56 protein-coding genes (2 of these 56 running past the window's edge) are annotated in these 56183 nt (G+C 67.1%); 39 read left to right on the forward strand and 17 right to left on the reverse strand.

The genetic code is table 11. From position 1 onward, the window contains the following. Positions 1–408: the start of an extracellular solute-binding protein gene (locus N7607_RS03185; protein ID WP_279864461.1), read on the reverse strand. It extends 630 nt beyond the left edge of the window; only the first 408 of its 1038 coding nucleotides appear in the window; its start codon is at positions 406–408; its stop codon lies off the left edge, out of view. Between the two features lie 151 nt (positions 409–559). Here N7607_RS03185 and N7607_RS03190 point away from each other — a divergent pair, with 151 nt between their 5' ends. Then, positions 560–1414, forward strand: coding sequence for a mechanosensitive ion channel family protein (locus N7607_RS03190; protein ID WP_279864460.1), 855 nt, complete (start codon positions 560–562; stop codon positions 1412–1414). Between the two features lie 9 nt (positions 1415–1423). On the opposite strand, the gene N7607_RS03195 is transcribed toward N7607_RS03190, so the two are convergent. From N7607_RS03195 to fabR, 8 genes are all read right to left on the reverse strand, one after another. After that, positions 1424–2191, reverse strand: coding sequence for a tetratricopeptide repeat protein (locus tag N7607_RS03195; RefSeq protein ID WP_279864459.1), 768 nt, complete (start codon positions 2189–2191; stop codon positions 1424–1426). A 73-nt stretch (positions 2192–2264) separates the two neighbouring features. Continuing rightward, positions 2265–2846: a TIGR00730 family Rossman fold protein gene (locus N7607_RS03200; protein ID WP_279864458.1), complete on the reverse strand. Its 582-nt coding sequence runs from the start codon at positions 2844–2846 to the stop codon at positions 2265–2267. 222 nt (positions 2847–3068) lie between these two features. Continuing rightward, entirely contained in the window at positions 3069–3962 is an 894-nt protein-coding gene (locus N7607_RS03205) for a hypothetical protein (RefSeq protein WP_279864457.1), read from the reverse strand. 69 nt (positions 3963–4031) lie between these two features. Beyond that, positions 4032–4604 (reverse strand): HupE/UreJ family protein, encoded by a 573-nt coding sequence (locus N7607_RS03210; RefSeq protein ID WP_279864456.1) that lies wholly within the window; start codon positions 4602–4604, stop codon positions 4032–4034. Positions 4605–4686: 82 nt separating this feature from the next. After that, positions 4687–5301 (reverse strand): urease accessory protein UreG, encoded by a 615-nt coding sequence (ureG, locus tag N7607_RS03215; RefSeq protein WP_192399525.1) that lies wholly within the window; start codon positions 5299–5301, stop codon positions 4687–4689. Between the two features lie 16 nt (positions 5302–5317). Beyond that, entirely contained in the window at positions 5318–5992 is a 675-nt protein-coding gene (locus N7607_RS03220; protein WP_279864455.1) for an urease accessory UreF family protein, read from the reverse strand. Next, positions 5989–6489 (reverse strand): urease accessory protein UreE, encoded by a 501-nt coding sequence (gene ureE, locus N7607_RS03225; RefSeq protein WP_279864454.1) that lies wholly within the window; start codon positions 6487–6489, stop codon positions 5989–5991. Before ureE ends, N7607_RS03220 begins: the two co-directional genes overlap by 4 nt. A 153-nt stretch (positions 6490–6642) precedes the next feature. After that, positions 6643–7278 carry an HTH-type transcriptional repressor FabR gene (gene fabR, locus N7607_RS03230; RefSeq protein ID WP_279864453.1) on the reverse strand — a complete coding sequence of 212 codons (636 nt, stop codon included), beginning with the start codon at positions 7276–7278 and terminating at the stop codon, positions 6643–6645. Between the two features lie 142 nt (positions 7279–7420). Between fabR and N7607_RS03235 the strand changes: the two genes are divergently transcribed. Together N7607_RS03235 and N7607_RS03240 are read left to right on the forward strand one after the other, a co-directional pair. Next, entirely contained in the window at positions 7421–8509 is a 1089-nt protein-coding gene (locus N7607_RS03235) for an iron-sulfur cluster-binding domain-containing protein (RefSeq protein ID WP_279864452.1), read from the forward strand. Between the two features lie 9 nt (positions 8510–8518). Then, on the forward strand, positions 8519–9598 hold the full coding sequence (locus N7607_RS03240; RefSeq protein ID WP_279864451.1) for a fatty acid desaturase: 1080 nt from the start codon (positions 8519–8521) through the stop codon (positions 9596–9598). A gap of 42 nt (positions 9599–9640) precedes the next feature. On the opposite strand, the gene N7607_RS03245 is transcribed toward N7607_RS03240, so the two are convergent. From N7607_RS03245 to N7607_RS03255, 3 genes are all read right to left on the reverse strand, one after another. Beyond that, positions 9641–10171: a hypothetical protein gene (locus N7607_RS03245; protein ID WP_279864450.1), complete on the reverse strand. Its 531-nt coding sequence runs from the start codon at positions 10169–10171 to the stop codon at positions 9641–9643. Positions 10172–10305: 134 nt separating this feature from the next. Next, on the reverse strand, positions 10306–11040 hold the full coding sequence (locus N7607_RS03250; RefSeq protein WP_279864449.1) for a class I SAM-dependent methyltransferase: 735 nt from the start codon (positions 11038–11040) through the stop codon (positions 10306–10308). Positions 11041–11058: 18 nt separating this feature from the next. Beyond that, a complete protein-coding gene (locus N7607_RS03255; protein WP_279864448.1) occupies positions 11059–12000 on the reverse strand; it encodes a lysylphosphatidylglycerol synthase domain-containing protein in 942 nt (313 codons plus the stop codon). Between the two features lie 488 nt (positions 12001–12488). Here N7607_RS03255 and N7607_RS03260 point away from each other — a divergent pair, with 488 nt between their 5' ends. The 14 genes from N7607_RS03260 to N7607_RS03325 all read left to right on the forward strand — a co-directional run bounded on the left by N7607_RS03260 (position 12489) and on the right by N7607_RS03325 (position 26440). Then, entirely contained in the window at positions 12489–13928 is a 1440-nt protein-coding gene (locus N7607_RS03260; protein WP_279864447.1) for a sodium:solute symporter family protein, read from the forward strand. 392 nt (positions 13929–14320) lie between these two features. Beyond that, the gene (gene hutI, locus N7607_RS03265) at positions 14321–15538 is read left to right on the forward strand and encodes an imidazolonepropionase (protein WP_279864446.1); all 1218 of its coding nucleotides are present in this window, start codon (positions 14321–14323) and stop codon (positions 15536–15538) included. After that, positions 15528–16478 (forward strand): formimidoylglutamase, encoded by a 951-nt coding sequence (gene hutG, locus N7607_RS03270; RefSeq protein WP_279864445.1) that lies wholly within the window; start codon positions 15528–15530, stop codon positions 16476–16478. The genes hutI and hutG overlap by 11 nt, the downstream gene beginning before the upstream one ends. A gap of 31 nt (positions 16479–16509) precedes the next feature. Then, the gene (gene hutU / locus N7607_RS03275; protein ID WP_279864444.1) at positions 16510–18171 is read left to right on the forward strand and encodes a urocanate hydratase; all 1662 of its coding nucleotides are present in this window, start codon (positions 16510–16512) and stop codon (positions 18169–18171) included. A 13-nt stretch (positions 18172–18184) separates the two neighbouring features. Beyond that, the gene (gene hutH / locus N7607_RS03280) at positions 18185–19717 is read left to right on the forward strand and encodes a histidine ammonia-lyase (RefSeq protein ID WP_279864443.1); all 1533 of its coding nucleotides are present in this window, start codon (positions 18185–18187) and stop codon (positions 19715–19717) included. Between the two features lie 65 nt (positions 19718–19782). After that, positions 19783–19911, forward strand: a complete 129-nt coding sequence (locus N7607_RS03285) for a hypothetical protein (RefSeq protein ID WP_279864442.1) — start codon at positions 19783–19785, stop codon at positions 19909–19911. A gap of 157 nt (positions 19912–20068) precedes the next feature. After that, entirely contained in the window at positions 20069–20776 is a 708-nt protein-coding gene (hutC, locus tag N7607_RS03290; RefSeq protein WP_279864441.1) for a histidine utilization repressor, read from the forward strand. Between the two features lie 101 nt (positions 20777–20877). Next, complete coding sequence (locus N7607_RS03295) at positions 20878–22113, forward strand: RNA polymerase sigma factor (protein WP_279864440.1); 1236 nt, start codon at positions 20878–20880, stop codon at positions 22111–22113. Between the two features lie 87 nt (positions 22114–22200). Then, positions 22201–22545, forward strand: coding sequence for a YciI family protein (locus N7607_RS03300; RefSeq protein ID WP_279864439.1), 345 nt, complete (start codon positions 22201–22203; stop codon positions 22543–22545). 222 nt (positions 22546–22767) lie between these two features. After that, a complete protein-coding gene (locus N7607_RS03305) occupies positions 22768–23541 on the forward strand; it encodes a DUF899 domain-containing protein (protein WP_279864438.1) in 774 nt (257 codons plus the stop codon). Between the two features lie 17 nt (positions 23542–23558). Beyond that, positions 23559–23987 (forward strand): nuclear transport factor 2 family protein, encoded by a 429-nt coding sequence (locus tag N7607_RS03310; RefSeq protein WP_279864437.1) that lies wholly within the window; start codon positions 23559–23561, stop codon positions 23985–23987. A 187-nt stretch (positions 23988–24174) separates the two neighbouring features. Next, complete coding sequence (locus tag N7607_RS03315; protein ID WP_279864436.1) at positions 24175–24699, forward strand: SRPBCC family protein; 525 nt, start codon at positions 24175–24177, stop codon at positions 24697–24699. Positions 24700–24749: 50 nt separating this feature from the next. Then, positions 24750–25682, forward strand: a complete 933-nt coding sequence (locus tag N7607_RS03320) for an ABC transporter ATP-binding protein (protein WP_279864435.1) — start codon at positions 24750–24752, stop codon at positions 25680–25682. Beyond that, the gene (locus N7607_RS03325; protein WP_137970974.1) at positions 25679–26440 is read left to right on the forward strand and encodes an ABC transporter permease; all 762 of its coding nucleotides are present in this window, start codon (positions 25679–25681) and stop codon (positions 26438–26440) included. Before N7607_RS03320 ends, N7607_RS03325 begins: the two co-directional genes overlap by 4 nt. An 8-nt stretch (positions 26441–26448) precedes the next feature. Here N7607_RS03325 and N7607_RS03330 read toward each other — a convergent pair whose 3' ends face one another. Next, entirely contained in the window at positions 26449–27378 is a 930-nt protein-coding gene (locus N7607_RS03330; RefSeq protein WP_279864434.1) for a MurR/RpiR family transcriptional regulator, read from the reverse strand. Between the two features lie 113 nt (positions 27379–27491). Then, positions 27492–28265 (reverse strand): ABC transporter substrate-binding protein, encoded by a 774-nt coding sequence (locus N7607_RS03335; RefSeq protein ID WP_279864433.1) that lies wholly within the window; start codon positions 28263–28265, stop codon positions 27492–27494. A gap of 431 nt (positions 28266–28696) precedes the next feature. Here N7607_RS03335 and N7607_RS03340 point away from each other — a divergent pair, with 431 nt between their 5' ends. The 5 genes from N7607_RS03340 (at position 28697) to N7607_RS03360 (ending at position 34484) form a co-directional block, all read left to right on the forward strand. Beyond that, positions 28697–30463 (forward strand): cyanophycinase, encoded by a 1767-nt coding sequence (locus N7607_RS03340; RefSeq protein WP_279864432.1) that lies wholly within the window; start codon positions 28697–28699, stop codon positions 30461–30463. A gap of 87 nt (positions 30464–30550) precedes the next feature. Continuing rightward, a complete protein-coding gene (locus tag N7607_RS03345; RefSeq protein ID WP_279864431.1) occupies positions 30551–30874 on the forward strand; it encodes a hypothetical protein in 324 nt (107 codons plus the stop codon). Between the two features lie 59 nt (positions 30875–30933). After that, complete coding sequence (locus tag N7607_RS03350) at positions 30934–32229, forward strand: OprD family porin (protein WP_279864430.1); 1296 nt, start codon at positions 30934–30936, stop codon at positions 32227–32229. A 155-nt stretch (positions 32230–32384) separates the two neighbouring features. Continuing rightward, positions 32385–33146 carry a transporter substrate-binding domain-containing protein gene (locus tag N7607_RS03355; RefSeq protein WP_279864429.1) on the forward strand — a complete coding sequence of 254 codons (762 nt, stop codon included), beginning with the start codon at positions 32385–32387 and terminating at the stop codon, positions 33144–33146. Between the two features lie 75 nt (positions 33147–33221). Continuing rightward, positions 33222–34484 (forward strand): cyanophycinase, encoded by a 1263-nt coding sequence (locus N7607_RS03360; RefSeq protein ID WP_279864428.1) that lies wholly within the window; start codon positions 33222–33224, stop codon positions 34482–34484. Between the two features lie 6 nt (positions 34485–34490). Here N7607_RS03360 and N7607_RS03365 read toward each other — a convergent pair whose 3' ends face one another. Beyond that, positions 34491–35867, reverse strand: a complete 1377-nt coding sequence (locus tag N7607_RS03365; protein WP_279864427.1) for an L-serine ammonia-lyase — start codon at positions 35865–35867, stop codon at positions 34491–34493. A gap of 465 nt (positions 35868–36332) precedes the next feature. Here N7607_RS03365 and N7607_RS03370 point away from each other — a divergent pair, with 465 nt between their 5' ends. The 14 genes from N7607_RS03370 (at position 36333) to N7607_RS03435 (ending at position 51193) form a co-directional block, all read left to right on the forward strand. Beyond that, positions 36333–36971: a response regulator transcription factor gene (locus tag N7607_RS03370; protein ID WP_279864426.1), complete on the forward strand. Its 639-nt coding sequence runs from the start codon at positions 36333–36335 to the stop codon at positions 36969–36971. Positions 36972–37214: 243 nt separating this feature from the next. Further along, positions 37215–38342 (forward strand): methyl-accepting chemotaxis protein, encoded by a 1128-nt coding sequence (locus N7607_RS03375; protein ID WP_279864425.1) that lies wholly within the window; start codon positions 37215–37217, stop codon positions 38340–38342. Positions 38343–38370: 28 nt separating this feature from the next. Continuing rightward, positions 38371–38739 carry a response regulator gene (locus tag N7607_RS03380; RefSeq protein ID WP_279864424.1) on the forward strand — a complete coding sequence of 123 codons (369 nt, stop codon included), beginning with the start codon at positions 38371–38373 and terminating at the stop codon, positions 38737–38739. 10 nt (positions 38740–38749) lie between these two features. Continuing rightward, positions 38750–39082: an STAS domain-containing protein gene (locus N7607_RS03385; protein ID WP_279924014.1), complete on the forward strand. Its 333-nt coding sequence runs from the start codon at positions 38750–38752 to the stop codon at positions 39080–39082. Beyond that, positions 39079–41298, forward strand: coding sequence for a chemotaxis protein CheA (locus N7607_RS03390; RefSeq protein ID WP_279864422.1), 2220 nt, complete (start codon positions 39079–39081; stop codon positions 41296–41298). Before N7607_RS03385 ends, N7607_RS03390 begins: the two co-directional genes overlap by 4 nt. A 17-nt stretch (positions 41299–41315) precedes the next feature. After that, positions 41316–42968, forward strand: coding sequence for a methyl-accepting chemotaxis protein (locus N7607_RS03395; RefSeq protein WP_279864421.1), 1653 nt, complete (start codon positions 41316–41318; stop codon positions 42966–42968). A gap of 46 nt (positions 42969–43014) precedes the next feature. Beyond that, entirely contained in the window at positions 43015–43506 is a 492-nt protein-coding gene (locus N7607_RS03400) for a chemotaxis protein CheW (RefSeq protein ID WP_279864564.1), read from the forward strand. Between the two features lie 55 nt (positions 43507–43561). Further along, complete coding sequence (locus N7607_RS03405; protein ID WP_279864420.1) at positions 43562–45181, forward strand: MCP four helix bundle domain-containing protein; 1620 nt, start codon at positions 43562–43564, stop codon at positions 45179–45181. Between the two features lie 123 nt (positions 45182–45304). After that, positions 45305–47008 (forward strand): methyl-accepting chemotaxis protein, encoded by a 1704-nt coding sequence (locus N7607_RS03410; protein ID WP_279864419.1) that lies wholly within the window; start codon positions 45305–45307, stop codon positions 47006–47008. A gap of 9 nt (positions 47009–47017) precedes the next feature. Next, positions 47018–47524: a chemotaxis protein CheW gene (locus N7607_RS03415; protein WP_279864418.1), complete on the forward strand. Its 507-nt coding sequence runs from the start codon at positions 47018–47020 to the stop codon at positions 47522–47524. A gap of 22 nt (positions 47525–47546) precedes the next feature. Then, the gene (locus N7607_RS03420) at positions 47547–48368 is read left to right on the forward strand and encodes a protein-glutamate O-methyltransferase CheR (RefSeq protein ID WP_279864417.1); all 822 of its coding nucleotides are present in this window, start codon (positions 47547–47549) and stop codon (positions 48366–48368) included. Further along, the gene (locus N7607_RS03425; RefSeq protein WP_279864416.1) at positions 48365–48871 is read left to right on the forward strand and encodes a chemotaxis protein CheD; all 507 of its coding nucleotides are present in this window, start codon (positions 48365–48367) and stop codon (positions 48869–48871) included. Before N7607_RS03420 ends, N7607_RS03425 begins: the two co-directional genes overlap by 4 nt. Beyond that, a complete protein-coding gene (locus N7607_RS03430; RefSeq protein ID WP_279864415.1) occupies positions 48868–49932 on the forward strand; it encodes a chemotaxis response regulator protein-glutamate methylesterase in 1065 nt (354 codons plus the stop codon). Before N7607_RS03425 ends, N7607_RS03430 begins: the two co-directional genes overlap by 4 nt. Positions 49933–49948: 16 nt before the next feature. Then, positions 49949–51193 (forward strand): EAL domain-containing response regulator, encoded by a 1245-nt coding sequence (locus tag N7607_RS03435; RefSeq protein WP_279864414.1) that lies wholly within the window; start codon positions 49949–49951, stop codon positions 51191–51193. A gap of 32 nt (positions 51194–51225) precedes the next feature. Here N7607_RS03435 and N7607_RS03440 read toward each other — a convergent pair whose 3' ends face one another. Further along, positions 51226–53016 carry a sensor domain-containing diguanylate cyclase gene (locus N7607_RS03440; protein ID WP_279864413.1) on the reverse strand — a complete coding sequence of 597 codons (1791 nt, stop codon included), beginning with the start codon at positions 53014–53016 and terminating at the stop codon, positions 51226–51228. A gap of 221 nt (positions 53017–53237) precedes the next feature. Between N7607_RS03440 and N7607_RS03445 the strand changes: the two genes are divergently transcribed. Both N7607_RS03445 and N7607_RS03450 read left to right on the forward strand, forming a co-directional pair. Continuing rightward, entirely contained in the window at positions 53238–53654 is a 417-nt protein-coding gene (locus tag N7607_RS03445) for a group II truncated hemoglobin (protein WP_279864412.1), read from the forward strand. A gap of 101 nt (positions 53655–53755) precedes the next feature. Further along, the gene (locus tag N7607_RS03450; RefSeq protein WP_279864411.1) at positions 53756–53938 is read left to right on the forward strand and encodes a hypothetical protein; all 183 of its coding nucleotides are present in this window, start codon (positions 53756–53758) and stop codon (positions 53936–53938) included. Between the two features lie 108 nt (positions 53939–54046). On the opposite strand, the gene N7607_RS03455 is transcribed toward N7607_RS03450, so the two are convergent. Further along, positions 54047–55774, reverse strand: a complete 1728-nt coding sequence (locus tag N7607_RS03455; RefSeq protein WP_279864563.1) for a S8/S53 family peptidase — start codon at positions 55772–55774, stop codon at positions 54047–54049. Positions 55775–55931: 157 nt separating this feature from the next. On the opposite strand from N7607_RS03455, the gene N7607_RS03460 reads away from it, so the two are divergent. Further along, a protein-coding gene (locus N7607_RS03460; RefSeq protein ID WP_279864410.1) for an AraC family transcriptional regulator crosses the window boundary here: on the forward strand, positions 55932–56183 show its start. It continues 582 nt past the right edge of the window; only the first 252 of its 834 coding nucleotides appear in the window; its start codon is at positions 55932–55934; the stop codon falls past the right edge of the window.

Below are 56183 nucleotides of genomic sequence, written 5' to 3' on the forward strand. Positions count from 1 at the left end.
CATCTCCGAATAGGTGTAGGGCACGGCGTAGACCTTGCCGTCGCGGCTGATGCCGGGAATCTTCGGATAGTCGCGGAAGCGCCAGAGCTGGCGAGTGGTATTGGTGATGCGCGTCGGCTGCAGTGGTTGCAACAGACCCTGGTCGATGTAGCGGTCGATCTCCGCGGTGTTGGCGGCGATCAGGTCGTAGTTGCCGCCATTGTTCTCCGCCAGCTTGCTGCGCAGCACGTCGTCGTTGCCGACCAGGGTGACTTCCACCCGCACGTCGTGGCGTTGCTCGAACTGCGCCACCAGGTCGGCGTCGGCATAGCCGGGCCAGGTCAGCAACCGCAGCACCGTCTCGCTGGCAGCGGCGAAGCCCGGGGCCAGGGGTAGCAGAACTGCGAGCAACACCAGGATCGGGCGCATGGGGCGGACCGGGCAACGAGGAGGGCGCCTAAGCAGTGTATACGATGGCCAAGTGCCTTGCCGTAGCGGCAAAGCGGACGCTGCGCCAGGGCGTTTCGGCCATGCCGTGCTAGCGTTCTTGCTGTCATTCATGGCGTGCGAGGGCAGGACAATGGAAGAGGGCGAATCGCTGATCACGGTGGGGACCACCAAGGTCAACCAGCTGATGGACATGGTGGCGCAGTACGGTGCCGCCTTCGCCGCGAAGATCCTCGCGGCCATCGCCTTCTGGGTGATCGGGCGCTGGCTGATCGGCTTCGCCGTCGGCCTGTTGCAGAAGACCCTGGGCCGGCAGAAGGTCGATCCGACCGTGCTGCGCTACGTGGGCAACTTCATCACGGTGACGCTGAACATCCTGCTGGTGATCGGCATCCTCGGCTACTTCGGGGTGCAGACCACCACCTTCGCCGCGCTGATCGCGGCGGTCGGCCTGGCCATCGGCATGGCCTGGTCCGGGTTGCTGGCCAACCTGGCGGCGGGCGGTTTCATCATCGTGCTGCGGCCGTTCAAGGTCGGGGATTTCATCTGTGCCGGCGGCGTCACCGGCACCGTCACCGAGATCGGCCTGTTCGTCACCGCGATCAACACCCCGGACAACGTGCTGACCCTGGTGGGCAACAACAAGATCTTCAGCGACAACATCCAGAACTTCTCGCACAACGCCTTCCGCCGCGTCGACCTGGTCGCCCAGCTGTCCGGCGCCACCGACTGGAAGGCCGCCGTGGCCCTGCTCAAGCAGCGCATCGCGGCGATCGACAACGTGCTGGCGACGCCGGCGGTGGACGTGGAGATTCTCGAGTTCAACCTGGTCGGCCCAGTGCTGGCGGTGCGGCCCTACTGCCACACCGATCACTACTGGCAGGTCTACTTCGACACCAACAAGGTGATCAAGGACGCCCTCGGCGAGGCCGGCTTCCCGGCGCCGATGGCGGCGCAGACGGTGATCGTGCAGCAGGCCGCCGGCTAAGGGCGGACGTCAGGCGCTCTGCTGCTGCGGGGCGTCCAGCGCCTTGAGCTCGTCGCGCACCTGGGCCAGGCAGACCTGGTGCAGGTTGCGGTAGTGCTTGGGCGCGCGCTTTGCGTACTGCTCGATCTGTTCCAGCTGGGCACGCGCCTCGCCGCTGCGGTTGGCCTGGCGCAGCAGCTGGGCGTAGTAATAGCGGGCCTCGGGGCCGGCGAAATGACCGAGCAGGGCGTGGAATTCTTCCTCGGCCTTGGCCAGCTCGCCCAGCCGGCTCAGGGCGCGGGCGTACAGCAGATGACCATCGGCGGAGCGGAACTGCGGGTTGTGCTGGATCAGCTGGTCCAGCGTCTCGCGGCAGCCGGCGGCGTTGTCCAGGGCGAACTGGGCGCGGGCCAGGCCGAGCATGATGTCCGGCGCGTGGCTGTGCACCCCGCGCAGGGCGGCGCGGTAGTGGTCGGCGGCCTCGGCGGGTTGTGCCAGGCGCAGCAGTTCGTCGGCCAGTTGCACGCGGGTCTCGCGGGTGTCGCTCAGGTCTAGGGCGTCGCGCAGGGCGCGCAGATGACGTTCGGGGTCGAGGCGGTCGTGCAGCTGGTTGATCGCGCGGCGGCCGCTGCGGCTGCCGAGCATGTCAGGCAGCATCACGCCGAGGAAGTAGATCAGGCAGCCGAGGCCGGGCAGGGCGATGATCAGGTACAGCCAGTAGCGCTCCTGGCCGCTACGGACCACGTGCAGGCCGCAGACGATCTGGCAGGCGATGAACAGCAGCGCGAGCAGGGGCATGGGCGAAACATCCTTGTTGGGTGGGGCCTCTGTGTAGCATGGCGTCGCGCCACTGTCATCGGCCTCGTGGGCGTTACGAGCGGTCGACCCACTTGGGCGCCGCGGTGGGCTGCCAGGCCGCCAGGCGATCAAGCAGTTCGGCCGGCGAAGCGCCGACCTGCAGCATGGCGCGGTGCGCTTCGCGGACGAAGCGCTCGGCCACCAAGTGGTCGAGGAAATCGGTCAGGCGCGCGTAGAAGCCGTCCACTTCCAGCAGGCCCAGCGGCTTGGCGTGGTAGCCGAGCTGGCCCCAGGTCCACACCTCGAACATCTCTTCCAGGGTGCCGAGGCCGCCGGGCAGGGAGATGAAGGCGTCGGCCAGTTCGGCCATGCGTGCCTTGCGCGCGTGCATGCCGTCCACCACTTCCAGGCGGGTCAGGCCCTTGTGGCCGATCTCGGCGCGCTCCAGGCTCTGCGGGATGATGCCGATCACCTCGCCGCCAGCGGCCAGGGCCGCATCCGCCACCACGCCCATCAGGCCGACGGCGCCGCCGCCATAGACCAGGGTCAGGCCGCGCTCGGCCAGGCTGCGACCGAGGTTCTCGGCGGCCTCACGGTAGATCGGTCGCGCGCCGGGACTGGCGCCGCAGAATACGCAGACGGACTTCAGGCTCATGCAGGGTGCTCCCAGGCGAAAAGGCTGCACAGGGTAACCCTGTCCGATTGGTCAGGCGAGTTCTTGCGGGCAGGTGCCGCTGGCGCCGGCCGCGTAGCAGGCCAGCAGGGCGTAGAGGAAAGCGTGGATGGGCATGGCGGCGTCTCCGCTCTGGGTTGGCCGCCAGATTAGGCCGGCCCCGTCGCGCGGGCCCGTTGATTGTCTCGATGGCTCCAATAGCCATCAGCGCGGCAGGTTGGTCAGGTCCTGGTGCGGTCGCTCGGCGAAGAAGCGATCCAGCCACGGCTGGTAGTGGGCCAGGGTGCGCGGCGGCATATAGGCCTTCTGCGCCTCGATGAACAGGGCGATGACCTCGGGCTGGCGGGCGATGCGGTCGAGCTGGCGGACCAGCTCGGCACCCTCGGCGTTCCTGCTGCAGTAGATGCCGCTGACGTAGGGCGAGCTGGCCTCGCTCAGCGGCAGCAGGCTCAGGCCCTGGGCCACGCCCTGCTGGCGCTGCACGTACTGCACCACTTCGGCGTAGTCCAGCAGGTAATCGATGCGATGGTGTTCGAGCATGCCGTAGAGGTTGCTACCGGCGCTGCTGGTCTGGATGCGTTGCAGCTGCGGCAGGGCCTCGGGCGCCTGCAGCAGCGGGTCGAGGATCGGTCCGTAGCTGCGGTCGCGGACCAAGCCGCCACGCAGCTGGTTGTCGCGCAGCAGCTGGCGGATCGACACCTCGTCCTGGCCCTGGCTGAAGCGCTGCAGGTCGGCGGTGCGCACCACCAGCTGGTGCGGCATGGCGACGAACAGGCCGACGTAATAGCCGTGCTGGTCGCGCTCGGGCGTGGGGAAGGTTGGTAGGAAGCAGCTCAGCGGTTCGCGCTTGAGCTGTTCGAGGCCGCGGGTGAGGTTGTTCAGGCGGAAGCTGTGGCGGTATTGCGGCAGGCGCTGGATGATCTGCTGCAGCAGGTCGACGATGATGCCGTCGCTGGGGCGGCCGTCCTGCATGTTGATCAGGCCCGGCCAGGGGCTCATGTTCCAGGTCACTTCCAGGCCTTGCGGCTGCGCACCGTGGGCGATCGAGGAGCACAACAGCAGCAGGCCGATCAGCGCGCGGCGAGGACGAACAGGCATGGCGGGAACCGTGGAGATGGACCCCGCCAGTCTAGCAAGGGCGTGCCGGGCACGCCCGTGAGCGTCTTCTCAGCTGGCCAGCAGCCAGACCCCGGCACCCGCCGAAGCAGCGCCCGCCAGGCGTACCAGCGGCGCGGCGGCGCGCGGCAGATAACGCACGACCGCGTAGCCCAGGCCGTGCAGGGCGGCGGTAGCGGCGACGAAGCCGATCGCATAGCCCCAGGGGCTGGCCAGCTCCGGCAGTTCCAGACCGTGGGCCACGCCGTGGGTCAGAGCGAACAGGCCGGTGAGGCCGAGCGACACGGCCATCGGCAGGCGTGCGGCGACTGCCACCAGCAGACCGAAGGCCAGCACCGAGCCGGCGATGCCGGTTTCCATCAGCGGGATTTCCACCCCGGAGAAACCGAGCAGGCCACCGAGCAGCATGGTGGCGACGAAGGTGCCTGGCAGCGCCCAGCGTGCCGCGCCACTTTGCTGCGCGGCCCACAGGCCGACGGCGAGCATCGCCAGGAGGTGGTCGAGGCCGGTGATCGGGTGGGCGACGCCCGCCATCAGGCCGGAGTGGTCGTGGCCGGTATGGGCGAAGGCCAGTGCAGGGCTGAGGAACAGGGCGATGGCGAACAGGGTTTTGCGCAGATTCATTGATGAGTACTCCTGGTAAGGCATGGCGTTGGCGGGGTGTCCCTCACCCCAGCCCTCTCCCGAGGGGAGAGGGAGTCATGGCCTAGGCGGCGCTGAGCATGCCGTGGCGTTCGATGAAGGCGATGATCTCGTCGAGACCCTGGCCGACCTTCTGGTTGCTGAACACGAAGGGCTTGTCGCCGCGCATCTTGCGGGCGTCGCGGTCCATCACTTCCAGCGAGGCGCCGACCATGGGCGCCAGGTCGATCTTGTTGATCACCAGCAGGTCGGACTTGCAGATGCCCGGGCCGCCCTTGCGCGGCAGCTTGTCGCCGGCAGACACGTCGATCACGTACAGGGTCAGGTCGGAGAGTTCCGGGCTGAAGGTGGCGGACAGGTTGTCGCCGCCGGATTCGACGATGATCAGGTCGAGCCCCGGGAAGCGGCGGTTGAGCTGGTCGACCGCCTCCAGGTTGATCGAGGCGTCCTCGCGGATCGCCGTGTGCGGGCAGCCGCCGGTCTCCACGCCGATGATGCGTTCGGGCGCCAGGGCCTCGTTACGCACCAGGAACTGGGCGTCTTCCTGGGTGTAGATGTCGTTGGTGACCACGGCGATGTTGTAGCGCTCGCGCAGGGCCTGGCACAGGGCCAGGGTCAGGGCGGTCTTGCCCGATCCGACCGGGCCGCCGATGCCGACGCGCAGGGGTTGGCTGTTCATGCAGGGTTTCCTTTTCTCATGAGCGGAAGAGACGGCTGTACTGGCGCTCGTGCGCCATGCTGGCCAGGGCCAGGCCGAAGGCGGCGCTGCCCCAGTGCTGGGGTTCGTGGGTGGAGGCCTGCTGCTGGGCCTGTTCCAGCAGCGGCAGCAGCTCGGAGGTCAGGCGCTGGGCGGCCTGCTGGCCCAGTGGCAGGGTCTTCATCAGCACCGCCAGCTGGTTCTCCAGCCAGCCCCATAGCCAGGCGGCGAGGGCGTCGTCGGGGGCGATCGCCCAGGCGCGGGCGGCCAGGGCCCAGGCCGGGGCCAGACCCAGCTCGGACTGGTTGGCGAGAAAGCTGCGGCCTTCCTGGTCCAGCTCGGGCAGGCCTTCCAGCAGTTGGCGCAGCGAATAGCCCATCTGCCGGCTTTCCAGGGCCAGCTCGCGGGTCTCACGGCTGGCGCGATGCTGCTCGGCGAGTTCGGCCAATCGCGGCCAGTCCGGGTGTACCGCCGCGCGGCAGTGGGCCAGCAGCAGCGGTGCCTCGAAACGTGCCAGGTTGAGCAGCAGCTGGTCGGCGATCCAGTGGTGGGCGCTAGCGGCGTCTCGAACCAGCGCGCGCTCCACGGCCATCTCCAGGCCCTGGGAATAGCTGTAGCCACCGATCGGCAGCTGCGGGCTGGCCAGACGCAGCAGGGCCCAGGCCTTGTTCACGGGCGCATGCCGAACTGGTGCAGGCGTGGTGCGTAGCTGAACTCGGCCTCGCCGGCATGGGAATGGTGATGGCCGCCGCCATAGGCGCCCTGCTCGGGCTGGAACGGTGCGTCGACCGTACAGGTGATGGCGCCTAGCTGGTCGAGCATGGCCTTGAGCACATAGTCGTCGAGCAGGCGCAGCCAGCCATCGCCGAGCTGCAGGGCGACGTGGCGATTACCCAGGTGGTAGGCCGCGCGCATCAGCTCGAAGCTCGACGCGCAGGTGACGTGCAGCAGGGTTTCCGGACGGGCGCAGACCCGCACGATGCGGCCGTCCTCGGCGCGCAGGCAGTCGCCATCGCGCAGGGCGGGCTGGCCGCGCTCGAGGAACAGGCCGACGTCTTCGCCGGCCGCGCTGAAACAGCGCAGGCGGCTCTTGCTGCGGGCGTCGAAGGTCAGGTGCAGTTCTTCGTCCCAGTAGGGCTGGGGTTCGAGGCGGTGATGGATCACCAGCATGTTGGGCTTCCGGCCAGGAATGGTCCTGACGCTAGAGCAAGGCCCTTGCCAAACCGGCGTGGCCCCAGGCCTGGCGGCTTGGTGCCTGATGTTGGGGCTTATCTGTGCGCGATTGTGGTGCGCGAGTGTAGGGCGTGAGCCTGATTGGTGCGCTTATTCGCGACCCTGGCCCAGGCCCAGCCAGCTTTTGGCGCCGATGAAGATGAAGCGCAGTTGCTGGGTCATCTTGGCTTCGGGGGTGAGGTGGGCGGGCAGCGACTCGTCGGGAGAGTCGATCAGCTCCGGCAGGGTGGCGAACACGGTCTTCACCACTAGGTCGGAGACCACCTCCAGCGCCGGCTCGTCCAGGTGCGGGGTGCGGTTCATCAGCTTGAGGTCGGCGGCCAGATCGGCGGTGATCTGCTGGCGCAGACAGCCGATGGCCTGGCGCACCGGTTGCGAGCCACCGTACTGCTCGCGGGCGAGAAAGAGGAACTGGTTGCGGTTGGCGCTCACCGTGTCGAGGAAGATGCGCGCGCTGGCCTCGATGATGCTGCCCATCTCGAACTGGCTGTGGCGCACTTCGCGCAGGGTGCTGCGGAACGTCGCGTCGACCTCGGCGACCAGGGCCAGGCCGAGCTGGTCCATGTCGTCGAAGTGGCGGTAGAAGCCGGTCGGCACGATGCCCGCGGTGCGGCTGACTTCGCGCAGGCTCAGGCTGCCGAAGCCGCGGCCGCTGTCCATCAGGCTGAGTGCGGCATCCATCAGGGCTTGGCGGGTCTGCTGTTTCTGTTCGGCGCGTGGCGACATGACGTTCGGGCGATGGCGAGGTTGCGGCGCACTCTAGCAAATGCGTTTTGTCGGCGTCGAATGACACTCAGTGCACAAGTGTTGACTGATAAAGAGGCGGGCTGCCAGAATTTGTGAACATATGTTCACTGGAATTGCTGCGATGCCCCTCCTGCCGCTGTTTCTCGTGCGCTGGCTGACGCCGCTGCTGTGGCCGCTACGCGCCCTGACGGCACGGGCCTGGCTGCGCGAGGCGGAAGTGGATGCAGTGTTGGCCAGGCTGCATCCGGCCTGGCGGTTGAACCGAGTGTTTGCCCAGGTGATGGGGCGCGAATGGGTCAGCGACGACCTGCTCGCCCTGCAGCTGCGCTGCAACGGCAACGCCCGCGGCTGGCGTGCCGGCCAGCACGTGCAGCTGTATCTCGAGATGGACGGCGTGCGCCACGGCCGCAGCTACAGCCTGACCCGCGTGGGCGCCGGTGGCCTGATCGAGCTGGGTATTCGACGCCAGCCGGGTGGACGGCTGTCCAATCGCGTGCTCGACCATCTGCCGGTTGGCGCGGTGCTGGAGCTGGCCCAGGCCCAGGGCGAACTGCAGTGGCCGGAGCAGGGCGCCGGCGTCGCTCTGCTGGCCGCCGGCAGTGGCATCACCGCGTTGCTCGGCCTGTTGCGCGAGGCGCTGGCGCGCGGCTATGCAGCGCCGGTGACGCTGCTGCACTACGTGCGCGAGGCCGGGCAGCGCGCCTACCAGGCGGAGCTGCAGCAGCTGATGCTGCGCCACCCCAATCTGCAGGTGCGCTGGATGCTGACTGGCCAGGACGCACCGCGTGACCCCTTAAGTGGGCGCTTCCAGGCCGGGCAGCTGCTCGGCATGAATGACTTCGGCCTGCTGGCCTGTGGTCCGGCCGGCTTCGTCGAGGCGGTGCGCAACAGCTGGGGCGGTTCCCTGCAGGTCGAGGCATTCAGCCCGCCGCAACGGATCAGCGAGCCCGGCCAGGCGGTGCGTCTGGACTTCGCCCGCAGCCGTGTCGCGGCGCTGGGCGACAGCAGTCGCAGCCTGCTGGAGCTGGCCGAAGAGCATGGCCTGCGCCCGGCCCACGGCTGCCGCCAGGGCATCTGTGCCAGCTGCACCTGCACCCTGCTGGCCGGTGCGGTACGCGACCTGCGTAGCGGCGCAGCCTTCGCCGAGCCGGGCCAGCCGATCCGCCTGTGCGTCAGCGCCCCGCTGGGCGATGTGCAACTCGATCTCTAGGAGCGCGTCATGCGAATCGACCGTGAACTGAATGCCGCCGAACTGGATGCCTTTGCCGCCGAGCTGGACGGCCTGCGCCGCAGCACCCTGGCCGACCTGGGCGAGGCCGACGCCCGCTATATCCGCCGAGTGCGCGGGGTGGTGCGTTTCTGTTGCTGGAGTGGCCGCGCGCTGCTGATGCTCGGCTGGTTCCCGCCGACCTGGCTGCTCGGCAGCCTGCTGCTGGGCCTGGGCAAGATCCTCGAGAACATGGAGCTGGGCCACAACGTGATGCACGGCCAGTACGACTGGATGAACGACCCGGAGCTGGCCGGGGGCCGCTACGAGTGGGACATCGTCGGCCCGGCCGATTTCTGGCGGCACACCCACAACCATGTGCACCACACCTGGACCAACGTGATAGGCATGGACGACGACGTCGGCTATGGCGTGGTGCGGCTGTTTCCCGAGCAGCGCTGGAAGCCGTTCTACCGCTGGCAGCCGCTGTGGGTGACGCTGCAGGCGCTGCTGTTCCAGTACGCCGTGGCCATCCAGCACCTGCGCCTGGACAAGTGGTACAAGGGCAGGATCACCGGGGCCGAGGTGCGCCCGCTGCTGCGCCAGTTCGGCGCCAAGCTGCTGCGCCTGTGGGGCAAGGACTACCTGCTGTTCCCGCTGCTGGCGTTGGCCATCGGCACCAATGCCCTGGCCGTGCTGGCCGGCAATGCGCTGGCCAATCTGCTGCGCAATCTGTGGACCTTCCTGGTGATCTTCTGCGGCCACTTCACCGAGCGCGCCGCCGTGTTCAGCAAGGAGTCGGTGGCGGGCGAGAGTCGCGGCCACTGGTACCTGCGCCAGCTGCGCGGCTCCAGCAACCTCGAGGGCGGCAAGCTGCTGCATATCCTCACCGGCAACCTCAGCCACCAGATAGAGCACCACCTGTTCCCCGACCTGCCGGCGCGCCGCTATGCCGAGCTGGCGCCGCGGGTGCGTGAGATCGCCGTGCGCTACGGGCAGATCTATAACAGCGGAACCCTGTCGGCGCAGTTCGCCACCGTGCTCAAACGCATCTGGATCTATCGCCTGCCGCCGGCTGCAGCCGCCCAATAAAAAGCCCGGCAGGAGCCGGGCTTCGGGATACTACTGCCTGCGTCAGGCGGTCTGACGACCGACCCGCTCGGCGCCGTTCTCGGCAACTGCGCGGCTGTCGATCAGGCGGTCAGCACCACCTTCGGCAACACGGAAAGCCTTGGTGCGCTCGGCGCCATTCTCGGCAACGTCGCGGCTATCGATCAGGCGGTCAGCACCACCTTCGGCAACACGGAAGGCCTTGGTGCGCTCGGAGCCGTTCTCGGCAACGTCGCGGCTGTCGATCAAGCGGTCAGCACCGCCTTCGGCAACACGGAAGGCCTTGGTGCGCTCGGAACCGTTCTCGGCCACATCGCGGCCATCGATCAGACGGTCGGCACCACCTTCGGCAACGCGGAAGGCCTTGGTGCGCTCGGCACCGTTCTCGGCTACGTCGCGGCTGTCGATCAGACGATCAGCACCACCCTCGGCAACGGTGGCCGGGGCGCTGATGTGCTGCAGTTCGGTCAGGGGCGGTTGTTCGTCACCCGGCAGGGCAAAGGCGGCGCTGGTCAGGGTGGACAGGATCAGGCTGGCAATCAGTTGTTTGTTCATCTCGGGCCTCCTCGAAGGGGCTGGAAAGTGGCTACGGAGCAAATGGTACTCACGCGCCGCCGAGACAAAAGTTGATCGTCCTGATGGTGCCCATCGACGTCAGTAATGTAACGCCTGGAGCGCTCTGTTCCGGGCTATTCGGCCAGGAAAAGGCAGGTCAGGTAACGGTTGCTGAAGCCGTAGCGCAGCATCGCCGCCAGGCGGGAAAACAGGTAGGTGGGGTGCCGCCGGTAGTAATCCAGCACCGCGTTGCCCACGCCCTCGGAGCGGTGCTGCTTGGCGTGGTCGGGGCGACGGGAGAACAGGCCGCGGAACTGCCACCACTGGATCTGCTCCAGGTGCTGGGCATGCGGGTGCAGGCGATGGTGGCGGAACAGGGCGAGGAAGGAACGGCGACTGAAGTCGTGCAGGTGATGCGGATTGCCGTCCAGGGTCGGGGTGATCGGCACCGAGGCGATCACCCGGCCGCCGGCGGCCAGTAGCCGCGCGTAGTTGGCGATCAGGCGCGGCGGGTGCGGCAGGTGCTCGATGGTCTCCAGGCTGACGATGCTGTCGAAGCCGGGCTCGGCCGCGAAGCGCTCGGCGTCGGCGCAAACGTAGCGCAGGTTGGGCAGGCGGTAGTGGCGCTGGGCGTAGGCGATGGCCTCGGGGTCGATGTCCACGCCGGTTACCTGCTTGTCCGGGTGCCGTTCGGCCAGCAGGGCGGTGCCGTACCCGCAGCCGCAGGCCATGTCCAGCACGCGGTCGCCGCTCAGATGCCGGGCGGCGAACTCGTAGCGCTCCAGGTGGATGCGCAAGGTGGTCTGGTCGCTGGGGTTTTCCGGGTCGAGGTCAGGCGGGTAGATCCGCTCGATGCTGTGCGTGCTCATGCCTCGCCCCTGTTCTCGTCAATCGCGCCGCTGGCGCCTCTGATTCCACTGGTTCCACTCGAAGCCGAGCACCACCAGCACCGACAGGGCGAACGGCAGCAGCAGATAGAACACGCGGAACACGATCAGCGCGGCCAGCACGTCGGCGGTCGGCAGCTCCGGCATGGCGGCGAGGAAGGTCACTTCCAGCACGCCCAGGCCGCCGGGGGCGTGGGACAGCAGCGCCAGGGAGAAGGAGGCGAGGAACACGCCGAGTACCACCAGATAGCCCGGGTTGCCCTCTGTCGGCAGGGCGAAATAGATGATCGCCGCCGCGCAGGCCAGCTCCAGTGGTCCGGCCAGTAGCTGTCGGCCGACTATGCCCAGGCGCGGGTATTCGACATGCAGCTTGCCCCACTTCCATGGCTTGAAATGGCGCCAGGAGCCCAGCACGTAGAGCGCCACCAGGCCGAGTAGGAACAGGCCGATGGCCACCGAGAGCCAGGGGCCGACATCCGCGACACGCTTGATCAGATCGGGCTGGCAGACCAGCACGGCGCCGCCGGAGAGCAGCACGCCGAGGGCGAAGGTGAAGGAGCAGAACACGATCAGCACGCCGATTTCCGACGGCACCAGGCCCTTGCTGGTGTAGGCCCGATAACGCACCACGGCGCCGGAGAACACCGAGGCGCCGATGTTGTGGGCCAGGGCGTAGGTGGTGAAGGAACAGAGGGTGATGAACCACCAGGAAATCTTCTTGCCCAGGTGGGCAATGGCGATGCGGTCGTACCAGGCCAGCGCGACATAGGCGCCGAGGGTGGCGCCGGCAGCCATCAGCCAGTTGTGCACGGCGATGGCATTGAGGCTGTCCTGCAGCTCGTTCAGGGAGATCGTGCGGATCTCCTTGTAGAGCAGGTAGCAGGAAAATACGACTGCGGCCAAACCTATGACGGTCCAGATCCAGTCGCTTCTTTTCATCATCGACGATGGCTCCCCGTCTCTATCTGAAGGCAATCCGTTGGCCACTGGGCGCATCCGCAGTATGGCAGGCGGGCGGTGCGCAAATCGGCGTGCAGTATCCCGAAGGCGGCGGCCGGGCTCAAGCCATGCGTACTCGGCGGGCGTTACCGGCTGTTACAAGACGAACCGGCTGGATCTGCCGCTGGGACGCTGGCTGCGCAGGTGTTGGGGTGTCAAAAATATAAAACTGTGACTGCGGATTACTCTAGGGAAAATCGCGATTTCTCATGCTCTTATCAGATTCAACAGGCGAGTTTGCAAAACGAATGTGCAGGTATTTCGTCATTTTCGTTTGACATATTTTACGTTTTTGCGAGACTGCGCGGCCGTGCCATCAGGCCGCTCGAACGAGCCTGGCGGACATAACAAAAACCTGTGGTCCGCCGTCCCCAGCCCCCCCACCTTGCGGGGCAGCATGTGGCGGGCCGATGCCTCTGGAAACGGGAAACATGCTGATCTGGTTCGTTGCGCTGTACCTGCTGGTCACCGTCGGTATCGGCTTCTATGCCGCCACCCGGGTCAAGAACTCCAAGGATTTCGCTGCAGGTGGACGCAGCATGGGCTTCCCCATCGTCGCGGCCATGGTGTTCGCCACCTGGTTCGGCTCGGAGGCCGTACTGGGCATTCCCGCCACCTTCATCGAAGAAGGCTTCGCCGGGATCATCGAAGACCCGTTCGGCTCCTTCGGCTGCCTGATGCTGGTCGGCCTGATCATCGCCCGCCCGCTGTACCGCATGAACCTGCTGACCATCGGCGACTACTTCAAGAAGCGCTACGGCAGCAACGTCGAGCTGATTCTCAGCCTGGTGATCATCGCCTCCTACCTGGGCTGGATCGCCGCCCAGCTGACCGCCCTCGGCGTGGTGTTCAACGTGCTTTCCGACGGCTCCATCAGCACCACCCAGGGCATGCTGATCGGCACCGTGATCGTGCTGCTGTACACCCTGTTCGGCGGCATGTGGTCGGTGGCGCTGACCGACTTCTTCCAGATGCTGATCATCGTCGTCGGCCTGGTCTACCTGACCTGGCTGATCGGTGACATGGCCGGCGGTGCCGACAAGGTCATCACCCAGGCGGCCAGCGAAGGCAAGTTCACCTTCATCCACAGCTTCGACGCCAAGGACATCGTGGCCTTCCTCGGCGCCGCGGTGACCATGATGCTCGGCTCCATCCCGCAGCAGGACGTGTACGCCCGCGTCATGTCGGCCAAGACCGAGAACATCGCCGCCCGCGCCTCGATGGCCGGCGCCGCCTTCTACCTGTGCTTCTGCATGCTGCCGATCTTCCTCACCTACGCCGCCTCGATGATCGACCCGGCGATGGTCAAGCGCTGGCTGGCCGAGGATTCGCAGATGATCCTGCCGCACCTGATCCTGGAGAAGACTCCGCTGTTCGCCCAGATCATGTTCTTCGGTGCGCTGCTCTCGGCGATCATGTCCACTGCCTCCGGCACCCTGCTGGCGCCGTCGGTGACCTTCACCGAGAACGTGCTCAAGCGCTTCCTGCCGGTGATGAGCGACCAGCAGTTCCTCCTGGCCATGCGTATCACCATCCTGTTCTGCGCCGCCGCCACCCTGACCTTCGCCCTGTACTCCGACGCCAGCATCTACGAGATGGTCGGCAACGCCTACAAGGTGACCCTGGTCGCCGCCGTGGTGCCGTTGTTCGCCGGCCTGTTCTGGAAGCGCGCCACCACCCAGGGCGCCCTGCTGGCCATCGTCGCCGGCCTGAGCTCCTGGCTGTACCTGGAATACAGCCTGACCGACGAGGCCTTCTGGCCGCCGCAGCTGGCCGGCCTGCTGTTCAGCCTGGCCGGCATGCTGATCGGCTCGCTGCTGCCGCAGTGGCATCGCAACCCGGCCGCCGACCTGATCGCCCAGCCCGAATAAGGCCGCCGCGTTCACCGAAACCCCGCCGCCCGGCGGGGTTTTGCGTTTCAGGGCGCGGCGATACATCTGCGACCTGGGCGCAGCTGGCGCGCGAGGCGAAACCCTATGGTCCGGCGGCACGCGGTGCGATGGCCAGTTGGCGAGTGACGCCGTTCTTCAGGGTGTCGCGGGCAATGTCTGCAGGTCGATGGTTCGGCAGGGCATAGCGCTCGCTCTTCGATTTAATGTATATACAAATTATCGATTTGCCCCCGGGCCCCATTCCTTCCGGCATCAGACGCCTGCCTTAACCAATCTGCACCATTGCGAATACAGGCTGGGCAGTGGCAATGCTTGACGGGGAAAGACTCTGGCTTTAAATGTATATACATATAAGCGAGAGGACAAACCCGATGCCTTTGTCTCCCCGGCCGCGCCGCCTCTGGCGCGACGTCATTTTGTTCGACGGCCTGCAGCAGCTGCCCGAGCCCATGGCCGTGCTGGTGGAGGGCGAGCGTATTGCCGGCCTGTGGCCCGAGCGCGAGTTCGACGAGGCCCTGGTCGCTGGCGCCGAGGAGGCCGGGCGCGGCGGGGTGATGACGCCGGGCCTGGTCGACTGCCACACCCACCTGGTGTACGCCGGTAACCGCGCGGACGAATTCGAGCAGCGCCTGGAGGGCGTCAGCTACGCCGAGATCGCCAAGGCCGGCGGCGGCATCCTCAGCACGGTGCGCGCCACCCGCGCCGCCAGCGAGGACGAACTGATCGCCGCCAGCCTGCCGCGCCTGGACGTCCTGCTGGCCGATGGCGTGACCACGCTGGAGATCAAGTCCGGCTACGGCCTGACCGTCGCCGATGAGCTGAAGATGCTGCGCGTGGCCCGCCGTCTCGGCGAGCTGCGCCCGATACGGATACTGACCACGCTGCTTGGCGCCCACGCGTTGCCGCCGGAATACGCCGGCGATGCCGATGGCTACGTGCGCCTGGTCTGCGAAGAGATGATCCCGTTCGCCGCGGCCGAGGGTCTGGCCGATGCGGTGGACGTGTTCTGCGAAGGCATCGGCTTCTCGCCGGCCCAGTGCGAGCGCATCTTCCAGGCCGCCAAGGAGCACGGCCTGGCCATCAAGGCCCACGCCGAGCAGCTCTCCAACCTCGGCGGCAGTGCCCTGGCCGCGCGCTACGGCGCGCTGTCCGCCGACCATATCGAATACCTGGACGAGGCCGGCGTGCGCGCCATGGCCGAGGCCGGCACGGTGGCCGTGCTGTTGCCCGGCGCCTTCCATTGCCTGCGCGAGACCCAGCTGCCGCCCATCGAGCTGCTGCGCCAGCACCAAGTGCCGATGGCCGTGGCCAGCGACGCCAACCCCGGCACCTCGCCGATCTGCATGCCCACGCTGCTGGCCAACCTGGCCTGCACCCTGTTCCGCCTCACCCCGCGCGAGGCCCTGGCCGGCATGACCGCCCACGGCGCCCGCGCCCTCGGTCGCCCCGAGCTGGGCCGCATCGCTGTCGGCGGGCCGGCTGACCTGTGCCTGTGGGACATCCGCCACCCCGCCGAGCTGGCTTACGCCGTGCAGCCGGGGCGCCTGCGCCAACGCATCTTCGCCGGAGACATAGTCCATGCACGCTGACCGCCACTCCATGGAGGCCTGGACCGGCCGTACCGATCCCGAGCCGGACAGCCCGCGCTGGCACCAACGCATCCAGCCGCTGCAGGCGGACAGCCCGGCCGGCGTGGCCCTGCTCGGCTTCGCCTGCGACGAGGGTGTGCGCCGCAATCACGGCCGTATTGGCGCCGCCGGCGGTCCGCCGCTGCTGCGCAAGGCCCTGGCCAACCTGGCCTGGCATCGCCAGGGCCCAGCCTACGATGCCGGCGACGTGGTCTGTGCGGACGGTGATCTGGAGGCGGCCCAGGCGCGCCTCGCGCGTGGCGTCTGCACCCTGCTGGACGCCGGCCACCTGCCGCTGGTGCTGGGTGGCGGCCACGAGGTGGCCTTCGGCAGCTGGTCCGGCCTGGCCGAGCATCTGGGCGGCGAGGCCGCTCCGCGGATGGCCGCCCCCAAGATCGGCATCATCAATTTCGATGCCCACTTCGACCTGCGCGATCCGGCCCATGTGCATTCCTCCGGCACGCCCTTCGCGCAAATCGCCGAGGCCAGCGCCGCGCGCGGCTGGCCGTTCCGCTACGCCTGCCTCGGCGTCAGCCGTGCCAGTAACACCCGCGCGCTGTTCCAGCGTGCCACCGAGCTGGAGGTGCTGGTGCGCGAGGACCGCGAGATCCGCGAGTCGAGCCTGGAAGCCATCGGCGCCGAGCTGGATGCCTTTATCGCCGGCTGCGACGCCCTCTATCTGACCCTCGATATCGACGTGCTGCCCGCCTGCGAAGCCCCCGGGGTCAGCGCCCCGGCCGCCCGCGGCGTGCCGCTGGCGCTGCTCGAACCGCTGCTGGAACGGATCAGGGGCAGCGGCAAGCTGCGCCTGATCGACTTCGCCGAATTCAACCCGCAACACGACATCGACAACCGCACCGCCCGCGTGGTGGCGCGCCTGATCCACCTGCTCAGCCTCTGAGCCCATTGCCGAACAAGAACAAGGAGCCCCCATGAGCAAGTTTCGCGACATCGAGATCCGCGCCCCGCGTGGCAACCAGCTGACCGCCAAGAGCTGGCTGACCGAAGCGCCGCTGCGCATGCTGATGAACAACCTCGACCCCGAGGTGGCCGAGAACCCCAAGGAGCTGGTGGTGTATGGCGGCATCGGCCGCGCCGCGCGCAACTGGGAGTGCTACGACAAGATCGTCGAGAGCCTGACCAACCTGAACGACGACGAGACCCTGCTGGTGCAGTCCGGCAAGCCGGTCGGCGTGTTCAAGACCCACAGCAACGCGCCGCGTGTGCTGATCGCCAACTCCAACCTGGTGCCGCATTGGGCCAGCTGGGAGCACTTCAACGAGCTGGATGCCAAGGGCCTGGCGATGTACGGGCAGATGACCGCCGGTTCGTGGATCTACATCGGCAGCCAGGGCATCGTCCAGGGCACCTACGAGACCTTCGTCGAGGCCGGTCGCCAGCACTACAACGGCAACCTCAGCGGCAAGTGGGTACTGACCGCCGGCCTCGGCGGCATGGGCGGCGCCCAGCCGTTGGCCGCCACCCTGGCCGGCGCCTGCTCGCTGAACATCGAGTGCCAGCAGAGCAGCATCGACTTCCGCCTGCGCAGCCGCTACGTGGATGAGCAAGCCACGGATCTGAACGACGCCCTGGTGCGCATCGCCAGGTACACCCGCGAGGGCAAGGCGATCTCCATCGCCCTGCTGGGCAATGCCGCCGAGATCCTGCCGGAGCTGGTCAAGCGCGGCGTGCGTCCGGACATGGTCACCGACCAGACCAGCGCCCACGACCCGCTCAACGGCTACCTGCCGATCGGCTGGAGCTGGGCGCAGTACAAGGACCGCGCGCAGACCGACCCGCAAGCGGTGGTCAAGGCGGCCAAACAGTCCATGGCCGTGCATGTGCAGGCCATGCTCGACTTCCAGAAGATGGGCGTGCCGACCTTCGACTACGGCAACAACATCCGCCAGATGGCCAAGGAGGAGGGCGTGGCTAATGCCTTCGACTTCCCCGGCTTCGTCCCGGCCTATATCCGTCCGCTGTTCTGTCGCGGCATCGGCCCGTTCCGCTGGGCCGCGCTGTCCGGCAACGCCGAGGACATCTACAAGACCGACGCCAAGGTCAAGGAGCTGATCCCCGACGACGCCCACCTGCACCGCTGGCTGGACATGGCCCGCGAGCGCATCGCCTTCCAGGGCCTGCCGGCGCGCATCTGCTGGGTCGGCCTGGGCCAGCGCGCCAAGCTGGGCCTGGCCTTCAACGAGATGGTGCGTTCGGGCGAGCTGTCCGCGCCCATCGTCATCGGTCGCGACCACCTTGACTCCGGCTCGGTGGCCAGCCCCAACCGCGAGACCGAGGCCATGCGCGACGGCTCCGACGCCGTGTCCGACTGGCCGCTGCTCAACGCCCTGCTGAATACCGCCAGCGGCGCCACCTGGGTTTCGTTGCACCACGGCGGCGGCGTGGGCATGGGCTTCTCCCAGCATTCGGGGATGGTCATCGTCTGCGACGGCACCGATGAAGCAGCGGCGCGTATCGCCCGTGTACTGACCAACGACCCGGGCACCGGGGTGATGCGTCACGCCGACGCCGGTTATGAAGTTGCCATCGACTGCGCCCGCCAGCAGGGCCTTAAACTGCCGATGATCGGTTGAGGAAGAGCACCTGATGAACACGCTGAACCTGAAACCCGGCCACCTCACCCTGGCCGACCTGCGCGCCGCCTACCAGGCGCCGCTGCACCTGACCCTGGACGCCAGCGCTTATCCGGCCATCGACACCAGCGTCGCCTGCGTCGAGAACATCATCGCCGAGGGCCGCACCGCTTACGGCATCAATACCGGTTTCGGCCTGCTGGCCTCGACCCGCATCGCCAATGCCGACCTGGAGAAGCTGCAGCGCTCGCTGGTGCTGTCGCATGCCGCCGGCCTCGGCGAGGCGCTGGACGACGCCATGGTGCGGCTGATCCTGCTGCTCAAGATCAACAGCCTGGCCCGTGGTTTCTCCGGCATCCGGCGCAAGGTGATCGACGCGCTGATCGCCCTGGTCAACGCCGAGGTCTATCCGCATATCCCGCTCAAGGGCTCGGTGGGCGCCTCCGGTGACCTGGCGCCGCTGGCGCATATGTCGCTGGTGCTGCTCGGCGAGAGCCAGGCACGCCACAAGGGCCAGTGGCTGCCGGCCACCGAGGCGCTGGCCGTGGCCGGCCTGGAGCCCATGACCCTGGCCGCCAAGGAGGGCCTGGCCCTGCTCAATGGCACCCAGGTGTCCAGCGCCTATGCTCTGCGCGGCCTGTTCGAGGCCGAGGACCTGTACGCCGCCGCCACCGTCTGCGGCGCCCTGAGCGTCGAGGCCATGCTCGGCTCGCGGGCGCCCTTCGATGCACGCATCCACGCCGCCCGCGGCCAGCGCGGACAGATCGACGCGGCCGCTGCCTATCGTCACCTGCTCGGCGCCAGCAGCGAGATCGGCCGTTCCCACGCCGCCTGCGACAAGGTGCAGGACCCGTACTCGCTGCGCTGCCAGCCCCAGGTGATGGGCGCCTGCCTGACCCAGCTGCGCCAGGCCGCCGAGGTGCTGGCGGTGGAGGCTAACGCCGTGTCGGATAACCCGCTGGTGTTCGCCGCCGAGGGCGACGTGATCTCCGGCGGCAACTTCCACGCGGAGCCGGTGGCCATGGCCGCCGACAATCTCGCCCTGGCCATCGCCGAGATCGGCTCGCTGTCCGAGCGACGCATCTCGCTGATGATGGACAAGCATATGTCGCAGCTGCCGCCGTTCCTGGTGGCCAATGGCGGGGTGAACTCCGGTTTCATGATCGCCCAGGTCACGGCCGCCGCCCTGGCCAGCGACAACAAGGCCCTGGCCCATCCGCACAGCGTCGACAGCCTGCCCACCTCGGCCAACCAGGAAGACCACGTGTCCATGGCGCCGAACGCCGGCAAGCGCCTGTGGGAGATGGCCGCCAACACCCGTGGCGTGCTCGCCGTGGAATGGCTGGGTGCCTGCCAGGGCCTGGACTTCCGCGAGGGCCTGCACAGCTCGCCGGCCCTGGAACAGGCGCGCCAGGCCCTGCGTGCCGAGGTGCCTTACTACGTGGAGGACCGCTTCTTCGCCCCGGACATCGCCACGGCGGACGAGCTGCTGCAGCGCCAGGTGCTGACGCCGTTACTGCCGGCGGGGATGCTGCCCTCCCTGTAGGTCGGGAGCCTGCACGGCCATGTAGGGTGGATCACGCTTCACCGATCCACCGGGTGGAGTCAGTGGTGGATGAGCAGAGCGTCATCCACCCTACATGCTTCTTCGCCCCGGACATCGCCGCGGCGGACGAGCTGCTGCAGCGCCAGGTGCTGACCCCATTGCTGCCGGCGGGGATGCTGCCGTCGCTGGGTTGAAAAGGCACACGGACCGCTCCCTCTCCCGTTTACGGGAGAGGGGCTGGGGGAGAGGGCTGGGCCTGTACCCTCTCCCCCAGCCCCTCTCCCACAAGTGGGAGAGGGGAGGTCGGCTCCGCTATCATCCGCCGCAACCGGGTATTTCCAAGGAGCCACCGTGACCAGCAGCACCCCGCGCTACAAGGCGATCGAGGATTTCCTTCTCGAGCGCATCCATGGCGGCGCCTACCCGGTCAACCATCAGATTCCCCCGGAAGAGCAGTTGGCCCGTGACTTCGACGTCAGCCGCATGACGGCCAACAAGGCGATCAACAACCTGGTGCAGAAGGGCTACCTGGTGCGCCAGGCCGGCCTCGGTACCTTCGTCACCGACCGCAAGGCCGAGTCCTCGCTGCACGAGGTGCTGAACATCGCCGCGGAGGTGCGTGGCCGTGGCCATGCCTACAGCAACGACGTGCTGCGCTGCGAGGCGGTGGAGGCCGACGACGAGGTGGCTTTGCGCCTCGGTCTGCGCCTGGGCGCCCAGGTGTTCCACAGCATCCTGGTGCACCGCGAGGACGGCGTGCCGATCCAGCTGGAGGACCGCTACGTCAACCCGCGCTGGGTGCCGCACTACCTGGAGTGCGACTTCTCCCGGCAGACGCCCAACGAGGTGCTGGTCGCCAGTTGCCCGATCGCCGATGTCGAGCACGTGGTCGAGGCGGTGCTGGTGGACGCGCAGACCGCCGCCTGGCTGGATATCGACCCCGCCGCGCCGTGCCTGTCGATGATCCGCCGCACCTGGTCGGCCGAGCACCTGATCAGCTATGCCCGCCTGATCCACCCCGGTGCGCGCTACAAGCTGCGCTCGCGCATGCGCCGCTGACGCGGCCCAGGCGCCTCGCTGAGCCACCGTCCGTCGATCCGGTTTCTTATCCCGCGCCCAGTGGTTAGGCTCTGGGGTCTACCGTGCCAACGGACGAGACGATGGATCGACAAGCGAAGCAATTCGAGCTGGCGCTGGAGCGCCTGTACCGTGAGGAGTCGCGCCGGGTGCTGGCCACCCTGATTCGCCTGCTGGGCGACTTCGACCTGGCCGAGGAGGCCCTGCACGAGGCCTTCCGCGCGGCCATGGAACAGTGGCCGGAGCAGGGCGTGCCGGACAATCCGCGCGCCTGGCTGGTGTCCGCCGGGCGCTTCAAGGCCATCGACCAGCTGCGCCGCCAGGTGCGCTTCCAGGCCCTCGACGATGTGGAGGAACCCGCCGGCGGCGAGGCCTGGGACGGCGAGCATCTGGAAGACGACCGCCTGCGCTTGATCTTCACCTGCTGCCACCCGGCCCTGGCGCCCGACGCCCAGGTGGCGCTGACCCTGCGCGAAATCTGCGACCTCACTACCGAGGAGATCGCCAGCGCCTTCCTGGCCACGCCGCCGACCATCGCCCAGCGCATCGTGCGCGCCAAGAACAAGATCCGCGACGCGCGCATCCCCTACGAGGTGCCCGGCCGCGGCGAGCTGCCCGAGCGCCTGGAGGCGGTGCTGCGGGTGGTATACCTGGTGTTCAACGAAGGCTATTTCGCCAGCAGCGGCGATGAGCTGACCCGCCAGCACCTGTGCGCCGAGGCCATCCGCCTTGGCCGCCTGCTCTGCGAGCTGCTGCCCGAGGCCGAAGTGCGCGGCCTGCTGGCGCTGATGCTGCTGCAGGAGTCGCGCCGCGCCGCACGCAGCGATGCCGAGGGCCAGCCGGTGCTGCTGGAAGAGCAGGACCGCAGTCTGTGGGACCGCACGCTGATCGCCGAGGGCGAGATGCAGGTGCAGGCCGCCTTTGCCTCCGGCGAGATCGGCCCCTACTGCCTGCAGGCCGCCATCGCCGCCGTGCATGCCGAGGCGCCGAGCGTGGAGGCCACCGACTGGGCGCAGATCGTCGGCCTGTACGACGTGCTGCTCGGCGCCGCCCCGTCGCCGGTGATCGAACTCAACCGCGCCGTGGCCCTGGCCATGCGTGATGGCGCCGAAGCCGGCCTGCGCCAGGTGGAGGCCATACTCGAGCGCGGCGAGCTGGGCGACTACCACCTGGCCCACGCCGCCCGCGCCGACCTCAATCGTCGCCTGGGTCGCTGGGGCGAGGCGCGCAGCGCTTACCAGCGTGCGTTGCAGCTGAGCCAGCAGGGCGCTGACCGTTTGTTTCTCGAACGGCGCCTGGCCGAGCTGCCGGGGGCCTGAAAAATATTTTCGCGGCCCTGTCGAATTGCCGATGTGCCGCTCGACCACTGGATGACCGCAGCGAAAAACGCTGCCAGGGAGGAAGCGATGAAATACCTGTGCCTGATCTATAGCGACGAAAAAGTCCTGCACGACTCGCCGGACAGCCCGCACGACGGCGAGTGCTACGACTACTTCCAGAGCGTGCAGCAGAGCGGGCGCATGCTTGCCGCCGAACCGCTGGAGCCGGTCGCCACCGCCACCACCGTGCGCGTGCGCGGCGGCAAGCTGAGCATCACCGACGGCCCGTTTGCCGAAACCAAGGAGCAGCTGGCCGGCTTCTACCTGATCGAAGCGCGCGACCTCAACGAGGCGCTGCAGATCGCCGGCGGCATCCCGGCTGCGCGGGTCGGCAGCGTCGAAGTGCGGCCGGTGCGCGAGTTGCAGTTGTGAGTTTTGCTCCCCTCTCCCCCTGGGAAGAGGGGCCGGGGCGGTTCGCGTAGGGGTGAGGAGTCTGACCGGCAACGCGCAGCGCCATGCTCCATGCAGGCCCAACCTCCCTCACCCCAGCCCTCTCCCAGAGGGAGAGGGAGTCAAACGTGCAGGCCCGAGGCCGTGGTGTGGCCTGCTGTCTCGCCAAGCATGCATCTATGGTTTGAATCGAGAGGCACCGAGATGAACCCTGATTACCCGAAAGTCGCCAGCCGCGAGGAATGGCTGGCCGCACGCCTGCAGCTGCTCGCGCAGGAGAAGGCCCTGACCCACCAGCGCGATGCGCTCAACGCCCAGCGCCGCGCCTTGCCGATGGTGGCGATCGATACCGACTACCGCTTCAGCGGGCCGCAAGGCGAGGTCGGCCTGGCCGATCTGTTCGCCGGGCGCAGCCAGCTGATCGTCTACCACTTCATGTTCCATCGCGACAAAGGCGAGGGCTGCCCCGGCTGCTCGTTCCTGGCCGACAACATCGGCCACCTGGCCCACCTGCACGCCCGCGACACCAGCCTGGTGCTGGTCTCCAACGCACCGCTGGCGGAGCTGGAGGCCTTCAAGCAACGCATGGGCTGGGACCTGCCCTGGTACTCGTCGTTTGGCAGCCGCTTCAACTACGACTTCCACGTGACCATCGATTCCAGCCAGGCGCCGGTCGAGTACAACTACCAGGACGAGGCCGAGCTCAAGCGCATGGGCCAGCTGGACATGATCAAGGGCGAGCTGCCCGGCGCCAGCGTGTTCCTGCGCGATGGCGCCCGCGTGTTCCACACCTACTCCACCTACGCCCGCGGCCTGGACATGCTGATGAACGCCTACCACTACCTGGACCTCACGCCCTTCGGCCGTGGCGAGGGCTGGGACGGCATGGCCAACGTGGATGGCAAGGGCCTGAACTGGACCCGCCTGCACGACCAATACCAAGGCGCGGCCCCGGCTCGCCATGATTGCTGCGCCTGAGCGCGAGGAGAGAATTCATGAGTACTGCAAACAGCGAACTGAAAGCCCTGACCGCCAGTTGGGAGGCGGCCAACAAGGCCCGCGACGTCGACGCCATCCTCGGCCACTACGCCGACGACCTGGTCGCCTTCGATGCCATCCTGCAGCTGCAGTTCAAGGGCCGCGAGGTCTACAAGACGCACTGGAAGGCCTGCCTGGAGATGTGTGCCGGCCCGATGAGCTTCGAGGTGCATCAGCTGCAGCAGTGGAGCGACGGCGATGTGGGCTTTGGCCACTTCCTCTGCCATTGCGGCGGCACCGATGCCGAAGGCAATAGCCAGAGCTGCTGGATGCGGGTGACCCAGGGCTACCGCAGGATCGGCGGCCAATGGCGCATCGTCCACGACCATTTCTCCGCGCCCTTCAACCCGGAGAACGGCCAGGCGCTGTTCGAGCTGCAGCCCTGATAGGCGCAAGCGGTCCATCGCGGCCAAGGCCGCTCCCACAGGCGTTGCCCGATCCCCGTGGGAGCGGCCTTGGCCGCGAGTTAGGCGGCGCAGCGGTAGCCCGGATGAAATCCGGGAGTCCCGGCGCATATATCCCCGGATTGCATCCGGGCACCAAGGAGACAACCCAATGCAAGGAAAGAAGAGCATGACCATTCTGATCGTCGTCGTACTGTTGGTCGCCGGCCTGGCGGTATTCGTCGCCAGCCGCCCGGACCAGTTCCGCGTCGAGCGCAGCGCGCTGATCCAGGCGCCACCGGCCGCGCTGCAGGCGCAGATCGAAGACTTCCACCAGTGGCCGCACTGGTCGCCCTGGGCCCGGCGCGACCCGGCCATGCAGGTGAGCTACGAGGGCGCCGAGCGCGGCGTCGGCGCCACCCAGCGCTGGGTCGGCAACAAGGAAGTGGGCAAGGGCAGCGCGACCATTCTGGAGAGCGAGCCAGGTGAGCGGGTGCTGATCCAGCTGGAATTCCTAGAACCCTTCCGCGCCAGCAACCTGGCCGAGTTCCGCTTCCAGCCCGAGGGTGGCGGCACCCGCGTGAACTGGAGCATGACCGGCCACAACGGTTTCATCGGCAAGGCCATGGGCCTGGTGTTCAACATGGACAAGATGGTCGGCGGCGACTTTGAGCAGGGCCTGCAGCAGCTGCGCATGCGCGTGGAGGAGAGCTGATCGGCGTACAATCGCGCCTTTGCTTTCCGCCGCCTGGCTAAGGAGTAACCGTGGAATCGGTGATTTCCGTCGAGAATCTGAGCAAGACCTACAAGTCCGGTCATCCGGCGCTGAGCAACATCAACCTGAGCATCCGCCAGGGCGAGATCTTCGCCCTGCTCGGGCCCAACGGCGCCGGCAAGACCACCCTGATCAGCATCATCTGCGGCATCGTCAACCCGGGCGCGGGCCAGGTGCGGGTGGCCGGCCACGACATCAAGGCCGACTACCGCGCGGCGCGCTCGGCCATCGGCCTGGTGCCGCAGGAGCTGGTCAACGACGTGTTCGAGACCGTCTGGGCCACGGTGAAGTTCAGCCGCGGCCTGTTCGGCAAGAAGCCCGATCCGCAATTCCTCGAGCAGTTGCTCAAGGACCTGTCGCTGTGGGACAAGCGCGACGCCAAGATCTTCGAGTTGTCCGGCGGCATGAAGCGCCGGGTGATGATCGCCAAGGCGCTGAGCCACGAGCCGTCGATCCTGTTCCTCGACGAGCCTACCGCAGGCGTCGACGTGGAGCTGCGCCGCGACATGTGGAACATGGTGCGGCGCCTGCGCGAGCGCGGCGTGACCATCATCCTCACCACCCACTACATCGAGGAGGCCGAGGAGATGGCCGACCGCATCGGGGTGATCCGCAAGGGCGAGATCATCCTGGTGGAGGACAAGGACGTGCTGATGCACAAGCTCGGCAAGAAGCAGCTCACCGTGCAGCTCAAGCACCCACTGCAAAGCGTGCCGGTCGAACTGGCCGGCCACGGACTGGAGCTGGCCGATGAGGGCCACGCGCTGGTCTACACCTTCGACGCCCAACGCGAGCACACCGGCATCGCCGAGCTGCTCAAGGACCTGGCCCAGCACGGCATCGACTTCAAGGACCTGCAGTCCAGCGAGAGCTCGCTGGAAGACATCTTCGTCAGCCTGGTGCATGAGAAGGAGCGCGCATGAACCTGCAAGCCATCAAGTCCATCTACCTGTTCGAGCTGCACCGCACCTGGCGCACCCTGTTGCAGAGCATCGCCACCCCGGTGATCACCACCTCGCTGTACTTCGTGGTGTTCGGCTCGGCCATCGGTTCGAGCATGACCGAGGTGCACGGTGTCAGCTACGGCGCCTTCATCGTGCCGGGCCTGATCATGCTGGCGCTGCTCACCGAGAGCATCGGCAACGCCTCGTTCGGCATCTACATGCCCAAGTACTCGGGGACCATCTACGAGCTGCTGTCGGCGCCGGTGTCGTTCTTCGAGATCCTGGTCGGCTATGTCGGCGCAGCGGCCACCAAGTCGGTGATTCTCGGCCTGATCATCTTCGCCACCTCGTCGCTGTTCGTCGATTTCGAGGTGGCCCATCCGTTCTGGGCGCTGGCCTTCCTGCTGCTGACGGCCATCACCTTCTGCCTGTTCGGCTTCATCATCGGCGTGTGGGCCGACGGCTGGGAGAAGCTGCAGGTGGTGCCGGCGCTGATCGTCACGCCGCTGGCCTTCCTCGGCGGCAGCTTCTACTCGATCAGCATGCTGCCGGAGCTGTGGCAGAAGCTGACCCTGTTCAACCCGGTGGTGTATCTGATCAGCGCCTTCCGCTGGGCCTTCTTCGGCGTGGCCGACGTCAACCTCGGCCTGAGCATCGGCATGATCCTCGGCTTCCTGCTGGCCTGCGTGCTGGTGGTGAGCTGGATCTTCAAGACCGGCTACCGCCTGCGCCACTGAGGCGTCGCTCAGTCGCCGCGCTTGCGCAGACGATTGCGTCGCGGCGGCTCCTGCTGGGGCACGTGCAGGTAGGACAGCACGCTCTCGGTCAGCTCGGCCGCCAGGCGCACGGCCTCCTTGTTGCGCGTCATCACGGCGGCCACCAGGCTCTCTATCAGCGCCAGTACCGCGGTGTTGGAGCTGATCAGCACCGGGTGCTCGGCGGTGGCGTACAGGCAATGGTCGGCGATGGGCGCCAGCGGCGAGGCCGGTGAGTCGGTGATGGCCAGCACCTTGGCGCCGCGCTCCAGGGCGTAGCGCGTCAGCTGCAGGGTATCCAGCGAATAGCGGGGCAGGGAGATGGGGAGCAGCACGTCGTCGGCGGTGATGCTGGCCAGGCGATAGGCGGCGTTCTCGTTGCCGCCCTCCATGCTCACCGCCACTGCGTCCGGGCAGTAGGGCATCAGGTTGGCGGCCGCCAGGCCGGCCATGTAGGCGCTGTTGCCGAAGCCGAGGATGTACACCCGACGCGCGCCGGCCAGCGCTTCGACGAAGGCGGCGAAGGTCTCCTGGCTGTTGCCGTTGGCGGTGCTGCCGAGGTTGCTGGAGGCGCTGCGCATGTGTTCGTGCAGACCGAAATTGCCGTCGCCGCGCTGGGCCAGCTCATTGCGCAGCTTGTCCACCGGCGACACCAGCTCCTGCAGGGTCGCGACCAGCGCCGTCTTCAGGGCGCTGAACCCGCCCAGCTGCATGGCCCGCGCCAGGCGGTTGACCGCCGCCGGCGAGGTGCCGGTGGCCTGGGCCAGCTCCTCGATGGTGAGGGTCGCTGCCTTCAGCGGGTGGCGCAGAATGAAATCGGCCACCTTGCGCAGCGAGGGCTGCAGGTCCGGGGCGACGGCGGCGAGCTTGCGCATCACCGGAGAGGCATAGACCGTGATATTGCTCGGGGCGGGCGTCATGGCGGGTGCGTCCTGCTGGGGAAGGGCTGCAGTTTATCCGATGGGCGCGGCGTGCGGCCCAATGAAAAAGGGGGTATCCGCACGCTGGCGGATACCCCCTCGGCGGCAGGTGCTTACTGGCCGTAGATGTCGTAGGCGAAGTACTTGCCCTGGACTTCTTCGTACTTGCCGTTGGCGCGCAGGGCGGCGATGGCGTTGCTGAATTTCTCGGCGGTGGCGGCATCGCCCTTGCGCACGGCGATGCCGGCGCCGTTGCCGAAGTACTTCGGATCGTTGAAGTCCGGGCCGACCAGGGCGAAGCCCTTGCCGCCGTCGGTCTTGAGGAAGCCTTCGCCGATGTTCACCACGTCGGCCAGGGAGGCGTCGATACGCCCGGAAGCCAGGTCGAGGAAGGCCTCGTTCTGCGAGCCGTAGCGCACCACCTCGATGCCGGCTTCGGCGAATTTGTCGCTGGCGTAGCGATCATAGGTGGAGGCGCGCTGCACGCCGACCTTCTTGCCCTTGAGGTCGACCAGCGGGTCCTTGATCTCGGTGCCGGCCTTCATCACCAGCTTGCCGGGGGTGTGGTAGTACTTCTTGGTGAAGTCCACCGATTTCAGGCGATCCGGGGTGATCGACATGGACGACAGCACGGCGTCGACCTTGCGCACCTTGAGCGAGGGAATCAGGCCGTCGAAGGCTTGCTCGACCCATTCGCACTTGACCTGCATCTGCGCGCACAGCGCATTGCCGATGTCGTAGTCGAAGCCGCTGATCTGACCATCCGGAGTCTTGAAGGCGAAGGGTGGGTAGGCGGCTTCGATGCCGATACGCAGGGTGTCCTGGGCCTGGGCCAGGGTGGCGCAGGCGGAGAGCGCCAGGGCGCCGAGCAGAGCGATCTTGTTCATCTTATGACTCCAGTTGCGGATGGTTGGCCACCCTCGCGGGTGAGGTGCATTGATTCGCATGGCGGCGAATTTCTTGACCCAAACCTGGTGGGCCCGGGCCCCAATAGCCGCACAGATGAGGCGACCTGGCTTGGTGTATGGGATGACGCGTTTTGTGTCAGCAAAGCTAAGGTCAAGAAAAAATCATGTCAATATTGTTTCTGCATGAAAAAATAATTTCATCATGACGAAGGCGCACGAAACGCCGTGGTAGAGCTGCTTTGCCCTTTATAAGCTGTCTGTTTGGTCGATTTTCCAGTGGATGCCTGGGCTTGATCACGGAATTTGTCTGGTATACAACATTTCAAATTGACTGATTTGTGAAAATAAATGAGTCAATTGGTTGTGTGGCGAACACTCCGTACTCAGAAGAAGAGCAACAAGAAATGAGAATGCAGACCAAGCCTGGCGCGCTGCTTGCCGCCCTGATTCTTGCCGGCCATTGCGCGCCGGTCCTGGCTGAGGGCCATCTGCTGGCTGTCGGCGGCATGCTGCGGGCCAGCAATACCGAGGTCTATCGGAAGCTCATCGAGCTGGCCGGGGGCACCGAGCGGGCGCGCATCGCCATCATGCCCACGGCCAGCGGCAGTCTCGGCTCCAGCAAGCGCTTCCAGGCCGAGCTGCAGGCGCTTGGCGTGCCGGCCGCGCAGATCAGCATCGTCGGCATCGACAAGCAGAACTACCAGAGCACCATGAACGACCCGGCGGTGCTCAAGCCGCTGAGCGAGGCCAGCGCCGTCTGGTTCGTCGGTGGCGACCAGGCGCGTATCGCACGCGCGCTGTACAACGCCGACGGCAGCGCGTCGCTGACGCTGAAGGCGGTGCGGGGCGTGTTCGACAAGGGCGGCGTGGTCGCCGGTACCAGCGCCGGCGCGAGCATTCTCGGGGCGACCATGCCGACCGCCTACGGCGTGGTCATGGATACGCTGGACTTCGGTGTCGCGGCCAAGCCGGATCAGCGCGGCACGGCGCTGCTCAAGGGCGCGGGTCTGTTCCAGGCCGGCATCATCGATCAGCACTTCGACCAGATCGAGGAAACCAGCACCGGGCGCGCGGCGCGCATGGCCAGCTACCTGGTCGAACAGCGCCCGGCCAAGGGCTTCGGCCTGGATACCAACACGGCGATCTGGGTGCAGCCCGGCGGCCAGCTGCAGGTGCTCGGCGAGGGCTACCTGACGGTCATGGACGCCAGCCAGGCGCAGAAGCAGTTCGGCCTGTATGGCACCCGCCTGCAGAACGTGCGCCTGGCCATGCTCGGCCGGGGCGATCGCTACGAGCTGGCCAGCGGCAAGGTGCAGCCGGCCGAGGGCAAGGAGCCCATCGTCGCCGGCAACGAATACCTGGTGGGCAACCAGCTGCTCACCGATCTGTCCGCGGTATCCGCCATGTCGCGCGCGGTGCTCTACGGTCTGGCCGATAACACGGCCACCCGCCAGGTGGGGCTGATGACCCGCTACAACCCGGCCAACGGCTATCACTATGGCTATCGCTTCGAGCTCAGCGAGGCGTCGGGCTTCCAGGCCCACAGCCGCTTCAACGACTCGCTAACCAACTACACGGTGCAGAACGTACGCCTGGACATCGCCCCGGTGGATGCCTTCCTCCGCGACCCGGCGCGCAGCAGCCCGCAGGACGCTGCCGCCAGTCGCTGGCCGGACGCGGTGCGTGCGGTGAGTTTCCGCGGCCTGATGACCAGCGATGACGACAATCGTTTCGAGCCCAAGCGAGCGCTGACCCGCTACGAGCTGGCCAACGCCCTGCAGATGACCCTGGCCGCCGAGCCGGCCCTGGACAAGCTGCCGAAGCTTGCCGACATCGACCGCGACCACCCGTTGCGCGAGCAGATCGAGGTCGCGGTGTCCAATGGCTGGCTGCACAGCGGCGAGCGTTTCGATGGCGAGCGCGAGGTGACCCGGGCGGAGTGGGCGCTGGCCTGCAAGGCCCTGGTCGAGGACTTCGCCAAGACCAGCCTGCAGCGCCGTGCGCCACTCAAGGACCTGGCCGAGGTCGACCCGGCCGCGGCGGAGGCCGCCGAGTTGCTGGTCGGTGAGGGCTGGATGAGCGCCGAGTCCGGTCGCTTCCAGCCCGAGGAAACCGTGAGCCGGGAAGAGGCGGCACACAGCCTGGCTCGCCTGATCGGGCTCGCCAAACCGTCCTGAATGCCTGATGCGTATCCCACTTCGCCCCGTTGCCACGGGGCGGGCGGGCAGTGTTCGCCCGCGAGAAACCCCAAGCGAGATGTACCGATGCAACTGAACAACCTGGAGCTGTTCGCCCTGGACAAGCTGCTGCACGACCACCAGCCCGCCACCGAAGCATTGCGCAGCGCAGAAGCCCGCGTGCTGGAGCGGGTGGATACGCCGGCCGGCTTCTTCGCGGTGATCGAGCTGCAGCAGCGCCTGCGCGACGTCGGCGAGTTCGCCGAACGCGAGTGGAAATTCAAGCTGAAGAGCCCGAAGAGCGCGGGCTACTTCGTCTGCTGGCCCGATGGTGAATCCACCCTGTGCCTGGAGGCGGTCATCAGCAAGGGCAGTCGTCCAGCGCTGCTGACAGCGGAACTCTTTGTCTGACCGGGCAAAACCACGAAGGGCCGACGAGCCCGCCAACAACACTAAAAATGGAGTAAGGCATGAACCTCGTAAAACTGAGCTGTCTCGCCCTGGCGGTCGCCGCCGCCAGCACCCAGCTGGCGATGGCCGGCCAGGCCGATGCCAAGGGCTTTGTCGAAGACAGCGAACTGAACCTGCTGAACCGCAACTACTACTTCCAGCGCGACTTCAAGAACAACCCCGGTGGCCAGAACTACCGCGAGGAGTGGGCGCACGGCGTGATGGCCGAGTTCGCCTCGGGCTTCACCCAGGGCCCCGTCGGCTTCGGCGCCGATGCCTACGGCTACATGGGCATCAAGCTGGACAGCGGCCGTGGTCGCACCGGTACCGGCCTGCTGCCGATCAGCGATGAGGGACGCGCCCAGGACGAATACGGCGAGGCGGGTGGCGCGGTGAAACTGCGCGTCTCCGAGTCCGTGCTCAAGTACGGCGAGATGCGCACCGAGGCCCCGGTGTTCGCCACCTCGCACAGCCGCCTGCTGCCGGAAACCGCCACCGGTATCCACCTCACCAGTGGCGAGATCGAGAACCTGTCTCTCGAGGCCGGCCATTTCACCGCCTACAACAACCGCAACTCGACCAACAGCGATGAAGAGCTGCTGGTCAACTACGGCAGCGGCGAAGCCGGCAAGACCATCGACTTCGCCGGCGGCTGGTACAGCGTCAACGACGACCTGGCCCTGGGCCTGTACGCCTCGCGCTTCGAGGACACCTGGAACCAGTACTACGGCAACCTCAACTACACCCTCGGCATCAGTGAAGGGCAGAGCCTGAACTTCGACCTCAACCTGTACCGCACCAGCGATACCGGCGATGCCCTGCAAGGCGACATCAGCAACACCACCTACAGCCTGGCCGCCACCTACGCCCTGGGCTCGCACTCGATCCTGCTGGCCTACCAGCGCGTCAACGGCGACACCCCGTTCGACTATGTCGGCGGCGACTCGATCTTCCTGTCCAACTCCATGCAGTACTCCGACTTCAACGCACCCAACGAGAAGTCCTGGCGCGTCGGCTACGGCTACGACTGGTCGGGCATGGGCGTCCCTGGCCTGACCACCAAGGTCACCTACGTCAAGGGCAGCGACATCGACGGCACCGACGCCGACGTGACCGGTGGCTACGCCGGCTATTACGGCGAGGACGGCAAGCACAGCGAGACCGACATCGACATCAAGTACGTGGTCCAGGAAGGGCCGGCCAAGGATCTGTCGATCCGCCTGCGCCAGGCCTTCCACTACGCCAACGATGACCAGGGCGAGGGCGATCTGCACGAGTTCCGCGTGATCGTCGACTACCCGCTGAGCATCCTCTGATGTTGCGGCCCGCATCACCGATCGCGGGCCGACCCTAGGGCGTCGGCCTCCGTACCTCATGCGCGGAGGCCGGCAGCTTTGATTCAAGGTCTGCTCGATTGCTCCTTTGGCCTTGAGGCGCCTGCCCGGCGCCTTTTTTTCTCGCGGAGTAAGAAATGAGATTGGCTTGCCTGCTGCTTGGCATGCTCATGGCGATCCCGGCCCAGGCCGAGACGCTGCGCATCGCCATGGAAGGACAGTTTCCGCCTTTCGAGGAGCTCGATCAGAACGGTCGCCTCAAGGGCTTCAACGTCGACATCGCCAATGCCCTGTGCGCGCAGATGCGCACCCGCTGCGAGTTGCAGCGCTTCGCCTGGGATGACCTGATCCCGGCGCTGCGAGAAGGACGCACGGACCTGATCCTGGCTTCGATGTCGATCACCGAGGAACGCCTGGCCCTGGTCGACTTCACCCGCCGCTACGCCCATACCCCGGCCTTCTTCTTCGCCCGTGAGGGCACCATCAACGAGGTGATCATCACCCCGCGGCGCCTGGCCGTAAAACGCATCGGCGTACAGCGGGAAACCACCTATGACCGCTTCCTCGCCGCCCGCTACGAGAGGCACCTGCCCATCGTGCGCTTCGCCAGCGCCGCGGAAACCTACCAGGCCCTGCACCGCGGCGAGGTGGATCTGGTGCTGGACGACGCTGTGTCCGGTTACTTCGGCTTCCTGCAGTCCGAGCGCGGCAAGGGCTTCGAGCGAGTCGGCAACGCCGTGCAGGCGCCCAAGTTCTTCGGCCAGGGCCAGGGCATCGCCGTGCGCAAGGGCGACGACGCGCTGCGTACGCGCCTCGACCTGGCCCTGGTGGCGATTCTCGACAACGGCGTGTACCGCCGTATCGAGCGCCAGTATTTCCAACGTTTCAGCGTTTATTGAATTCCGTTTCCGCAGTACCCGTTGCACAACATCCACAACAACGCTGCAGCCAACTGCAGCCACGGAGAACTGAAGATGAGACTGAGCAAACTGTGTCGCCGCGCCGTTCTATTGATTGCCCTGATCCCCGGCCTGGGGCACGCGGCAGGTGCGCTACTGCTGGTGGGAGGCGGCCTCAAGGATGACAACGCGGCCATCTACCAGCGCTTCATCCAGCTGGCCGGCGGTAGCGGCCAGGCCAAGATCGGCGTGATCACCGCCGCCTCCATTCCGGAAAGCCAGGACCCGGATGCCGGCACCGCGAATGCCGCCAACTCCAAGGCCAACGGCATCTACTACGCCAATCTGCTGAAGAGCTACGGCGCCGTGAAGGCCGAATGGATTCCCATCGACCTGGATAACATCGCCAACAACAGCAACCCGACCGTGGTCAGCCAGATCAACGGCATGACGGGCTTCTTCTTCGGTGGCGGCGACCAGTCGCGGCTGGTGCAGACGTTGCAGACTGCCAGTCGCAACGACAGCCCAGCGCTGGCGGCGATCCGCGCCAAGTACAATGCCGGCGCCGTGCTGGCCGGCACCAGTGCCGGTACCGCGATCATGGTCGATGGCCCCATGGTCACCGGCGGCGAGAGCTATGAGGCGCTGCGCTACGGGCCTTACACCACGCCGTCCGGAGACGATCTGGCGTATGACCCGCAAGGCGGCTTCGGCTTCTTCAACTATGGCCTGCTCGATACCCATTTCAGCGAGCGTGGGCGCCAGGGCCGCATCGTGCGCCTGGCCGACTACACCAACGTGCCGTTCGCCTTCGGCGTGGACGAGAACACCGGCCTGCTGGTGAAGAACAACACCAGCCTCGGCCAGATGGAGATGGAGGTCATCGGCACCGGCGGCGTGTTCATCTTCGACCTGCGCAATGCCGAGCTGGGTGGCGGCAGCAGCTGGGCCCTGTACGACGTACTGGCCAGCTACCTGACCAGTGGCGATAAGTACCGTCCGCAGAGTGGCCAGTTCGTGATCGCCAGCGGCAAGACCAGCCTGCGTGGCCGCGAGCAGTACAGCAGCCCCATGTCGGCCACTGGCGACATCTTCAGCAGCCCGAACAACAGCGGCGCCAATGGCCGTCGCAAGCCGCGCGAGTTCGTGACCGTCAGTGCCGACCTGTTCAATAGCCGCTCCGCCACTACCCTGGGGCGCACTTATGAGACCAATCCGCGTTATCGCGTCAACCTGGTCAAGAGCACCCAGTTCGACAGCCATGGCTACAAGGGCACCGTGGGTGGGCAGAGCATGACCTCCTACCTGCGCCTGCTGACGGACTTCGTGCCCAACTAAGCGCGCTTAGCACTCGATGATGTTCACCGCCAGGCCACCCCTGGCGGTTTCCTTGTACTTGCTCTTCATGTCCGCGCCGGTCTCGCGCATGGTGCGGATCACCCGGTCCAGCGAGATAAAGTGCTGGCCGTCGCCGCGCAGGGCCATGCGCGCGGCGTTGATCGCCTTCACCGAGCCCATGGCGTTGCGCTCGATGCACGGCACCTGGACCAGCCCGCCGACCGGGTCGCAGGTCAGGCCGAGGTTGTGTTCCATACCGATCTCGGCGGCGTTCTCCACCTGCTGGATGGTTCCGCCAAGCACCTCGCACAGGGCCCCTGCGGCCATCGAGCAGGCCACCCCGACCTCGCCCTGGCAGCCGACCTCGGCGCCGGAGATCGAGGCGTTCTCCTTGTACAGGATGCCGATGGCCGCGGCGGTGAGCAGGAAGCGCACCACGCCGTCGTCATTGGCGCCGGGCACGAAGCGCCGGTAGTAGTGCAGCACCGCCGGCACGATGCCGGCCGCGCCGTTGGTGGGCGCGGTGACCACGCGGCCACCGGTGGCGTTTTCCTCGTTCACCGCCAGGGCGTAGAGGTTGACCCAGTCCATCACCGTCAGCGGGTCGCGCAGGCTGGCCTCGGGATTCTCGCTGAGCTGGCGATGCAGGGCGGCAGCGCGCCGGCGCACCTTGAGGCCGCCGGGCATGATGCCCTCGTTGCGGCAGCCGGCGGTGACGCAGTCCTGCATTACCTGCCAGATCTTCAGCAGGCCGGCGCGAGTCTCGGCCTCCGGGCGCCAGGCGGCCTCGTTGGCCAGCATCAGCTGGCTGATCGACAGGCCATGCGCGTTGCACTGGGCCAGCAGTTCCTTGGCGGTCTTGAACGGGTAGGCCAGCGGCGTCTGGTCCTCGACGATGCGGTCGGCACCGGCGGCTTCCTCGTCCACTACGAAACCACCGCCCACCGAGTAGTACTCGCGGGAGCGAATCTGCAGGCCGGCGGCGTCGAAGGCGCGGAAGATCATGCCGTTGGGGTGGAAGTCGAGCGGCTTGCGGATCATCGCCAGATGTTCCTTCTCGACGAAGCGGATCGGCTTGTCACCGCCCAGCTTCAGCTCGCCGCTGGAGCGCATGGCGGTCAGGCGGCTGTCGATGGTCGAGGTATCGACACTGTCCGGCTGATCGCCCTCCAGGCCCAACAAGATGGCCTTGTCGCTGCCGTGGCCCTTGCCGGTGGCGCCGAGGGAGCCGTACAGCTCGACCTTCAGGTTGTGGGTGGTATCGAACAGCCCCTCGCGCCGCAGGCCCTCGACGAAGCGCGCCGCGGCGCGCATCGGCCCGACGGTGTGGGAACTGGAAGGGCCGATACCGATCTTGAACAGGTCGAAAACGCTGAGGGACATGAAGGGCTCCGGTGACTGGATGGTCACAGCTTACCACCGCCCTCCGCAGGCGGGGCAGGGCGGCTGCAGGATGGCTTTCCTCGTGGCATTCACGCCAAAACAGCCTCCGGAATGGCGAGGATTGCGTCCGTCTGGCGGTCGTTTCCCAGGTGCTTCTAGGTGGAATTACCTATTGTCCAATCGGTCAGGAAGTGCACGAACTCGTTTTTTTCGGTCGTCATGGGGCTGGCGAAACCCGTGATTTTGTTCGATCTTCTCTGGGGAGCGTGTCGCGATCGACCAGCGAAACGCTGCGAAATGAGCGGCTTTTCTCTCAGTAACTGGCTGATTGCTATCACTTGAGCCATCAAGCAGCATGCTGCTTATCTGGCTTAAGAAGCTAAGGTTTTAGAACAAAAGAAGGCCGGCCGAGGATAGGCAGGTGTCCTGTAGGCGGGAAGGCCTCGTTTTCCGGGGAGTTTGAGAATGCCCGTCAGGGTTGTATTGGTCGACGATCACGAGTTGGTGCGGGCGGGTATTCGTTCGCTGCTGGTGGAAGCGGGCTATGAGGTGGTGGCGGAAGGCAACGATGGCGATCAGGTCGAGGGGCTGATCGACAGGCACTCCCCCGACGTATTGCTGCTGGACCTGACCATGCGCCGCTGCTCCGGCCTGGAGGCGCTGACCCGGGTGCGCTCGCGCTGGCCCGAGCTGCCGGTGATCCTGCTGTCCATGCACGACACCCGCGACTACGTGATCAAGGCCATGCAGATGGGCGCCTCCGGCTACCTGCTCAAGGATGCCGCGGTGATCGAACTGCAGCTGGCCCTGCAGGCCGTGCTGGAGGGGCATCGCTATCTCAGTCCGCGCGTCGCCGGCCAGGTGATAGACGCCGCCGCCGGTCAGGCCGAGGCGCCGCTGGAGCAACTGACCAACCGTCAGCAGGAAGTGCTGTACTGGCTGGCCAAGGGCAAGAGCAACAAGGAAATCGCCTTCATCCTCAATCTCAGCGTGAAGACGGTGGATACCCACCGGGCGCAGATCATGGATCGCCTGGGTATTCGCGACCTCGCCGGCCTGGTTCTTTACGCTCTACGTCGCGGCATCATCAAGCTGGATGAGTGATCGATTGCGTAGGTAAAACTACCTACGCGAATCCGGCAAAGCGCTGATAAGACAATTGGCGCCAATTAATTACACTCCGAAAAGAAGGGACGTTGCTGGCGCTTTGCCAGCATGGTCGGGGTAGTCCTGTGCGCCGAAAAGTGGTTGTCCGCCGGGCAGCCATGAACTCTGCGGCAGCAGCCATGAACTATAAGAAATGCAGGTGGTTTCGTTGTGCCCCCTCGCAGTCCGGAGAGAATCCCCATGGTCAATAGCTCGCGGCTGGTGACCCAGGTCCCGCGTCCCTGGCTGTTCATCGGCCTGATACTGATTCCGGCTACCTGCCTGGCGCTGGCCCCGGTCTGGTGGCACGGCGCCCTGGCGGCTCTGTTGCCGCTGGCCTGGTTGTGCCTGGCGCCGGTCACTCCCGTCGCCACCGAGAATCACGAGCAGGCCGCTGCAGTGGCTGCGTCCCGGCAGGCCGAGGCCAGCCTGCAGGCGCTGCGCGAGCTGCTGGACGCCGTGCTGCCGCTGTGGGTGCGCCACATCGAGTTGGCCGACGGTCAGACCCACACCGCGGCCGACGGCCTTACCGGCAAGTTCGTCAGCATGAGCCAGCAGATCAGCGGCGCCCTGGCGTTCGGCGATGGCCAGGGCGGCGACGTGTTCGAGGTGCTGCGTCGGGCGCAGGTCGAGTTGCCCCGCGCGCTGCAGGCGCTGGACCACACCCGTGGCGAGCGCGAGCGCTTCCTGGTGGAGATCCGCGAGCTGGGCCGTTTCGTCGCCGAGCTGCACGGCATGGCCGAGGGCGTGGCGAAGATCGCCTCGCAGACCAACCTGCTGGCCCTCAACGCGGCCATCGAGGCGGCGCGTGCCGGCGAGAGCGGGCGCGGCTTCGCCGTGGTCGCCGACGAAGTGCGCAAGCTGTCCTCCATGTCCGGCGAGACCGGCACCAAGATTACCGAGAAGGTCCAGGTCATGAGCAACGCCATGCAGGCCATGGTCGCCCATGCCGAGCAGATGACCGAGCACAGCCGCAACAGCATCCAGGAGACCGAGGGCATCGTCGGCCAGGTGCTGGGTGAGCTGGGCGAGGGCGTGGCCAGCCTTGAGCAGCGCCTGCAGATACTGCAGGGCAACAGCCGCGACGTTGAGCAGACGGTCAACGGCGTGCTGGTCGACCTGCAGTTCCAGGATCGCGTCAGCCAGATCATTTCCCACGTCACCGGCGACATCCAGCGCCTGCAGGCCAGCCTGCACCAGGAACCGGTGCCGGCCAGCGGCGAATGGCTGCGGGTGCTGGAGTCGAGCTACACCACGCTGGAGCAGCAGCGCGTGCACAGCGGCAGCGGTAGCGCCAGCGTCGAGCAGTCGTCGGTCACCTTCTTCTGAACCTCCGCGCAATACAGGAAGCGAATTCATGGGCAAGACAGTAATGGTGGTGGACGACTCGGCGAGCTTCCGTCAGGTCGTCGGCATCGCTCTCAAGGGCGCCGGCTACGACGTGCTCGAGGCCTGCGACGGCAAGGACGCGCTGGGCAAGCTCGATGGGCGCAAGATCAACCTGATCGTCTCCGACGTGAACATGCCGAACATGGACGGCATCACCTTCGTCAAGTCGGCCAAGCAGCTGCCGGCCTACAAGTTCACCCCGGTGATCATGCTCACCACCGAGGCTGGTGAGGCGAAGAAGGCCGAAGGCAAGGCCGCCGGCGTGCGCGCCTGGGTGGTCAAGCCATTCCAGCCGCCGGTTCTGCTGGATGCCGTGTCCAAGCTGATCCTGCCGTAAGGGCTGCCCCATGAGCGAGATCATCTGCCGTGAGGATGGCGGGCGCGTCGTCGCCGCCGTACAGGGCGAGTTCGGCATCTACAGCGCGGCGCAGCTGCGCACCGAGCTGCTGCACCTGCTGCTGGCCAACCCGCAACTGGACATCGACCTGGGCGAGGTGGGCGAGTTCGACAGCAGTGGCGTGCAGATCCTCCTGGTGCTCAAGCGCGAGGCGCAGCGGCAGAACAAGGAGCTGACCTTCATCCACCACTCGCCGAGCGTGCGCGAGGTGCTGGACCTGCTCAATCTGGTGGCCGAGCTGGGCGATCCGCTGGTCATCCCGTCCGACGGAGGCCGGCCATGAACCTCGATCAAGCCCGCGGCGCCCTGGTGCAGGAAGGCCGCGAACTGCTGGCGGACATGGAGGTGGCGCTGCTGGAAATCGAGAACGGCGGCTACAGCACCGACCACGTCAATGCCATCTTCCGCGCCGCCCACACCATCAAGGGCTCGGCCGGGCTGTTCGGCCTGACCTCGCTGATCGACTTCACCCATGTGGTGGAGAGCCTGCTGGACGAGGTGCGCAACGGCGAACAGGTGCTCGACGGCGCCATGCTCTCGCTGCTGCTGACCTGCAGCGACTACATCGGCAGCCTGCTCAACGCGGTGGAGGATGGCAGCGAGGCGGTCGAGCCCAACGCCGGGCTGCGCGCGCACCTGCTCAGCCAGCTCAACGAATACCTGCAGCCGGCGGTGGAGGCCGTGGCCGAGCCTGCAGCGCCTGTGGAACAGAACACCGCGATGGCCGAGGTGCGTCCGCGGGTCGACGTGCTGGAAGGCGAGGCGGTCAGCAGCGACCTCTGGCACATCTCCCTGCGGCCCAATATCGACGTGCTGCGCAACGGCCTCGATCCGCTGTCGTTCCTGCGCTACCTGAGCAAGCTCGGGCGCATCGTCTACCTGCATACCCTCACCGAAGCCCTGCCGGGCGCCGCCGAGTTCGACGCCGAGAGCAGCTACCTGGGCTTCGAGATCGAGTTCGAGTCCCAGGCCAGCAAGCAGGAGGTCGAGGACGCCTTCGAATTCATCCGCGAGGATGCGCAGCTGCTGATCCTGCCGCCGCACAGCGCCATCGACGCCTATATCCAGCTGATCGCCAGCCTCCCGGAGGGCCCCACGCGCCTCGGCGAACTGCTGGTGCGCAGCGGCGCGCTGACCAGCCACGAGCTGCAGCGGGTGCTGGAACGGCAGAGCACCGCGCCGCATCCGGCGCCGCCGCTCGGTGCGCTGCTGGTGGAGGAACAACTGGTGCCGCCGCCGGTGGTCTCCGCTGCGCTGCACAAGCAGAAGCAGGTCGAGGAGAAGCGCAGCCACGAGCAGGTGTTCATCAAGGTCGAGGCCGGCAAGCTCGATCAGCTGATCAACCTGGTCGGCGAGCTGGTGATCGCCGGTGCCGCCGCCAGCCTGTCGCTGCGCCAGGGCGACACCGCGGCCATGGCCGAGGCCAACGAGGGTGTGGCCACCCTGGTGGAGCGCATCCGCGACGCCTCCCTGTCGCTGCGCATGGTGGCCATCGGCGAAGTGTTCCAGCGCTTCCCGCGGGTGGTGCGCGATATCTGCAAGGAACTGGGCAAGGACATCGAACTGCTGGTCACCGGCGCCGACACCGAGCTGGACAAGTCCATGGTCGAGAAGCTGGCCGACCCGCTGATGCACATCGTGCGCAACGCTATGGACCACGGCATCGAGCCGTCCGACGACCGCCTGGCCAGCGGCAAGTCCGCGCGCGGCATCCTGCGCCTGAACGCCTATCACGAGTCCGGCAGTATCGTCATCGAGGTCAGTGACGACGGTCGCGGCCTGGATCGCCAGCGCATCCTGGCCAAGGCCGTGGAGAAGGGCCTGGTGCAGCCGGACCAGGTGCTCAGCGACAGCGAAGTATTCGCCCTGATCTTCGAGCCCGGCTTCTCCACCGCCGCCCAGGTCACCAACCTGTCCGGGCGCGGCGTGGGCATGGATGTGGTACGGCGCAACATCGAACAACTGCGCGGCGTGGTGGAGGTGCTGAGCAACTTCGGCCAGGGCACCACGGTGCGCATCCGCCTGCCGCTGACCCTGGCGATCATCGACGGCTTCCAGGTCAAGGTGGCCGACGAGACCTTCGTCCTGCCGCTGGACCAGGTGGTGGAGTGCGTCGACCTGGGCGAGCAGGAAGGCCTGCACGACCTGGTCAGCTTGCGTGGCGAGCCGCTGCCCTACGTGCATCTGCGCGAGCTGTTCGGCCTGCCGGCCAGCAGCGGCCTGCGCGAGAGCCTGGTGGTGCTGCAGTTCGGCCCGAACCGAGCCGGCGTGGTGGTCGACCAGCTGGTCGGCGAATTCCAGGCGGTGATCAAGCCGCTGGGACGGATTTTTGCGCAAAACAAGGTGCTCAGCGGCTCGACCATCCTCGGCGATGGCAGCGTGGCGCTGATCCTCGATGTACCTCACTTGATTCAGCGTGCCAGTGAAGTCGCTGAAGCTGCGGTCAGGGGGCCGGTCAGGGGCGCGAACAGCGCTGCCGCCGTGCCCCTGATCCATTGAATACCCGGGAGAGAGAAATGTTCGACAAGATGAAAGTGGCGACCCGCCTGCTGCTGCTGGCGGGTGTGTTGATCGTGTTCCTGGTGGGCATCGGCGCGCTGGGCGTGTTCGGCATGCAGGCCTCCAACCAGGGCATGGAGACGGTCTATAACGACCGCGTGGTGCCGCTCAAGGACATCAAGCTGATCGCCGACCGCTACGCGGTGAGCATCGTCGACGCCTCGCACAAGGTGCGCATCGGCACCCTCAGCTGGCAGGAAGGCCTGCGCGGCGTGCAGCAGGCCGAGGACGACATTCAGCAGGCGTGGAACGCCTACACCGCGACCCAGATGGTCAGCGAGGAGCAGGCCCTGGTCGACGAGATCAAGCCGCTGCTCAAGGATGCCGACACCGCCGTGGCCGGTCTGCAGCGCATCCTCGATGCGCGCGATCAACTGGCCCTGGAGCAGTTCATCGCCGGCGAGCTGTACCAGAAGATCGACCCGGTGTCCGACCGCTTCGGCAAGCTGGTGGACGTGCAGCTGCAGGTGGCCAAGCGTGAGTACGACGCCGCCCATGACCGCTACGACCTGATCTTCCAGGCCGTCATCGGCTGCATCGTGGTCAGCCTGGTGCTGGCCGTGCTGCTCGGCCTGCTGATCACCCGCAGCCTGCTGCGTCAGCTCGGCGGCGAGCCTTCCCTGGCGGCGGACAGCCTGCAGCGCGTGGCAGCGGGCGATCTGACCCTGGACATCCGCGTACGCGACGGCGACCAGAGCAGCATGCTGTTCAGCCTGCAGCAGATGGTGCAGAAGCTGCGCGCCATCATGGGCGACGTGCGCATGACCGCCGACTCCCTGGCCTCGGCCTCGGAGCAGGTGGCGGCCTCGGCCCAGGCCCTGAGCCAGAACGCCTCCGAGCAGGCGGCCAACGTCGAGGAAACCAGCGCCTCGGTGGAGGAGATCGCCGCCACCGTGGCGCAGAACAGCGAGAACGCCAAGGTCACCGACGGCATGGCCAGCCAGTCGTCCACGGACGCCGAGGAAGGCGGCGCCGCCGTGCGCGAGATGGTCAACGCCATGCGCCAGATCGCCGGCAAGATCGGCATCATCGATGACATCGCCTACCAGACCAACCTGCTGGCGCTCAACGCGGCCATCGAGGCGGCGCGTGCCGGCGACCACGGCAAGGGCTTCGCCGTGGTCGCGGCCGAGGTGCGCAAGTTGGCCGAGCGTAGCCAGGTGGCGGCCCAGGAGATCGGCGCGGTGGCCGGCGACAGCGTGACCCTGGCCGAGCGTGCCGGGCAGCTGCTGGAGCAGATGGTGCCGTCGATCCGCAAGACCGCCGACCTGGTGCAGGAGATCGCCTCCGCCTCGCGCGAGCAGAACACCGGCCTGGAGCAGATCAACCTGGCGGTGACCCAGCTGGCGCAGACCACCCAGGTCAACGCCTCGGCCTCCGAGGAGCTGTCCTCCACCTCCGAGGAGATGAGCGGCCAGGCCGTGCAGCTCCAGGAAATGATCCAGTTCTTCCAGCTCAGCGAGCGTCCCGCCGCCGCCGTCAGCCCGTCGCTGCCGCCACGCGCCGGCCGTTCCGGCTCGCGCGCCGCACCGGCACGGTCGCTGACGGCGCCGAGCCGGCGTCCGGCGCATGACGAGCCCATCGACGAAACGGCGTTCACCCGTTTCTAGGAGCCGCACCATGAGTAGCCTGCCGATCCAGACTCAGGGCCGCCCGATGGCCCTGGCGGAAACCCCGCTGACCCAGCAGTTCCTCACCCTGACCCTGGGCGACGAGCTGTTCGCCCTGCCCATCGAGAACATCCGCGAGATCATCGAGTTCGGCGGGCTGACCGAGATCCCGCTGATGCCGGCCTTTCTGCGCGGGGTCATCAACCTGCGCGGCGCGGTGGTGCCGGTGATCGACCTGTCGGTGCGTTTCGGTCGCGAGCGCACGGCCATCGCCAAGCGCACCTGCATCGTCATCGTCGAGGTGGAGCAGGCCGACAGCCTGCAGCTGCTGGGCATCATCGTCGACGCGGTGAACGCGGTGCTGGCCGTGGAGAGCCATCAGCTGGAGCAGCGTCCGGCCTTCGGCGCGCGCATCCGCGCCGACTTCATCGCCGGCATCCTCAAGCAGGACGAGCAGTTCGTCATCGTCCTGGATATTCCCCAGGTCCTTTCGGTGGACGAGCTGACCGAGCTGGTCGGCATGTCTCCCCAGGCGTAGCGATCCCGGCCAGGTGCGCGGCGAGCCGCCGGCGCAGCAGAGAAGAGAGGCGAATATGCAGTGGTTCATCAACTTGAAGTTGGGCGTGAAGCTGACCATCACCTTCGTGCTGGTTGCCCTGGTTTCGGTGGTGGTCGGTCTGTTCGGCATCGTCAACCTGAACAAGGTGGACGACATGATGACCAGCATGTTCAACGATCGCCTGGTGCCGATCCGTGACCTGGGCAAGGTCCAGGCCGAGACCATCCAGTACGGTCGCCGCCTGTACGTGGCGCTGCTGCTCAACTCGCCCGCGGAGACGGCCAAGCAGCTGGATGAGAATCGCCTGTCGATGCGTACCGCCGACGAGGCCTTCACGGCCTATCGCAACACCCAGCTGCTGGACGAGGAGAAGCGCCTGATCGGCGAGTACGACGGTCAGCTGGCGGCCTTCCGCACCTCGTCGCAGAAGGTCATCGAGCTGCTGCAGTCCGGCCAGCAGGCCGAGGCGGTGGTACTGGCGCGCTCCGAGACGCGCGACCTGTTCAAGCAGCTCAATGCCACCATCGCCGCGCTGATCAAGGTCAACAACGACGCGGCGCAGCAGGTCAACGAGGAGTCCACCGTCATCTCGCGCAATATCGGCCGTTTCATGATCGGCCTGATGATCGCTGGCTTCGTGCTGGCGCTGGTGCTCGGCCTGCTGGTGACGCGGATCATCTCGCGCCAGGTCGGTGGTGAGCCCGCCGATGCCATGGCCGCCCTGCAGCGGGTGGCGGCGGGTGACCTGACGGTGGACATCCGCGTGCGTGACGGCGACCAGAGCAGCATGTTGTTCAGCCTGCAGCACATGGTGCATCGGCTGCGTTCCATCATGGGCGATGTGCGCATGACCGCCGACTCCCTGGCCTCCGCCTCGGAGCAGGTGGCGGCCTCGGCCCAGGCCCTGAGCCAGAACGCCTCCGAACAGGCGGCCAACGTCGAGGAAACCAGCGCCTCTGTGGAGGAAATCGCCGCCACCGTGGCGCAGAACAGCGAGAACGCGCGCATCACCGACGGCATGGCCAGCCATTCGTCCAGCGACGCCGAAGAGGGCGGTGTGGCGGTGCGCGAGATGATCAACGCCATGCGCCAGATCGCCGACAAGATCGGCATCATCGACAACATCGCCTACCAGACCAACCTGCTGGCGCTCAATGCGGCCATCGAGGCGGCGCGTGCCGGCGACCACGGCAAGGGCTTCGCGGTGGTGGCAGCGGAAGTGCGCAAGCTGGCCGAACGCAGCCAGGTGGCGGCCCAGGAGATCGGCGCGGTGGCCGGCGACAGCGTGACCCTAGCCGAGCGTGCCGGGCAGTTGCTGGACAAGATGCTGCCGTCGATCCGCAAGACCGCCGACCTGGTGCAGGAAATCGCCTCCGCCTCGCGCGAGCAGAACACAGGCCTGGAGCAGATCAACCTGGCGGTGACCCAGCTGGCGCAGACCACCCAGGTCAACGCCTCGGCCTCCGAGGAGCTGTCCTCCACCTCCGAGGAGATGAGCGGCCAGGCCGTGCAGCTGCAGGAGATGATCCAGTTCTTCCGCCTGGCCGAGCAGGGTATCGCCCGTGCTCAGGCGGCCCGCGCGCGCGGCGCGGCGACAACCCGCCGCGCAGGGCCGGGCGGGGAGATGGGCGAGGCGGCATACAGCGGTTTCTGAATTTCCTGGCGCTGCCCCGGCAGCGCCGTGAGTGCCTGTGCTGGACCCGTTGATCGAGTGAGTGGGCGTGACCTCGCCCAGCCACTGAATCCGTACCGCAACGCCATCGGAGAAGAAGTAGTCATGGCCAAGCAAATGAGTATCAAAGGGCTGTTCGCCGGTCTGCTGGCCGTGGTCGCCGTGCTGATGGGCGTGATCGCTTTCGCGCTGCTGCAGCTCACGCGCAGCACCGAGGAACTGAACGCCGCCTACCAGGCGCGCTACCAGTCCTACCTGTTGGCTGACGAGCTGCGCCAGAGTTCGGACGAGCTGACCCGCCTGGCCAGGACCTTCGTCATGACCGGCGACAGCCGCTACGAGCGCCTGTACCAGGACATCCTCGACATCCGCTCCGGCAAGAAGCCGCGGCCGCAGGGCTACGAGCGCATCTACTGGGACTTCGTCATCGCCGATGGCCGCGCCCCGCGTGCGGATTCCGCTCAGCAAGTGGCGCTGCTGGAGCTGATGAAGCGTGCCGGCTTCACCACCCAGGAGCTGGCCAAGCTGGCCGAGGCGGGCGCCAACTCGGATGCCCTGGTGAAGACCGAGACCATTGCGATGAACGCGGCCAAGGGCCTGGTGGACGACGGCAGCGGCCGCTTCGTGCCCGGCGCCGCGGATGTCGAGGCGGCCAAGGAGATGATGCACGACACCGCCTACCACCGCGAAAAGGCCAAGATCATGCGGCCGATCGATGACTTCTTCGTGCTGCTCGACCAGCGCACCTCTGGCGCCGTGGCCGCCGCCAAGCAGAGCAACGCCACCCTGGAGACGATCATCTACGGCCTGCTCGGCGTCATTCTGGTGATCCTCTGCCTGGCTTTGGCGTTTGGTTACCGCACCCTGCTGCGCCAGCTCGGCGGCGAGCCGAGCCACACGTCCGCGCTGGTGCGCGAGGTGGCCGCCGGCAACCTGGCGGTGAACATGCGCCTAGCCGAGCGCGACCAGGGCAGCCTGCTCTACTACCTGCAGCAGATGGTGCAGCGCCTGAGTGCGACCATCGGCGAAGTACGCATGACGGCCGACTCCCTGGCCTCGGCCTCCGAGCAGGTGGCGGCCTCGGCCCAGGCGCTGAGCCAGAACTCGTCCGAGCAGGCGGCCAACGTCGAGGAGACCAGCGCCTCGGTGGAGCAGATCGCCGCCAACGTGGCGCAGAACAGCGAGAACGCGCGCACCACCGATGGCATGGCCAGCCAGTCGTCCAGTGACGCCGAGGAGGGTGGGGCGGCCGTGCGCGAGATGATCCACGCCATGCGCCAGATCGCCGACAAGGTCGGCATCATCGACAACATCGCCTACCAGACCAACCTGCTGGCGCTCAACGCGGCCATCGAGGCGGCCCGCGCCGGCGACCACGGCAAGGGCTTCGCCGTGGTCGCGGCCGAGGTGCGCAAGCTGGCCGAGCGCAGCCAGGTGGCGGCCCAGGAGATCGGCACCGTGGCCGGGGGCAGCGTGACCCTGGCCGAGCGTGCCGGCGAGCTGCTGGACAAGATGCTGCCATCGATCCGCAAGACCGCCGACCTGGTGCAGGAGATCGCCTCCGCCTCCCGCGAGCAGAACACCGGCCTGGAGCAGATCAACCTGGCGGTGACCCAGCTGGCGCATACCACCCAGATCAACGCCTCGGCCTCCGAAGAGCTGTCGTCCACCTCCGAGGAGATGAGCAGCCAGGCCATGCAGCTGCAGGAGATGATCCAGTTCTTCCGGATCGGCTCCACCCAGCAGGCGCTCGGGGCGCATGAGCAGCGTCGGGAGCCGCTGCCGGCGGCTGCCGTCGGCCAGTACTAGGAAGCCGTCATGAGCCATGTGATTGCCCAGGAAGCACCGCTGACCCAGCAGTTCCTCACCCTGATCCTGGGTGAGGAACTGTTCGCCCTGCCCATCGAGAACATCCGCGAGATCATCGAGTTCTCCGGCCTCACCGAGATCCCGCTGATGCCGGCCTTCCTGCGCGGGGTGATCAACCTGCGCGGCGCCGTGGTGCCGGTGATCGACCTGTCGGTGCGTTTCGGCCGCGAGCGCACCGCCATCGCCAAGCGCACCTGCATCGTCATCGTCGAGGTGGAGCGGGAGGAGGGGCTGCAGCTGCTCGGCGTGATGGTCGATGCGGTGAGCGAGGTGCTGGCGGTCGAACCGCAGCAACTGGAGCAACGGCCGACCTTCGGCGCGCAGATCCGCACCGACTTCATCGCCGGCATCCTCAAACAGGGCGAGCGCTTCGTCATCGTCCTCGATATCCCCCACGTGCTGTCGTTCGATGAACTGGCGGAGCTGGCGGATTCCCTGCAGCACACAGGCGCGTGACATGGCGGATGGCAGAGTGGCAATGAGCAGTGGCCTGGATATCGAGCTGAGCGAGGCGGAGTTCCGCCAGCTGCAGCGGCTGTTCTACGAGCGCGTCGGCATCCAGCTGCTGCCGGTGAAGAAGCCGCTGATCTGCGGACGCCTGGCCAAGCGCCTCAGCGCCCTGCGCATGGGCAGCTACCAGCAGTATTACCAGCACCTGGTCTCGCCGGCCGGCGAGGCCGAGATGGAGGTGGCGATCGACCTGATCACCACCCACGAGACCTATTTCTTTCGCGAGCCCAAGCACTTCGACTACCTGCAGCAGAAGATCCTCCCGGCCCTGGCCAACCAGGCCGAGTTCCGCGCCTGGAGCGCCGCCAGTTCCACTGGCGAGGAGGCCTACACCCTGGCCATGCTGCTCGATCACGGTCGCCCGCAGCGGCCGTGGAGCATCGTCGCCACCGACATCAGCCAGCAGGTGCTGGCCAGCGCGCGCCGCGGCCTGTACGTGATGGCGCGCGGCGAGCGGATTCCCCAGCACTACCTCAAGCGCTACTGCCTGCGTGGCCGCGACCGCTACGAGGGGCACTTCCTGGTGGAGCGCAACCTGCGCGAGCGGGTCGAGTTCCGCCCCGGCAACCTGACCCAGCCCAGCCCGGAACTGGGCATGTTCGACCTGATCCTGCTGCGCAACGTGCTGATCTACTTCGACGTGACGACCAAGCAGCAGGTGCTGAAGAACGTGGTCGACCGCCTCAAGCCCGGCGGCTGGCTGATGGTCGGCCACTCCGAGGCGCTGCACGACACCAACCTGCCGCTGCAGCTGGTGACCTCGTCCATCTATCGCAAGGCCGAGCGATGAGCCGCAAGCAGTTCCTCAACCCGGGCGGCCTGTACTTCGGCGGCGGCGAGCTGTGGGTGGAGACCCTGCTCGGGCCGTGCGTGGCCATCGCCCTGTGGTTCCCCGAGGCACGCAAGGGCGGCATGTGCCACTTCCAGCTGCCCGGCAAGCGCCAGGTGGTGGAGCATGCGCGCAACCTCGACGGCCGCTACGCCGGCGAGGCCTGGGTCTGGCTCAAGCAGCAGGCGCGGGTACACGCCCTGCGCCTGGAGGATGCCGAGGTCAAGCTGTTCGGCGGCGCGCGCAGCCTGACCAATCCGGTGTCGCGCGCCACCAGCGATATCGGCGGGCAGAACATCGCCTGCGTGGAAAACTTGATGAGCGAGGCCGGCATGCGTGTGGTCGGCCGTGACCTGGGTGGCGAAGGCTGCCGCTTCGTACGCTTCGACCTGGCCACGGGCGAAGTCTGGGTGAGGCGTGGTGCGGCACTGAGCATCGACTCGCCCAAGGAGATGGTGCGATGAGTATCAAAGTGATGATCGTCGACGACTCCGCGGTGATGCGCGAGGTGATGCAGCAGCTGCTGGCCACCCACCGCGACATCGAGGTGATCGGTACGGCCATGGACCCGGTGCTGGCCCTGCAGAAGATGCAACGCGGGACGTGGCCGGATGTGATCCTGCTCGACGTGGAGATGCCGCGCATGGACGGCATCACCTTCCTGCGCCAGATCATGAGCACCCGGCCGACGCCGGTGGTGATCTGCTCGACGCTGACCGAGAAGGGCGCCGATATCACCCTGCAGGCCCTTTCCGCCGGCGCCGTGGAGGTGATCCAGAAGCCCACGGCCGGGTTGCGCGACTTTCTGCATGACAGCGCCCAGGAGCTGGTTGGTGCCATCCGCACGGCCGCGCGGGCGCGGGTCAAGGCGGCCGCGCCGGTCACCCTCAAGCCTGAACAGAAGCTCAGCGCCGATGCCTTGCTCGATCTGCCCAGCAATGGCCTGCGCAACCAGCTGACCACCGAGAAGATCGTCCTGCTCGGCACTTCCACCGGCGGCACCCAGGCCCTGGAAGAAGTGCTCTGCCGACTGCCGGTAAACGCCCCGCCGATTGCGATTGTCCAACACATGCCGGAGAAGTTTACCCGCAGCTTCGCCGAACGCCTCGACTCGCTGTGTGCCGTCGAGGTGCGCGAGGCCCAGGACGGCGACCGCATGCTGCCCGGACGGGCGCTGATCGCCCCCGGCGGTCGCCACATGCTGATCCGCCGCAGCGGTGCGCAGTACGTGGTGGAGGTCAAGGACGGTCCGTTGGTCAGCCGCCATCGCCCCTCGGTGGACGTGCTGTTCCGCTCGGCCGCCGTGCACGCCGGGCGTAACGCCCTGGCGGTGATCATGACCGGCATGGGTGACGACGGCGCCCGCGGCCTCAAGGAACTGCACGAAGCCGGCGGGCGCACCTATGCTCAAGACGAAGAAAGCTGCGTGGTCTTCGGCATGCCGAAGGAGGCGATCAAGCTGGGTGGCGTCGATCAGATGGTTTCTCTGGATGAAATCCCCGCCGTGCTGCTGAGCTGGCGATGAGTTGGAGTGAGAATTGATGGTGCCGAACAGACTGCCCCAGCATCTGCTGGTGGTCGACGACAGCGAGGTGCAGCGCCAGTTCATGGTCGAGCTCTGTAGCGACATGGGCATCGACGATGTGTTGCAGGCGGTGGACGGCATCGATGCCATCGCCCAGCTGAAGACCAATTCGCAGATCGAGGCGATCATCCTCGACCTGGAAATGCCCGGCATGGACGGCGTGCAGGTGCTGCACGAGATGGCGCGCCTGAGCCTGGACCCGGCGGTGATAGTCGCCAGTGCCCGCGAGAGCGTGCTGCTCAACGTGGTCGAGAGCATGGGCAAGAGCCTCGGCCTGCGCCTGCTCGGCGTGCTGCAGAAGCCGCTGCTGCGCGAGCAGCTGATGGGCAGCCTGAGCCGCTTCTCCGCCGTGCAGCTGCGGGTGGAGAGCGACGAGCCCCAGGAGCAGGGCCCGTACCTGGACGAGCGCGATGTGCAGCGGGCATTGGAGAACCGCGAGTTCGTCGCCTACTTCCAGCCCAAGGTGACCCTGCGCGACGGCACCCTCAAGGGCGTCGAGGCGCTGATCCGCTGGCAGCACCCCGAGCACGGCCTGTTGCCGCCGGGGCGCTTCATCGAGCTGATCGAGCGCAGCCAGTTCATCTCCGAGATGACCCTGCAGATGCTCGACATGTCCCTGCACCACTGCCGCCAGTGGCACGACGCCGGATTGGCCCTGAGCTTCTCGCTGAACGTCTCGGCCCGCTCGCTGGCCGACTCGCGCCTGGCCGATGCGATCATCGACCGGGTCGCCGCCAGCGGCATCGCCCCGCGCCACGTGATCCTGGAGATCACCGAGAGCGCGATCATGACCGACCTCGGCACCACCCTCGGCACCCTGGCGCGCCTGCGTCTGAAGGGGTTCGGTCTGTCGGTGGACGACTACGGCACCGGCTTCTCCTGCATGCTGCAGCTGTCCCGCGTGCCCTGCTCGGAGCTCAAGGTCGACCGCGCCTTCGTCAACGGCGCGAGCCAGAGCCTGCACCTGCGCATCCTCCTGGAAAGCGCGCTGGATATCGCGCGCAAGCTCAACCTGGGCGTGGTCGCCGAAGGGGTGGAGACGCGCGAGGACTGGCAGCTGCTGCGCAGCCTGGGTTGCGGTGAGGCCCAGGGTTACTTCCTGGCCAAGCCCATGCCCGGCGAGGCGATGCTGCCCTGGTGGCGCTCCAACCGCGAGCGCATCGAGCTGCTCGGCAGCGCGGCTGGCCAGCCCACGCCCTGAGCCACTGCCCGCGCGCTGGTGCGGGCGCTGCGCTACTGATCCGACAGGGCGTCCAGCTGCTCGGCGCTTTCCCGTTCGCGACCCTCGCGCTTGTCCCGGTACATGCTGCGGTCGGCGTGGCTGAGCAGGCTCTCGACATCGCGCCCGTGCTGCGGGTACAGGGCCATGCCCACGGCCGCGCCCACCGTCACCTGGGTCGCGCCGGCGAAGCGCTCGATGCGCCGCAGTGGCCGGCGCAGGGCCTGCTCGATCTTCTCCGCGACGCGCTGGGCGATCGTCTCGTCGTCGACCCGCCACAGCACCATGACGAACTCGTCGCCGCCCAGGCGCGCCACCAGATCGCCCAGGCGCACGACGTCGCGCAGGCGCTCGGCCACCTCGATCAGCGTCAGGTCGCCGGCGTCGTGGCCATAGCTGTCGTTGATCGCCTTGAAGCGGTTGAGGTCGATGAACAGCAGGGCGAAGCCGGGCGTGCCCAATGCGCTGCGCTGGTGCCGGGCGATGGAGTATTCCAGCTGGCGCAGCAGGGCCGAGCGGCTGCATAAGCCGGTGAGGCGGTCGGTGCTCAGCTCCTCGTGCATGCTCTCCACGGCCCGCGCCAGCTGGCCGATCTCGTCGCGCCGATCGATGTCCAGCTGCATGCTCAGGCGGCCGTTGCCGATCTCGCTGGCGGCCTGGGACAGGCGGGTGATGTCGCGCACCACCCAGTTGCCGATGTAGATGCCCAGCAGCAAGGTCAGCGCCACCGCCACGGCGGCGATCAGCGCCGTGCTCACGGCGTTGCCGCGCACGTCGCCCAGCAGGTCGCTGCGCGGTATCGCGGCCACGGTGATCCAGGCCAGGCCGGCCTCGTCGCGGATCCATTCGAAGGCCACGTGGAGGGTCTCGCCGCCGCTGGTCTCGACGTGGAAGCTATTGCCGTGCGGCGTGGAGCGGGCGGCCGGGTTCAGGTGGCGACGCAGCTCGGCATAGATGTCGCGGATCAGCGGGTCGGGATCGGCCTCGGCGTTCAGCCGCTGGGGGCCGATATGACGGTCGACGGTGACGTTGGAGCCGCGCGAGGAGGCCACCAGCGAGCCGTCCGGCTCGATGATGAAGGCCAGGCCGTTCTGGCCCACGTCCAGGTTGCTGACGAAGGAGTTGAGCATGCGCAGGAAGATGTCGGTGGCCACCACTCCCTCGAACTGGCCGTTGGCGGAGTGGGTGCTGCGGGCACGGGTGACCACCAGTTCCTCGGTCACATAGTCGATGTAGACCTTGGTCCAGGTGTGCGCGCTGGTCTGCAGGCCGGCCTGGTACCAGGGGCGCTGGCGCGGGTCGAACAGGGTGTCCTCGAGGCGGATTAGCTCCGGCTCGCCGCCCAGGCGCGACAGGTGATAGATGCTGCGCGGCTCGGTGGGGCTCAGGCGGATGCGCAGCTCGGCCTCGTGGGGCGATCGGCGCATTAGGCCGAAGGTCTGGCCGAAGCGGTTGCCGTAGTAGACGTAGAAGTTCGGATCGGGATGCAGCGAGGTGGCGACCCACAGCCGCTCGGTCAGTGCCTGGTGCTGGCCGCGCAGATCGCTCGGGGTGGGCATGTCGCTGGGAAAGGCCGCCTCCAGCACGGCGGCCGAGCCGCTCAGATGGTGGTCCACCACCTGGCCGATGCTCTGCACGGTGCGCTGCAGCAGGCGGCTGGCCACGCCTTCCACCGCCCGGCTGCCGGACTGATAGGACAGCAGGCCGATCACCAGGGCCAGGCTCAGCACCAGCAGGATGTACGGCAGCAGCAGGATGCGGCGCAGCGAAGGCGACTGGCGCAGCAGGGCGGTCAGGCTGAGCATGCGGATTTCTGTCTTGGCGTGGCCGCGTCGTCGCCAGGGCGGGCGGGGCCTGGTTGTAATTTGTACACCGGCATCCTACGCGGCCCCCGGTGCCACCTGAATGATGGGAACTACCTAGATAGACGCTAGGTAATTTGCACTAGTCGGATGGACCGTCCGCGGCCCGGGGGACTGCCCGCCGTGCGGCGTACAATGCCCACTTTTCTCCGAGGATGCGCGGGATGAACCAGACCTACGGCGTCGGCGACGCCTCCTACCAGGCGGCCGGTGGTATCAACGGCCTGCGCCGGCTGGTCGATGACTTCTACCGCTGCATGGACGAGCTGCCGCAGGCCGCTGAGGTGCGTGCCATGCACCCGCAGAACCTGGACGCGGCGCGCGACAAGCTGGCCTGCTTTCTCAGCGGCTGGCTCGGCGGCCCCAAGCTGTTCGGCGAGAAGTACGGGCCCATCGCCATTCCCAGCTTCCATGCCCAGTGGCCGATCGGCGAGGAGCAGGCCGAGGCCTGGCTGACCTGCATGGCTCGCGCCATCGAGCGGCAGAACTATGCTCCCGAATTTGCCGAGTACCTGCTGACCCAGCTGCGCGTGCCGGCCCGGCGCATTGTCCAGGCCAGTGGTGCGCGGCATTCCGGGTAACCCGCGCCATCGGCAGCGCGCATAGCCTCTATCGAGAGCAGCGATTTCCGCCTGAACGTGCGCCCGCCTAGAGTGGTCACACGTTCAGAGGAGATCAGCAGATGCCCCGCATCGACATCATGTCCATGGTCGGCAGCGCCGTTCCGGCGCCCCTACGCAGCAGTGGCCACCTGGCCTGCTGGTACGTGGTGGTCGATGGCGAACAGCATCTCGGCCCCTATGTGTCGCCCGACCTGGCCCGTGACGCCAAGCGTCGTGTCGAGCGCCGACTGCAGCTGCACTGATCCCCTGACAGCGAATGCTCCAGCGCCGACAAGGCGCTTTAGGCAGCCCCGGCTGCCCGTTTATTCCCCTTGCCCGCCCCGCTCCGGCGGGCTCTTTTTAGTCTGCGCTCAGCGCACCCGCTCGCGGCTCTGCACCGCCAGGTCCAGGGCCTTCTGCATGTCCAGGCGCGCGGAGCGGCCCACGTCCTTGTCGTCCAGCTGGTAGTTGCGCTCGGACGGCAGAATCGGCGCGGTCAGGTCCTCGGCGTCCATCGGTTCGAAGTCGTAATCGCCACCGATGGTCATGGCGCTGCGCCGCAGCAGCATGCGCAGCTGGTCCGGCTGCAACTCGGGGTTGATCGACAGCATGGTCGCCACCACGCCGGCCACCATCGGCGTGGCGTAGGAAGTACCGCAATGCACGTCGCCACGCTCCCCATCGCGCAGGGTCGAGGCACGGGTGCAGGCCGAGGCGGTGATGTCCACACGCATGTCGATGTTCGACGAGCTGCGCTTGATCACGTAGTCGGGGTCGTCCACCGCCACGTCCTTTTTCTGGCTGCGCTGGTGGCCGCCGACCACCAGCAACTGGTCGGTGATGAAGGAGGAGGGCAGACGGTACTCGTCGGTACCGGAGAAGGCCGCGCCGTTGCCGGCCGAGTTGATCACTACGACGTCCGGGTGCTCGCGGCGCAGCCACAGGAAGAACTCTTCCAGCAGCTCCTCGTAACCACTCATGGCCAGGCCCGAACGGACCAGCGAATCGACCTCGTCGCCCTTGAGGTTCTTCGCCCCGACCCGGTGGATGCCCCAGCTCCAGTTGAGCACTCGCGCGCCGTCCTCGACCAGGTTGACCGAGGCGGCCACGTTGGCGGTGATGCCGGCATCGGAGTTGCGCTCGACGATGACCTCGAAGCCCGGCCCGGCATCGTCCAGGGCGCGCAGGAAGCCGCTGTTGCCGCCGCGCGCGGGATGGGCGGCGAGGATGCCGGCTACCGTGCTGCCGTGGTTGTCCGGCTGGTCCGCGTCGCGAGCGTATAGGCAGGTGCGCTTGTCTGGCTGGCAGCCGCCGAGCTGGTCGGCGAAGTCCGCCGCGTCGAAGTCGATGTTGCGTTCGATCACACCGATGCGCACCGGTTTGGTCGCGACCGGCGCCTGCTTGGCGGGGATGCGCCGGCGGTAGTAATTCACCGCGTCGGCGAAGCGGTTGGCCGCCCACTCGTCGTCACTTGGTTGTTCCGGCACCTTGTTGCGCTCGCTTTCCTCGCCTTTCTCCGGGGCCGATTCCTCGACTATTACCGCGTCCACGCTGGCCTCGCTGCCCAGGCGCAGGATCAGCGCATCGCGCTGGATCAGGTCCTTGGCCGGCAGGCGCAGCTGGTAGACATTCAGCGGCGGGATGCCACCGACCACCTGGGCGCCGTAGCGCTGGGCCAGGCGCTCGGCTTCCTCGCGGCCGTCGTGCTTCTCCTCGATCAGCAGGCTGACCAGGTCCAGGTAAGTGGTCAGGCCGTCCATATTCTTCGCCACTTCATCCGGACCGGCCGCCACCACCTGGCTTCTGCCGCGTGACAACCACACCGGGTTGCTGCGCCGTTCGCCCTGCTGCAGCCACAGCGGGGCGCTGGGGCCTTTGGGCAGGTCCAGGCGCAGGGTCGGGCCGTCACGCTGGACCCGCTCGGCTGCCAGCGGTGTGTCGCCCAGCTGCACGCGCAGCTCGCCTTCGGCCAGCCCGCGCGTGCGCAGGCAATACTGGCTGGCGTCCTGCTGCAGCAGATCGCCGCAGCGTTGCAGCTGGGTAATGCGCAGCGGCTCTGCGGCATGCAGCAGCGGGGCGGCGGACAACAGGGCGAGCAGGGTGGCGCGGGCGAACACGGTGGTGATCTCCGAGTGGCTGTCTGGCACTAGACCCGCGCTGCGTCTGTCGCGTTCATCCCCTGTCACAGCGCGCAAGAACGATCAAGCGCCGGGCATACTGGCCGCCGATACTGCCGGCGCAACGTGAGGAGCGAGCATGGACCCCATCGGCAAGGCCCTCTGGCTGATCGAGACCGATCTCGACGGACGCCTGGATCTGCAGGACATCGCCGACGCCTGCGGCTTGTCGCGTTTCGCCATGGCGCGGGCCTTCGTGCTCGCTACCGGCTGGCCGGTGATGCGCTACGCCCGCGCGCGGCGGCTGAGCCGGGCGGCGCGGCGGCTGGCCGAGGGCGCCCAGGACATTCTCGGCCTGGCCCTGGAGGCGGGCTATGGCTCCCACGAGGCA

The sequence above is a fragment of the Pseudomonas sp. GD04019 genome, from assembly GCF_029837695.1.
Classification (GTDB): domain Bacteria; phylum Pseudomonadota; class Gammaproteobacteria; order Pseudomonadales; family Pseudomonadaceae; genus Aquipseudomonas.

Coding starts and splice junctions, on each gene's coding strand:
- N7607_RS03190 (WP_279864460.1), top strand. CDS start 560: ATGGAAGAGGGCGAATCGCTGATCACGGTGGGGACCACCAAGGTCAAC.
- N7607_RS03195 (WP_279864459.1), bottom strand. CDS start 2,191: ATGCCCCTGCTCGCGCTGCTGTTCATCGCCTGCCAGATCGTCTGCGGC.
- N7607_RS03200 (WP_279864458.1), bottom strand. CDS start 2,846: ATGAGCCTGAAGTCCGTCTGCGTATTCTGCGGCGCCAGTCCCGGCGCG.
- N7607_RS03205 (WP_279864457.1), bottom strand. CDS start 3,962: ATGCCTGTTCGTCCTCGCCGCGCGCTGATCGGCCTGCTGCTGTTGTGC.
- N7607_RS03210 (WP_279864456.1), bottom strand. CDS start 4,604: ATGAATCTGCGCAAAACCCTGTTCGCCATCGCCCTGTTCCTCAGCCCT.
- ureG (WP_192399525.1), bottom strand. CDS start 5,301: ATGAACAGCCAACCCCTGCGCGTCGGCATCGGCGGCCCGGTCGGATCG.
- ureE (WP_279864454.1), bottom strand. CDS start 6,489: ATGCTGGTGATCCATCACCGCCTCGAACCCCAGCCCTACTGGGACGAA.
- fabR (WP_279864453.1), bottom strand. CDS start 7,278: ATGTCGCCACGCGCCGAACAGAAACAGCAGACCCGCCAAGCCCTGATG.
- N7607_RS03235 (WP_279864452.1), top strand. CDS start 7,421: ATGCCCCTCCTGCCGCTGTTTCTCGTGCGCTGGCTGACGCCGCTGCTG.
- N7607_RS03240 (WP_279864451.1), top strand. CDS start 8,519: ATGCGAATCGACCGTGAACTGAATGCCGCCGAACTGGATGCCTTTGCC.
- N7607_RS03245 (WP_279864450.1), bottom strand. CDS start 10,171: ATGAACAAACAACTGATTGCCAGCCTGATCCTGTCCACCCTGACCAGC.
- N7607_RS03250 (WP_279864449.1), bottom strand. CDS start 11,040: ATGAGCACGCACAGCATCGAGCGGATCTACCCGCCTGACCTCGACCCG.
- N7607_RS03255 (WP_279864448.1), bottom strand. CDS start 12,000: ATGATGAAAAGAAGCGACTGGATCTGGACCGTCATAGGTTTGGCCGCA.
- N7607_RS03260 (WP_279864447.1), top strand. CDS start 12,489: ATGCTGATCTGGTTCGTTGCGCTGTACCTGCTGGTCACCGTCGGTATC.
- hutI (WP_279864446.1), top strand. CDS start 14,321: ATGCCTTTGTCTCCCCGGCCGCGCCGCCTCTGGCGCGACGTCATTTTG.
- hutG (WP_279864445.1), top strand. CDS start 15,528: ATGCACGCTGACCGCCACTCCATGGAGGCCTGGACCGGCCGTACCGAT.
- hutU (WP_279864444.1), top strand. CDS start 16,510: ATGAGCAAGTTTCGCGACATCGAGATCCGCGCCCCGCGTGGCAACCAG.
- hutH (WP_279864443.1), top strand. CDS start 18,185: ATGAACACGCTGAACCTGAAACCCGGCCACCTCACCCTGGCCGACCTG.
- N7607_RS03295 (WP_279864440.1), top strand. CDS start 20,878: ATGGATCGACAAGCGAAGCAATTCGAGCTGGCGCTGGAGCGCCTGTAC.
- N7607_RS03300 (WP_279864439.1), top strand. CDS start 22,201: ATGAAATACCTGTGCCTGATCTATAGCGACGAAAAAGTCCTGCACGAC.
- N7607_RS03305 (WP_279864438.1), top strand. CDS start 22,768: ATGAACCCTGATTACCCGAAAGTCGCCAGCCGCGAGGAATGGCTGGCC.
- N7607_RS03310 (WP_279864437.1), top strand. CDS start 23,559: ATGAGTACTGCAAACAGCGAACTGAAAGCCCTGACCGCCAGTTGGGAG.
- N7607_RS03315 (WP_279864436.1), top strand. CDS start 24,175: ATGACCATTCTGATCGTCGTCGTACTGTTGGTCGCCGGCCTGGCGGTA.
- N7607_RS03325 (WP_137970974.1), top strand. CDS start 25,679: ATGAACCTGCAAGCCATCAAGTCCATCTACCTGTTCGAGCTGCACCGC.
- N7607_RS03330 (WP_279864434.1), bottom strand. CDS start 27,378: ATGACGCCCGCCCCGAGCAATATCACGGTCTATGCCTCTCCGGTGATG.
- N7607_RS03335 (WP_279864433.1), bottom strand. CDS start 28,265: ATGAACAAGATCGCTCTGCTCGGCGCCCTGGCGCTCTCCGCCTGCGCC.
- N7607_RS03340 (WP_279864432.1), top strand. CDS start 28,697: ATGCAGACCAAGCCTGGCGCGCTGCTTGCCGCCCTGATTCTTGCCGGC.
- N7607_RS03345 (WP_279864431.1), top strand. CDS start 30,551: ATGCAACTGAACAACCTGGAGCTGTTCGCCCTGGACAAGCTGCTGCAC.
- N7607_RS03350 (WP_279864430.1), top strand. CDS start 30,934: ATGAACCTCGTAAAACTGAGCTGTCTCGCCCTGGCGGTCGCCGCCGCC.
- N7607_RS03355 (WP_279864429.1), top strand. CDS start 32,385: ATGAGATTGGCTTGCCTGCTGCTTGGCATGCTCATGGCGATCCCGGCC.
- N7607_RS03360 (WP_279864428.1), top strand. CDS start 33,222: ATGAGACTGAGCAAACTGTGTCGCCGCGCCGTTCTATTGATTGCCCTG.
- N7607_RS03365 (WP_279864427.1), bottom strand. CDS start 35,867: ATGTCCCTCAGCGTTTTCGACCTGTTCAAGATCGGTATCGGCCCTTCC.
- N7607_RS03370 (WP_279864426.1), top strand. CDS start 36,333: ATGCCCGTCAGGGTTGTATTGGTCGACGATCACGAGTTGGTGCGGGCG.
- N7607_RS03375 (WP_279864425.1), top strand. CDS start 37,215: ATGGTCAATAGCTCGCGGCTGGTGACCCAGGTCCCGCGTCCCTGGCTG.
- N7607_RS03380 (WP_279864424.1), top strand. CDS start 38,371: ATGGGCAAGACAGTAATGGTGGTGGACGACTCGGCGAGCTTCCGTCAG.
- N7607_RS03385 (WP_279924014.1), top strand. CDS start 38,750: ATGAGCGAGATCATCTGCCGTGAGGATGGCGGGCGCGTCGTCGCCGCC.
- N7607_RS03390 (WP_279864422.1), top strand. CDS start 39,079: ATGAACCTCGATCAAGCCCGCGGCGCCCTGGTGCAGGAAGGCCGCGAA.
- N7607_RS03395 (WP_279864421.1), top strand. CDS start 41,316: ATGTTCGACAAGATGAAAGTGGCGACCCGCCTGCTGCTGCTGGCGGGT.
- N7607_RS03400 (WP_279864564.1), top strand. CDS start 43,015: ATGGCCCTGGCGGAAACCCCGCTGACCCAGCAGTTCCTCACCCTGACC.
- N7607_RS03405 (WP_279864420.1), top strand. CDS start 43,562: ATGCAGTGGTTCATCAACTTGAAGTTGGGCGTGAAGCTGACCATCACC.
- N7607_RS03410 (WP_279864419.1), top strand. CDS start 45,305: ATGGCCAAGCAAATGAGTATCAAAGGGCTGTTCGCCGGTCTGCTGGCC.
- N7607_RS03415 (WP_279864418.1), top strand. CDS start 47,018: ATGAGCCATGTGATTGCCCAGGAAGCACCGCTGACCCAGCAGTTCCTC.
- N7607_RS03420 (WP_279864417.1), top strand. CDS start 47,547: ATGAGCAGTGGCCTGGATATCGAGCTGAGCGAGGCGGAGTTCCGCCAG.
- N7607_RS03425 (WP_279864416.1), top strand. CDS start 48,365: ATGAGCCGCAAGCAGTTCCTCAACCCGGGCGGCCTGTACTTCGGCGGC.
- N7607_RS03430 (WP_279864415.1), top strand. CDS start 48,868: ATGAGTATCAAAGTGATGATCGTCGACGACTCCGCGGTGATGCGCGAG.
- N7607_RS03435 (WP_279864414.1), top strand. CDS start 49,949: ATGGTGCCGAACAGACTGCCCCAGCATCTGCTGGTGGTCGACGACAGC.
- N7607_RS03440 (WP_279864413.1), bottom strand. CDS start 53,016: ATGCTCAGCCTGACCGCCCTGCTGCGCCAGTCGCCTTCGCTGCGCCGC.
- N7607_RS03445 (WP_279864412.1), top strand. CDS start 53,238: ATGAACCAGACCTACGGCGTCGGCGACGCCTCCTACCAGGCGGCCGGT.
- N7607_RS03450 (WP_279864411.1), top strand. CDS start 53,756: ATGCCCCGCATCGACATCATGTCCATGGTCGGCAGCGCCGTTCCGGCG.